Here is a 57,671-nt window from a genome sequence, read left to right as displayed (position 1 = left end):
CGGTCACCTCCAACTACGCTTTCCTCGGCGGCCGCCTGGACTACGCCGCTAACGGCGTCGCGCTGAATATCGAGCGCACGGCGGCTTTCGACAGCGTGGCGCGAACCCCTAACCAGGCAGCCGTGGCCTCGGCCGCCGAGCAATTGGGGGCGGGCAACGCGGTGTATGAAAACCTGCTGCTCGCTCAAAGTGCCGCCTCGGCCCGGGAAAGTTTCCAGCAGCTGTCGGGCGAGATCTACCCGGCAGTCGCCACCCAGTTGATCAACGACAGCCGCTATGTGCGTGATGCCGTTGGCGAGCGTCTGGGCGCCAGCGTGTTCGGTCCCGACGCCAATACGGCACCGCAAGACAATGTGTGGTTCAAGGCCTTGGGCGCGTGGGGCAAAACCGATTCCCGTAGCGATACGGCGGGCTATACCTCGTCCATTGGCGGCGTGCTGGCGGGTGTCGACGGCGACGTAGGCGAAGCCACGCGCCTTGGCCTGATAGGCGGCTACAGTGACAGCTCGGTCAATATGGGCTCGGGCACCCATTCCGGTGCATCGGTAGACAGTTACCATCTGGGCGCCTATCTGGGCCATGAGATCGGCGCCTGGCGCTTGACCCTCGGCGGTGCCTACAGCTGGCACCGGATCGACGGCAAGCGCGATGTACAAGTCGGCGGCGCCAGTGGCCGGGAGAAAACCAAACACGATGCGCAGACCGCACAGGTATTCACCGAAGCGGCGTACCGTATTCAGTTGCAGCCCGCAGTGCTTGAGCCCTTCGCCAACCTGGCCTATGTGCACCTTGGCACGGATAGCTTCACCGAGAAGGGAGATGCCGCAGCGCTTGCATCCGGCAGCGATACCCGTGAAGCCGTGCTCGGCACGCTGGGTGTACGGGCGCTTAAAACCATCGCAATCAATGATCATCAGAAGCTGGATCTCTCCGGCAGCCTGGGCTGGCAGCACAACCTGAGCAATACCGATTCAGAGCAGCACATGGCCTTTGCGGCAGGCGGCAGTCGTTTTGGCATCGAAAGCTCGCCCTTGGTGCGTGATGCGGCCCTGGTGGGTGCCCATGCCCGCATGGCGCTGAGCCGTGAGGCCAGCGTCAGCCTGGACTACAACGGCCAACTGGCCAGCCGTGAAAAAAGCCACGGCATCGGCTTGAGCCTTAACTGGCAGTTCTAAGAGCAAAGCGGCACAGCGAGCCACGCCTTCGCCCGCCGCTTTCCTGAAGTTGAATGTTTCAACCTACCCATTGTTGGAAAAAGAACGACGCGGATGCCAAGACGGCATTCGCGCGGGGTTTTGTGTGCGCTAACTAAGGACAGTTGTATTTATGAAAAAGCCATCCACCACTCGACAGCTTGCTGTCAGCTCCATTCGGCACGCTATTCGGCAAGCCCATCGCGCTTCTTGCGGCGCCCTGGCCTGTTACCTGGCCACCCTCGGTGCAGCCGAGGCTGCGCCTTACGTAGAAGCCGGCCAGGCCGGGAATGTCGCCAGTTGGCGCAGCCCGGAGTTCACTGCGCAATGGGGGCTGGGCGCGATTAACGCCGACCAGGCCTACGCGGCCGGTTACACCGGCAAAGGCGTGAAGTTGGGGATTTTCGATCAGCCGGTGTACGCACCGCACCCGGAATTCGCCAGCCCGGATAAAGTGATCAACCTGGTAACCAGTGGCATTCGCGAGTACACCGACCCCTATATCCCGGTGAAGGCCGGCGATGCCTTTCGTTACGATGGCACCCCTACCCCTGACTCCAACGGCCGGCTGGGTAACCATGGCACCCACGTAGGTGGCATCGCTGGCGGCAACCGAGACGGCGGGCCCATGCACGGCGTGGCCTTCAACGCCCAGATCATCAGCGCCGACAACGGCGACCCAGGCCCGGAGGACGGCATTGTCTTGGGCAACGACGGCGCGGTTTACCAGGCTGGCTGGAACGCATTGGTCAGCAGTGGCGCGCGCATCATCAACAACAGCTGGGGCATTGGCATTACCGACCGCTTTGACCAGGGCGGTCGCGACCCGGCCTTTCCGCACTTTACCGTTCAGGATGCGCAGCTGCAGTTCAATCAGATCCAACAGATCCTCGGCACTCGCCCAGGGGGCGCTTACCAGGGCGCCATCGATGCTGCGCGCAGCGGCGTGGTGACCATTTTCGCCGCAGGCAACGACTACAACCTGAACAACCCGGACGCCATGGCCGGGCTAGGGTATTTCGTGCCAGAGATCGCCCCCAACTGGCTGACGGTTGCTGCCTTGCAGCAAAACCCGAACGCCACGGCCGCCGGCGCCACGCCTTACACCTTGAGCACCTTTTCTTCTCGCTGCGGCTACACGGCCAGCTTCTGCGTGTCGGCGCCAGGCACGCGGATCTACAGCTCCGTGCTCAACGGCACCAGCTTGGCAGACCTGACCGTGGGCTGGGTCAACAAAAACGGTACCTCCATGGCTGCGCCCCATGTCGCGGGCAGCATGGCAGTACTGATGGAGCGCTTCCCCTACATGACCGGCGCACAGGTGGCCGACGTGTTGAAAACCACCGCCACCGACCTCGGCGCGCCTGGCGTGGACGCACTGTATGGCTGGGGCATGATCAACCTGGGCAAGGCCGTCAACGGCCCGAGCATGTTCGTCACCGAGGCGGATATTCCCGCCGAGTTTCGTATCAGTGGCGCCTATGGCGACAGCCAGTTCGTTGCCAACCTGCCGGGCACCGGCGCGGTGGTCGATGCCGGTAAACCGACCCAGCGCCTCTGCAGCGGGCCACAATGCGGGCGGGACGTGTGGAGCAATGACATAGCCGGGCATGGCGGCTTGACCAAGCTGGGTATCGGTACCTTGGTGCTGACTGGCGCCAACACCTACAGCGGCCCGACCCTGGTCAATGAAGGGCGCCTGGCGGTCAATGGTTCGCTGGCCTCGGCGGTGACCGTCAACGACACGGGCATACTGGGCGGCAACGGCCGGGTCGCGTCCCTTGCTGCCAACCGTGGCGGTACGGTTGCGCCGGGCAATTCCGTGGGCACCTTACAGGTGGCGGGGGACCTTAACCTGGCGCCCGGCGCTGTGTATGCGGTGGAGTTGTCGCCCGCTGGCAGCGACCGCATCATCGCCGGCGGACAGGCTACGGTGAGCGGTGCGACCATGGCCCTCTCGCTGGAAAACGGCGCCGGCTTCACCACAAGCGAGGTCAACAGCCTGATCGGCCGGCCGTTCAGCGTGCTGCAAGCCGCTGGCGGCGTGCAGGGCCAGTTCGGGACGGTGCTGGATAACTACGCTTTCCTGGATGGCAACCTGGCCTACAGCGGTACGGGCGTTGCCTTGGCCCTGGAGCGCAACGGGGACAGCTTCGCCAGCGCCGCGCAAACCGCTAACCAGGCCAACGTAGCGGCGGCCGCCGAGCAATTAGGTGCCGGTAACGCGGTGTACGAAGAGCTGCTGTTGAGCCCTGATGCGGCTACCGCCCGGCGTGCCTACACCCAGTTGTCCGGCGAAGTGCATCCGGCCATCACCACTCAGTTGATCAACGACAGCCGCCAGGTACGCGATGCCGTAGGTGATCGCCTGCGCGTCGAAGGGCTGTACGACCAGCCTGCGGCGGGCGTTGAAGGCAACAACCTGTGGGTGAAAGGCCTGGGTGCCTGGGGCAAGAACGCCGGCAGCAGCGACAGCGCCAGTTCAACCTCATCCCTGGGCGGCCTGCTCGCCGGTGTGGACGGCCTGGTGGCTGAGCACACCCGGTTGGGCGCCATGGTCGGTTACAGCGATACCTCGTTAGGCATGGGTGACGACACCCATTCCAGCGCCTCGGCCGATAGCTACCACCTGGGTGCGTACATTGGCCACGAGGAAGGGGCGTTGCGCCTGACCGCAGGTGCATCCCATAGCTGGCACCGCATTGACGTCAAGCGAGACGTGCAACTGGGTACTTCGGCCGACCGCCTGAAGGTCAAGCGCGACGCGCAATCGACCCAGGTGTTCACCGAAGCGGCCTATCGCCTCAACCTGCAGCCTTTGGCGCTGGAGCCCTTCGCCAACCTGGCCTATGTGCACTTCGACAGCGACAGCTTTACGGAGAAAGGAGGCGACACGGCGCTCAAGGGTGATGACGACACCCGCGACACGGTGCTGTCCACGCTGGGCGCGCGTGCCGGTAGCCGGTTTAACCTCACCGATACCCAGAAACTGGACGTCTCAGGTACGTTGGGCTGGCAGCATAACCTGAGCGATACCTCGGCCGAGCAGCACCTGGCCTTTGCCAGCGGGGTGAATAGCTTTGCCGTGCAAAGCGTGTCCATGGACCGGGACGCCGCCGTCGTGGGCGCCCGCGCCAGCCTTGTCTTGAACCGGGATGCGCGGATCGATCTGGACTACAACGGCCTGCTGGGCGCCCGGGATAAAACCCACGGCGTCGGCCTGTCGCTGAATTGGCAGTTCTAACCTCTAGCGCTGCCTGAAAGTCTGCGCCAGCTTGGTGCTCTCACCAGATACTAAAAAACCGTCTGGAGGGTCGTTTTTTTTCCCTCCAACCGGTTCAGTAGCCATCCAGCGGAGCGCCTAAGCATGGGGAACACAGCGAACTCGAAAGGCTGCTCTCTTTGATGCAGACACCCTCTAAAGCCCGGTCTTACCCGGGCATAGCCGCTTCCATGCCTTTCTCAGGAAACGTCCGTCACCTGGCACGTGATGGCCGTCCCTCATTACGTATCGACAGAGCCATCACAACTCGATGCGTTCCACCTTGCCCACCAACAGGATGTAAGACAGCGCCCCGAGCAGCGCCAGAATGGCGATGTAGGTGATCGCCGGCGCAAAGGAATCACCCGACGCCAGGAAACCGATCACGATCGGCGTGGCAATCGCTGCCAGGTTGCCGATCAGGTTGAACGTCCCGCCGGTCAGCCCCAACAGCCGCGCCGGTGCGAGGGTCGACACCAGCGACCAAGTGATCGACGCCAGGCCATTACCGAAGAAGGCCAGCGCCAGGAAAGCGATCACCAGCGGGGTCGAGTCGACGTAATTGGCGCCGATGATCGAGGTGGAAATCAGCAGACCGGCGATGATCGGCGTCTTGCGCGCGAAACCCACGGTGTAACCGCGACGGATCAGCCAGTCGGAGAAGAACCCCGAGCAGAGCACGCCGACGAAGGCCGCGAGGAACGGCAGCGACGCCAGCAGGCCGGACTTGATGAAGTCCATGCCGCGGTATTTCACCAGATAGGTTGGGAACCAGGTGAGGAAGAACCACAGCGTCGAGTTCAGGCAGAACTGGCCCAGGTAGATGCCCCACAGCTTGCGCTTGGTCAGCACGATGCCCAGATCCTGCCAGCTGAAACCGCTCTTGCGTTTCGAGGCGTCGGTCTGCATGTCGACCAGGCCGCCGCCCTCCTTGATCAAGTCGATCTCGCCCTGATTGATGCCTTTGAAATCACGGGGTTCACGGTAAACCATGTACCAGATCGCCGCCCAGAGCACGCCGACGCCGCCAGTGGCGACGAACACCATGTGCCAGCCATAGCGGGTCTGCAGCCAGGCGAGCACCGGGGTCAGAAACGCCAGGCCGACGAACTGGCCGGAGGTGTAGAAGCCGACGGCGGTGGCGCGCTCCTTTTCGGGGAACCAGGCGGTGACGACGCGGCTGTTGATCGGGTACGCCGGGGCCTCCAGCGCGCCGACGGCCATGCGCAAAATGAACAGGCCGATGAAGCTGCCAACGAAGCCGAGAAAAATGGTCGCAATGGACCACAGCGCCAGCGCCACGGTGTAGAGAATGCGCGGTGGAACGCGATCCACCAGCCAGCCGCCGGGCAGCTGCATGGCGGCGTAGGTCCAGCCGAACGCGGAGAAGATCAGGCCGACGTGCACCGGATCGATGCCCAGCTCGCTGGTCAGTGCGGGCGCGGCGATGGACAGGTTGCTGCGGTCGAGGTAGTTGATCACCACGGTGATGAACAGCAGCACCATGATGAAAAAGCGTTTACGAGTCGGCGTAGCGGTGGTCGCTCGCGCCTGGGTTGCGGTCTGTGTGCGCAAGGGAAGTGCCTCTTTTTATGGTTATCTGAGGTCTGGCGTTATGTGTTTCGTGTGTGGACGAGTAGCGAAACGCTTCGTGAGCAAGCTCACTCCCACGTGAGGGTCAGCGCCCTCGACATCAGGGTCAGGCACAGTTCCTGTGGGAGCGAGCTTGCTCGCGAATCGGGTTTAACGCTGAATTTGCATCAAACCCGTGGGTCAATCACCACTCGGCAAAGCTGCCGTCGGCATGGCGCCAGATCGGGTTACGCCAGCGGTGGCCGATGGCGGCGCGCTCCTTGACGTACTCTTCGTTGATCTCGATGCCCAGGCCCGGTCCGTTCGGGATCTTCACCATGCCCTTGTCGTAGTCGAAGACTTCGGGGTTCTTGATGTAGTCGAGCAGGTCGTTGCTTTCGTTGTAGTGAATGCCCAGGCTCTGCTCCTGAATGAACGCGTTGTAGCAAACGGCGTCCAGTTGCAGGCACGCGGCCAGCGCGATCGGGCCCAACGGGCAATGCAGCGCCAGCGCTACGTCATAGGCTTCGGCCATGTTGGCGATCTTGCGGGTTTCGGTGATGCCGCCCGCGTGGGAAGCGTCCGGCTGGATGATGTCGACGTAGCCTTCGCTCAACACGCGCTTGAAATCCCAACGGGAGAACAAACGCTCGCCCAGGGCAATCGGCGTGCTGGTCAACGGCGCCAGTTCCTTCAGCGCTTCGTAGTTCTCGCTGAGCACCGGCTCTTCGATGAACATCAGCTTGTAGGGGTCCAGCTCTTTCATCAGCACCTTGGCCATCGGCTTGTGCACGCGACCGTGGAAGTCGACGCCGATGCCCACGTTCGGGCCCACGGCATCACGCACGGCAGCGACGTTGGCCAGGGCCAGATCGACCTTGTCGAAGGTGTCGAGGAACTGCAGCTCTTCGGTACCGTTCATTTTCACCGCGGTGAAGCCTCGCTCCACTGCTTCTTTTGCCGCGCGTGCGGTGTCCGCCGGACGGTCGCCGCCGATCCACGAATACACCCGAATCTTGTCGCGCACCTGGCCACCCAGCAAGTCGCTGACCGACACGCCCAGCGCCTTGCCCTTGATGTCCCACAGCGCCTGGTCGATGCCTGCCAGCGCGCTCATGTGAATGGCGCCGCCGCGGTAGAAGCCGCCGCGATAGAGCACGGTCCAGATGTCTTCGATGTTGCGCGGGTCTTTGCCGATCAGGTAGTCGGACAGTTCCTCAACCGCTGCGGCCACGGTGTGGGCGCGGCCCTCGACCACAGGCTCGCCCCAACCGGTGACGCCCTGGTCGGTCTCGACTTTCAGGAAGCACCAGCGCGGCGGAACGATGTACGTCGTGAGTTTGGTGATTTTCATGTCTTGTCTCTCTTATTCAAAACACATGCTGTTGGCGCACTTGTTTAAAAACACAGCCTCGATGGCGCAACGAGCGGGTGGTTCACTGGTTGTTTGCTGGCTTGTGCTGGTTCCAGGCTTCAACGTAGGCCTTGGCGCTCTTTGCGACGTCCTCGGCGCTCATGCCCGGCTTGAACAAGCCCGAACCCAGACCGAAACCGGAGACCCCGGCGTCGAGAAACACCTTCATGTTGTCCGGGGTGATGCCGCCGACCGGGATCAACGCCGTGCCGGCCGGCAACACCGCCAGCCAGGCCTTGACCACCGCCGGGCCCATCTGCTCGGCAGGGAACATCTTCAGCACGTCGGCACCTTCGGCCAGCGCGGCGAAGGCTTCGGTCGGTGTGGCCACGCCCGGAGAGAGGAACAGGCCTTCGGCCTTGGCCGCGCGCAGCACCTTCGGATCGCTGTGGGGCATGACGATGACCTGACCGCCCGCTTCCTTGACCTGACGCACTTGCTCCGGCGTCAACACCGTGCCCGCACCGATCAGGCAATCGGCGGGCAGGCTCTGACGCAGCAGGCGGATGCTGTCGTACGGCTGCGGGGAATTGAGCGGCACTTCAATGACGCGGAAACCGGCGGTGTAAAGGACATCACCGATGGCCGGTGCTTCTTCGGGGCGCAGGCCGCGCAGAATCGCGACCAGACCGTTTTGCACGAGGGCTTGCTTGAGCATGTCAGTTCTCTACGTGAAGGGGCCGGGCAGCGGCCGAAGAGGAGGATTGAATCAGACCGGCCTGCACCGCGACCTGCCACAGACCGCGCTCGGTGGCCTGTTCCGCCAGGATCACCTGGGCAAAGCCATTGGCATCGAGGGCGCGCTGATAGCGGGCGATCAGGGCGTCGCTGCCGATCAGGATCACGGCAGGCAACTGCGCGTCGGTCTGGCGCAACAGTTGGGCGAGCGCGACGATTTCATGGCCGATCAACAGGCCGGACAAGTAATCGGATTGGGCAGCACCGGACAGCACGCCGGTCAAGCCGAGCGTTCGGCAACTGAAGATGGTCGACAGCGGACCTGCCGCACCGCTGGCCGAGCGAGACACTGCCACGCCCCGGTCAAACGCTTCAGCGTCGAAGGTCTCGCTGCGCTGCATCGTGCGGCCGAGTATGGTGTGGCTGGACAGCGCGGCGTAGACCTCGCCGGTCATGAAGGTATCGAAATGCTCGATCCGGCCGTCCACCGCCCTCACCCACTTCGAGTGGCTCCCGGGCAGGCCGATCAACAGTGGCTTGGCGGCTTCGCTGGCGGGCAGCGAGTCGAGAATGCCGAGGACTTGGGTTTCTTCGCCGCGCATCACGTTGGGCAGCTCGGAGCGCTGCAGGATGCCGGGAATGATGTGAACGTCGACGCCGCGCACGCTGCGCACCGTGACCAGCGCGGAACTGAGGGCGGCGACGCTGGCGGGCGTCCGCTGGTAGACGGCTTCGCGCCAGCCCTGAGCGCTGCCGACCATGCCGCAGGCGATCACCGGCAGCGTCGGTTCGGCGTCGAGCCAGTCGCCGCAGGCCTCGTCAAAAGCCAGTTCGAAGCCGTTGCAAACCTGCTGCCCGCCGATTAAGCGAGGCGTCGAGGGCAGCTGCATGATGCCCGCGTCGAGCGAACGTTGTTCCAGTACCCGGCCGTTTTCGCCGAGTCGATACGCTCGAAGGGATGTCGTACCCCAATCGAGCGCGATCAATTGCGCCTGCATGGCTTCACCTGATTGTTATTAATGAGTGAATGCGGGACGGACTATAAACCGGTTGCTGGCGATATCTCAATATATAACGCACGATCCCACATATTGGGACGACAGTGGATCGGCAAGCAAATTCGACAAATGCCTGTTCCGTCCGGGTTTGCGGTTCGGCATACTGCTGCCCGTCGCTGGCGGCACTTATATGAAGACCCGGATTCGTCTCGACGCATGGTGACCTTGGGGCTGTCCGCCTCGCGCCGTGCCTTTCGCCGGTTTTTCATGTGCCCTGCCCACTCATCGGCCTCAGTGTCGAAGGTGGTAACTTTCCTGCCTGTCGCACCCTTTCATCGTTTGCTCTGCCCTGCACGCCTGCTGGCGCCGGTTCGCGTGCCCGCACGCCTGACTCATCTGAAAAGGATCCTCAAGATGAAGCGATTCGTCGTGCTCGACAGCCTTCGCGGTCTCTGCGCCCTGACCCTGATTGTTCATCACTCGCACATCGAGCGAAGCATCACGGAGCTGGCGTTTTTCCGTAATGCCAGCCAGTTCGCCGGTTTGTTTTTTGCCCTCAGCGGCTTTCTGATGTACCGCCGCTACGTCGGCACGCCTACTACTGAGGGGCAACTCGGCGACTTCACGATGGCCCGCGCCTGCCGGGTGATGCCGCTGCACTTGGCGGTACTGTTGTTCTTCATCGGTTTCGAGTGTTTGAAGCTAGTCATGGAGCGCTACGGGCTGCTGTTGAATTTCCCGGCGTTCAGTGGTGACCGGGCGCCCGGGGAGATCCTGCCCAATGTGTTGCTGATCCAGGCGTGGTGGCCGGGCTTCAATGCGTTGTCGTTCAACTACCCGTCGTGGTGGGTCAGCGTAGCGTTTTATCTGTGGCTGATCTTCGGGCTGATCTGCTACGCGTTGCCGAGAATGGCGCGGATGCTGTTCACGCTGTTGGGCGGGTTCGCGTTTGTCGGGCTGTTCGCGGATTCCGATCTGCTGACGCGTTATGTGTTGTGGGGCGCGGCGTGTTTCTTTGCGGGCACGGTGACGTACAGGCTGTATGCGCGGCTGCGGAATTTCGCGCCGGGGGTGGCACTGGCCAGCGTGCTTGAAATGGGGATATTGGCGACGATCGGCTGGGTGATGGTGGACGGCGCGCCCCCGCTGACGATTGAACTGGCGCTGCTGTTTTGCCTGGCGATTCTGGTGTTTGCGTGGGAGGCCGGAGCGGTTTCGCGGCTGTTGCACAAGCGAGTGTTTCCGGCGCTGGGCAGGCTGTGGCTGTCGGTTTACCTGACCCATGCGGCGGTGATTTTCGTGGTCGCCACCGGGCTGACGGTGGCGGCCAAGTTCGGCGGTTACCCGCTGTTGGTGGACAGGCCGGGGGAGATGCCAGGGTCGCTGGTGCGTTATCTGAGTACGGGCAGTGCCCTGAACGACAATCTGTTGTTGCTGTTGGTGGTGGTGGCGGTTGTGGTGCTTTCGATGTTGGTTCATCGCTACATCGAGGTGCCTGGGGTGCGGTTTGGGGAGTGCTTGAGACGCAGATCGTTTCGCGGCCGGCGGAGCGATGATGTTTCTCGCATCAATGTCTGAGGGCAGAGCAGGATCAAGAGTGCTGCTCTCGGTTTAGCCCGACTTCGTCGGGTACCCTCAGTCCGGTCCGGTCAGGCATATGCACCCGCCACTCTCGATGGCGGGGCTCTCGCGGCATCGGCACTCTTCGCCGAACAGGCCATGCCCGCTACTGGTGCGTCACCCAGAACGCTACTGCCCCCACAACCAGCACAATAATGAAAAGAATGGCCCATGCATCCACATGGCTTTCGGATTTGGCAACTTTCGGGTGATTTCGCATTGCATCGCCTTTTGTCTGTTTTATGGGTGATCGCAAAACTCGCGTGCCAACGACGGAGGTCGTCAGCCATCGCCTCAGTAAAGTTCAGGGATGCCCTTATCACAAGTGAGGCTATGGCAACCCGACGTGCTGCTTAGCACTTTCGGTTCTGTGCATATACTCAAACATCACTTTTGCGCATATCTGCAAACTGGTAACCTCCCCCGGCTCCGCAAGGAGTGCGCGGCCGTGCGCGCAGATTTGTTCGGTAGCCTGAAAGCAGACGACAACGCATCGCCTTTCCGGCTGGCCCAGCAGCAGTGAACCGCCTGAGAACAGGACCACCATGTACGTATACGACGAGTACGATCAGCGGATCGTCGAGGACCGCGTCAAGCAGTTCCGCGACCAGACCCGCCGCTATCTGGCCGGCGAGCTCAGTGAAGAAGAGTTCCGCCCGCTTCGCCTGCAAAACGGCCTCTACATTCAACGCTTCGCCCCGATGCTGCGCGTGGCTGTGCCTTACGGCCAGCTGGCGTCACGCCAGGCCCGCATGCTGGCGAAGATCGCCCGCGATTACGACAAGGGCTACGCACACATCAGTACCCGCCAGAACGTGCAGTTCAACTGGCCGGCACTCGAAGACATCCCCGACATTCTCGCCGAGCTGGCCACCGTGCAGATGCACGCGATCCAGACCAGCGGCAACTGCCTGCGCAACGTCACCACGGACCAGTTCGCCGGCGTGGCAGCCGACGAGTTGGTGGACCCGCGCCCGTGGTGTGAAATCGTCCGTCAGTGGACGACCTTTCACCCGGAATTCGCCTACCTGCCGCGCAAGTTCAAGATCGCGATCAACGGCTCGACGTCCGACCGCGCCGCCATCGAAGTGCACGACATCGGCCTGGAGCCGGTCAAGAATGCTGCCGGCGAACTGGGCTTCCGCGTGCTGGTCGGCGGCGGCCTGGGCCGCACGCCAGTGGTCGGTGCGTTCATCAATGAGTTCCTGCCGTGGCAGGACCTTTTGAGCTACCTCGACGCCATCCTGCGTGTGTACAACCGCTACGGCCGTCGGGACAACAAATACAAGGCGCGCATCAAGATTTTGGTCAAGGCGCTGACGCCTGAAGTGTTCGCCGAGAAGGTCGAGGCCGAAATGGCCCACCTGCGCGGCGGCCAGACCACGCTGACCGAGGCCGAAGTGCATCGCGTCGCCAAGCACTTCGTCGACCCGGACTACAAGGCGCTGACCGATTACAGCGCCGAACTGGCTGAGCTGGATCAACAGCACCCCGGTTTCGCCCGCTGGCGCTCGCGCAACGTCCTGGCCCATAAAAAGCCGGGTTACGCCGCGGTGACGCTGTCGCTGAAACCCACGGGTGTTGCCCCGGGCGATCTCACCGACAAGCAACTGGATGGCATCGCCGACCTGGCCGACCGCTACAGCTTCGGTCAACTGCGTACGTCCCACGAGCAGAACATAATCCTGGCCGACGTTGAGCAGAGCCAACTGTTCACGATGTGGGGCGAGCTGCGCGAGCAAGGCTTCGCGACGCCAAACATTGGCCTGCTGACGGACATCATTTGCTGCCCGGGCGGCGACTTCTGCTCGCTGGCCAACGCCAAGTCGATCCCGATTGCCGAATCGATCCAGCGCCGTTTCGACGACCTTGATTACCTGTTCGACATCGGCGAGCTGGACCTCAACATCTCCGGCTGCATGAACGCCTGCGGTCACCACCACGTTGGCCACATCGGTATTCTCGGCGTGGACAAAAAGGGCGAAGAGTTCTATCAGGTGTCGCTGGGCGGCAGCGCCAGCCGCGACGCCAGCCTGGGCAAGATCCTCGGCCCGTCGTTCGCACAGGACGTCATGCCGGATGTGATCGAGAAGCTGATCAACGTCTACGTCGAGAAACGCAACGAAGACGAGCGCTTCATCGATACCTACCAGCGTATTGGCATCGACCCTTTCAAGGAGCGCGTCTATGCAGCGAATCATTAAGAACAACGCGGTCATCGACGAGACCTGGCACCTGCTGCCCAAGGACACGACGTTCGACAGCCTGTCCAACTGCGACGACCTGATCGTGCCGCTGAACCTGTGGCGCGAGCATGCCCATGCGCTAAAGGCCCGCGACGGCGGTCTGGGTGTCTGGCTGGACAGCGACGAGGAAGCCGAGGAAATCGGTGACGACGCGGATCAGTTCCAGGTCATCGCCCTGAACTTTCCGGCATTCACCGACGGCCGCAGCTACTCTAACGCCCGCCTGTTGCGTGACCGCTACGGTTACAAGGGCGAGCTGCGGGCGATTGGCGATGTGTTGCGCGATCAGCTGTTCTACCTGCACCGCTGCGGGTTCGACGCGTTCGCGATTCGTGCGGACAAGGACCCGTACGAAGCGCTGGAGGGTCTGAGGGACTTTTCCGTGACGTATCAAGCTGCCACCGACGAGCCGCTGCCGCTGTTCCGGCGCCGTTGATCCGACACTGATCCACACGCAACAAAAAGCCCCGGTTTCGTGAGAAGCCGGGGCTTTTTTAGTTCTGCGAGATCAAGCTGCAAACACCGTCAGTCCTGCGGTATGACGTCCGACGCCTTCCCGGCTAAAGCCGGTCCTACGAAATCACCAGAACCGCTGTTGCGTCAGCTTGCCCCACCAGCCTGTCACCAAATGGTCGACCGAGGTGCTCGCCGCGATGCCCACACGCTGCTGCAGGCTTTTGCGCTCGGCGTAGTGCAGATGGAACACCTCGGCGGTTTTGGCTTTCTCCGACAGGTATTCATCGCTGGTCTTCAGCTCATCCACCAGTTGCTTGTCCTTGGCCGCGATGCCCAGCCAGATCTCGCCGGTGGCGACTTCGTCGATCTGCAACTGCGGGCGGTAGCTGGCGACGAAGTTCTTGAACAGCTCGTGGGTGATGTCCAGGTCCTCCTGGAATTTCTCGCGACCCTTCTCGGTGTTTTCGCCGAACACCGTCAACGTGCGCTTGTACTCGCCGGCGGTCAGCACTTCGAAATCGATGTCGTGCTTCTTCAGCAGGCGATTGACGTTAGGCAGCTGGGCGACCACGCCAATCGACCCAAGAATCGCGAACGGCGCACTGATGATCCGGGTGCCGATGCACGCCATCATGTAGCCGCCGCTGGCCGCGACCTTGTCGATGCAAATGGTCAGCGGAATGCCCGCCTGACGAATCCGCGCCAGTTGCGACGACGCCAGACCGTAGCTGTGCACCATGCCACCGCCGCTTTCGAGGCGCAGCACTACTTCATCCTTGGGGGTGGCGAGGGTCAACAGTGCGGTGATCTCATTGCGCATGTTCTCGGTGGCCGAGGCCTTGATGTCACCGTCGAAGTCCAGCACGTAGACACGCGACTTCACCTCGGTGGACTTCTTGTCCTTTTTCAATTCCTTGGCCTGGGACTTGCGCAACGCCTTGAGCCGAGCCTTGTCCAGCAGCGAACCTTCAAGGCGATCACGCAGCCCTTTGTAGAAGTCATTGAGCTTGGTGACGTGCAACTGTCCGCCTGCACCGCGGCGCCCTCGACCTCGCATCGAGCCGATGACCACCAGCACCACGATGATCGCGATCACGATGGTGACGGTCTTTGCCAGAAAGCTGGCGTAATCGAAAATGAACTCCACAGAAACTCCTTACCGGTACAGCAGATCCTCGGCAGAGGATCGCGAATGGGGCCAAGCATACCGGCGCGCCGGTCGCCGGGCCAGTGACGAGACGGGGGATTGGGGGCCAGATCGGCCAATTCAAACGAGCGTATGTTTTTTCATTGACAGACCGCGGGCCGTCCTCATAACCTCCCAGCACTTTCAACGTGCCAGGGTGACGCGGTCGTGGGCAGCATCTATCTCATACGACATGGCCAGGCCTCGTTTGGTGCGGACGATTACGACGTCTTGTCGCCCACCGGTTTTCGCCAGTCGGAAATCCTCGGCGCACACCTCGCGCAGCTGGGCCTGACCTTCGACCGCTGCATCAGCGGCGCCCTGTACCGCCAGCGTCACACGGCTGAAACGGTGATTGCCCAGCTCAACGCCGCCGGCCTCCCCACCCCCGAACTTGAAACCGACATCGCCTTCAATGAATTCAACGCCGAAGGCGTGATCCGTGCGCTGATCCCCGCGATGCTGGATGAAGAACCCGAAGCCTTCGAGATCATGCGCGACGCCGCCAACAACCGCGCCGAGTTTCAGCGTTTGTTTGCCGCGATCATTCGCCGCTGGCTGGTGGGCGATCACGACGCCGCCGCGCTGCAGAGCTGGCAAGCGTTCGTCGAGGAGGTTGAAGCGGGCCTGAGCGGGATTCTCGACAGCGCCGGGCCAAGCGATCGCATCGCCGTGTTCACCTCCGGCGGCACCATCACTGCCCTGCTCCACCTGATTACGCAAATGCCGGCCACCCAGGCCTTCGAACTCAACTGGCACATCGTCAACACCTCGCTCAACCACCTGAAGTTCCGTGAGCGCGAGGTGTCCCTGGCTTCCTTCAACAGTTACGCGCACCTGCAACTGATGAAGGCGCCGGAGCTCATCACCTACCGCTGAGCCCCGGCCAACCGCACCCGCAAAGTGCTCGTCATCACTCATATAAAAGGATCACACCATGAGCTCCGTAGAAAACGCCGTTCAAGCCATGAAAGCCAAGTTCAACCCAGCCGCCGCTGCAGGCCTGGACCTGGTGTTCGGGTTTCGCATCGACGAAACCAAGAACTTCTCCCTGATCGTCAAGGACAGCACCTGCGAATTGCAGGAAGGCGAAAACCCGGACGCCCAGGTCACGCTGGTGATGGACGGCGAAACCCTTGAAGGCATCGTCAGCGGCGAGACCGACGGCATGCAGGCGTTCATGGGCGGCAAACTGCGCGCTGAAGGCGACATGATGCTGGCGATGAAACTGAGCGAGCTGTTCCCTTCCTGAGAACGCACCGTTCTTGCAAAAAACCGAAGCTGCCCGGCTTCGGTTTTTTTTCGCCCGGGCGACGTGCAAGACAGCGACCCCCGCCTGTGAATCAGGGCGGCTGATTGCCCCGTAACACCCACGCCAATAGCCCTTGTTCACGGGCGTGGGGGCGCATTAGATTAGCCAATGATCCTGGCCAACCAAAATAATCTGCAGGGATAAGCATGCCGCTCACCGACCAGTCCACCCAGGTTCGATCCGGCGAAGAACTCGACGCTGCGTTGATCGACCCTTACCTGAAAGCCCATATCCCCGGCCTGAGCGCCAGCGCGCAGATCAGCCAGTTTCCCGGTGGCGCGTCGAACCTGACCTATTTGCTCAAGTACCCCGAGCAGGAATTCGTCCTGCGCCGCCCGCCATTCGGTCACAAGGCGAAAAGCGCCCACGACATGGGCCGCGAATTCCGCATTCTCAATCAGTTGCGCGACGCCTTCCCTTATTGCCCCAAGGCCTATTTGCACTGCACTGACGAAAACGTGATCGGTGCCGAGTTTTACGTGATGGAGCGGGTTAAGGGCGTCATCCTGCGCTCGGAGTTGCCCGCCGAGCTGAACCTCGACGCCGCGCAAACCGAAGCCCTGTGCAAGAGCTTCATCGATCGGCTGGTCGAGCTGCATCAGGTGGATTACACCGCCTGTGGGCTGGGCGACCTGGGCAAACCCCAGGGCTATGTGGAGCGGCAGATTCGCGGCTGGACCGAGCGCTACGAGAAAGCCCGCACCGACGACGCGCCCAGCTGGGAAAAGGTCGCCCGCTGGCTGGACGAAAAAAAGCCGGACGACCATCCCGTTTCCAGTCTGGTGCACAACGATTACCGCTTCGACAACGTGATCCTCGACCCGGACAACCCGATGCATATTATCGGCGTGCTTGATTGGGAGCTGACCACGCTGGGGGATCCGCTGATGGACCTGGGCAATAGCCTGGCGTACTGGATTCAGGCGGACGACCCGGCACCGGTGCAACTGATGCGGCGTCAGCCCAGCCATGCGCCGGGCATGCTCACCCGCAAGGAGTTCGTGGCGTACTACGCCGAGCGCTCGGGCATTGCCATCGACAATTTCGACTTTTACTACACCTACGGTCTGTTCCGTCTGGCCGGCATCGTCCAGCAGATCTACTACCGCTTCTTCCACGGTCAGACCCAGGACAAGCGCTTCGCCCAGTTCATTCATATGAATACCCTGCTCGAACGCATGGCTCTGCAGGTGATTGAGCGTTCCAGCCTCTGATTGCGACACGACAAGGAAAACAACAATGTCCAAGACTCAACTGTTCGACCTCGACGGCAAGATCGCTTTCGTCTCGGGCGCCAGCCGTGGCATCGGCGAGGCGATCGCCAAGCTGCTGGCCCAGCAGGGTGCCCATGTCATCGTCTCGAGCCGCCGGATCGACGGCTGCCAGCAAGTGGCGGACGCGATCATTGCCGACGGCGGCCAAGCCACGGCCATCGCCTGCCACATCGGTGAAATGGAACAGATCACGGCGGTGTTCGCGCAGATCCGCGAGCAGTTTGGCCGCCTGGACATTCTGGTAAATAACGCAGCCACTAACCCGCAGTTTTGCAACGTGCTGGACACCGACCTCGGCGCGTTCCAGAAGACCGTCGACGTGAACATCCGCGGCTACTTCTTCATGTCGGTGGAGGCCGGCAAGCTGATGCGCGAACACGGCGGCGGCAGCATCATCAATGTGGCCTCGATCAACGGCGTCTCGCCGGGCGTGTATCAGGGCATCTATTCGGTGACCAAAGCAGCGGTGATCAACATGACCAAGGTTTTCGCCAAGGAATGCGCGCAATTCGGCATCCGTTGCAACGCCCTGCTGCCCGGCCTGACCGACACCAAATTTGCCTCGGCGCTGGTGAGCAACGAGAAGATCCTCAACACCGCATTGGCGCAGATTCCCCTGAAGCGGGTCGCGGCGCCGAGCGAAATGGCGGGGACGGTGCTGTACCTGGCCAGCGATGCCTCGAGCTACACGACGGGCGTGGCATTGAATGTGGACGGCGGTTTCCTGTCCTGAGCCTCTTGAGCACACCTGAGCCGCTGAGGTGAAACTGAGGTGTTCCTGATGGAATAAAGATTCCATCGGGAACCCCCAACAGCCTACATTTTCCGCACAACAACAGGTCTCAAAGGACACGCTGTCATGCGCGGGAATTCTCTTCCAGAACTGGGCGTCGGCCTGATTGGCACGGGCTTTATGGGTCGGGCTCATGCCCTGGCGTTTCACAACGCACGTACCACCTTCGATCTCCCCTTCAACCTCAAGCTCGTCGCGCTGGCCGATGCGGATGCTGCGCGCGCGGAAAAGTGCGCAGCCAGTTGGGGGTTCGGACGCAGTCATGGCGACTGGCAGCAGTTGGTCAGCGACCCGTCGGTCAACCTGGTAGCGATCACCACGCCGAACCTGCTGCATTTCCCCATGGCGATGGCTGCTCTTGAAGCGGGCAAAGCGGTGTACTGCGAGAAGCCGCTGGCAGTGAGTCTGGAACAGGCGCGGGAGATGCAGGCGGCAGCGCTTAAAGCCGGCGTCGTCACGAGGGTGGGCTACAACTATCAGCACAACCCGATCATCGGGCTGGCGAAGCAGATGATCGAGGGCGGCGAGCTGGGGCGGATCGTCAGTTTTCAGGGGGAGTTCAGCGAGGACTTCATGGGCAATGGGCTGTCACCGTGGTCGTGGCGCTGCGAAGAAGCCCATGCCGGCGGCGCCCTGGCGGACCTCGGCAGTCATTTGCTGGCGATGGCGCGGTACCTGCTCGGCGACGTCGACGCGGTGTGCGCGGACTCGCAAACGGTGCACCCACAACGCCCGGCCACCCGCGGCAGTGAAGAGCAACGGGCGATCAGCATCGATGACCAGACTTACGCCCTGCTGCGCTTTGCCAACGGCGCGCGTGGCACGTTCGGCAGCAGTTGGCTCAAGCATGGCTACAAAAATCATCTGAGTTTCGAAATCGGTGGCACCGAAGGCACGCTGTCGTTTGATCAAGAACGTCTTAACGAGCTGCGGCTGTACCGGGCAGGATTCCCCGGACGCGACGGGTTTCAGCGAATTCTGGCGGGGCCCGCGCAACCGGGGTATGCATCTTTCTGCCCGGCGCCGGGACATCAGCTGGGGTACAACGAGCTCAAGACGCTGGAAGTGCATGAACTGATTCAGGCGCTGGGTGGGCAGGGTTCAAACGGGACGGATTTTGCCGAAGCCATGGAAGTCGAGCGCCTGGCCACAGCGATTCGCATGGCGGCGAAAGAGATGCGCTGGGTGAGTATTTCCGATATTTGAGCCAGGTGTCATGCCGTGAGATCGAGTGTGTTCACGCCGGCCTCTTCCCGGCTGAAGCCGGTCCCACAATAAGAGCGTGCACCCCCTGACACACCGCGCGCGCTGTTAGTGGGACCGGCTTTAGCCGGGAAGACGTCAGGCAGCACACCGCGGAATTTAGGGTGTTCGCGCCGGCCTCTTCCCGGCAGAAGCCAGTCCTACTCCACCGCCCGCCTTGCAGGTAGAATGCTGCGCTTCCGGGCAGCCATTCTGCCCATCTGCCCGATAAGCGCCTTCCCATGCCTTTCGAACTCACCGTTGAACCCACCACCCTGCTGGTGTTGGCTGTCGTTGCCTTTGTCGCCGGTTTCATCGACGCCATCGCCGGTGGCGGCGGTCTGTTGACCACGCCTGCCCTGCTCACTGCCGGCCTGCCGCCGCATCTGGTGCTGGGCACCAACAAGCTCAGCTCGACCTTCGGCTCGGCCACCGCCAGCTACACCTTTTATCGCCGCAAGCTGTTTCACCCGGCGCAGTGGAAACGCGCGTTGATCGGTACGGCGGTGGGAGCGCTGATCGGCGCGGTCGTCGCACATTATTTGCCGGCCGAACTGCTGAATCAGATGCTCCCGGTGATCGTGTTCGGCTGCGGGCTGTACCTGCTGTTCGGCGGCACGCCCAAAGCACCGCTGGACAGCAACGCGCCGATCAAGACCAAATGGCAGCTGCCCCAAGGCCTGGGGCTGGGCTTTTACGACGGGGTGGCCGGACCCGGCACCGGGGCGTTCTGGACCGTCAGCACGCTGCTGATCTACCCGGTGGATCTGGTGAAAGCCAGCGGCGTGGCGCGCAGCATGAACTTCGTCAGCAACGCCGCTGCGCTGATGATCTTCGCCATCAACGGCTCGGTGGACTGGGTGATCGGATTGACGATGGGCGTGGCGGTGATGGCCGGCGCCTTCATGGGCGCCAGAACCGCGATCAAGGGCGGTGCCAAGTTCATCCGCCCTGTGTTCATCACCGTGGTGCTGGGGTTAACCGTCCGCCTGGCCTGGCAACACTGGTTCAACTGAGCCTGAGCGCTGGGCCAGGTAAAGATCGATCAGATAGCGCGCAATCGAGCGACTGGCCGGCAACGGCGGCAGATCGTGGATGCTGAACCACTGGGCGTCTTCGATTTCGTCTGCCTGGGGCACGATCTCGCCGCTGGCGTATTCGGCGTGAAAGCCGAGCATCATCGAGTGCGGGAACGGCCAGCACTGGCTGCCCTTGTACTGGATGTTCTTGACCCTCACCTGCACCTCTTCCATCACCTCGCGGCGCACGCAATCCTCGGCCGACTCTCCGGGCTCGGCGAATCCGGCCAGCGTGCTGTACACCCCGGTCAAGAAACGCGGTGAACGCGCCAGCAGCACTTCGTCGCCGCGGGTGATCAGTACGATCATGCTCGGCGAGATCCGCGGATAAGCACGCAGATCGCAATGCGGGCAATACATCGCCCGCTCCCCCGGCACCTGCCGGGCCGGCTGGCCGCAACGGCCACAAAAACGATGTTCACGGGCCCAGGTGCTGATCTGCGCCGCGTAACCGAGCATCTGGAACACCTCGGCGTCGTCGGCGAGCATGAACTGGCGCAGGGTTTGCCACTGCGCACCCTCTACATCCAACGCCTGCGCATCTCGAAGTGTCTGCACGTACACCGGTTCGCCGTCAAAATGGCCAATGCCGTGCTCATGCATCAAGGACAAATCCTGCCGCTTCAGCCACTCGCGCGGGAACAGCACGCCGTTGCTGTCCTTCAAAAAGCCCTGGTCACTCTGAACCACAGCCCAACCGCCGGGTGCCTGAACATCAAGCACGGCGGTGGTCCAACGCTTCGGGCGTGTCATGCCTCAACTCCTCTGATCACCGACCTGACCGTCTGCAGCTTGATGAAGTGCTCAGAAGCGGCAGGCAGTTATGCATTCAAATAGGTCAGTCAATTGTCGAAGACCGGCTTTTGTTTGCTCATGTGAGCCACCATCGCCAGCTTCAGGTCGGCCGATTGCAACATGGCAGCGTTCCAGGTGGCAACGTATTCGAGGCCGTCGTCCACGCTGTGATCGCGCATGTAGCCGATCATGCGCTTGCTGCCACTGATGGCGATGGGTGATTTGCTTGCGATGTCACGGGCAATGCCGAACACGCCGTCGAGCAGCTGCGGCAGGTCGGTGAACGTGCGGTTGACCAGGCCGATGCGCAGCGCTTCTTCGGCGCCAACGTTACGCCCGGTGTAGGCCATTTCACGCATCATGCCATCGCCGATCAAGCGCGGCAGCCGCTGCAACGTGCCAACGTCTGCCGCCATGCCCATGTCGATCTCGCGAATGGAAAACAGCGCATCGTCCGCCCCATAGCGCATGTCACAGGCGCTGATCAGATCGATGGCGCCGCCGATGCAGTAGCCTTGAATGGCCGCGAGCACCGGTTTGCTGCAGCGGTCGACAACGCTGAAGGATTCCTGCATCTGCAGGATCTTGCGCCTCAGCAGGCGCGCGTTGCGGCCCACGTCCTTGCCCAGCTCGTTGGCTACCGACGCGAGCAGCGTCAGGTCAATGCCGGCTGAAAAGTGCTTGCCGGCGCCACTGAGCACGACCACGCGGACGTCGTCGGTGTCCTCGATCCAGCGAAATATCTCGACGATCTCCTGCCAGAACGCCGCGTTCATCGCGTTGATTTTTTCCGGGCGATTGATTTGCACATGGGCAATGTGGTCGGCCAGTTCGACCTTGAACGCACTGTAGTCAGACACGATGTTGATCCTTCCAGGGGCAGACGAGGTTTATTCCTTGACGCCGGATCATAGCAAGTCAGTATGTGCGCTCGCAGGCCACGGTTGCGCCATTTGCCGGACGGCGAATACGGCGAAAACCCCAGCAAATGCCACTGATCGGCCAGTAATAAACTGAACGGTCTTACCCGGTAACGGTCCAGAGTGTTGGCGATATGGGATCGGATCTTCACGACCCTGACGGCCTGGGCAGCCAAATCTGTTTTGGCGCCCGACACTTTCTCAGGTCGCAAGAGGGCGATTCTTGACTACATCAAAAGCGGCAACCGGTATCGTGGGCCTGGACGACATCCTCGCGGGTGGTCTTTCACGCAGCCACGTGTTTCTCCTGGAAGGAGAGCCCGGCACCGGCAAGACCACCGTCGCGCTGCAGTTTCTGCTGGCGGGTTCGGCAGCGGGCGAACGGGGTCTGTACATTACGTTGTCTGAAACCGAGCGCGAATTGCGCGACGGCGCACGTTCCCACGGCTGGGAGCTGGACGAGAACATTTCGGTGTTCGAGCTGACGCCTCCTGAAGACTTGTTGAACGCTGCCCATCAGCAGAGTTTGCTGTACTCCTCGGACCTTGAACTGGGCGAGGCGACCAAGCAGATTTTCGAAATTGTGGAAAAGGTCAAACCTTCCCGGGTGATCATCGACAGCCTTTCGGAAATTCGCCTGCTGGCACAGAGTTCGTTGCGTTACCGCCGGCAGATCCTGGCGATCAAGCATTACTTCGCGCGCTACGACACGACAGTCGTCCTGCTCGACGACCTCACCACCGAGTCTCTGGACAAAACCGTGCACAGCGTTGCCCATGGCGTAATCCGCCTTGAAGGCCTGACGCCGACCTATGGCGCCGAGCGCCGCCGCCTGCGGGTGGTGAAGTACCGCGGCCAGAAATACCGCGGTGGCTATCACGACTTCAACATCATGGATAACGGCATTCAAGTATTCCCCCGCCTGGTGGCGGCCGAGCACCGTGCCGGGTATGTCAGCCGACAGCTCAGCAGCGGCATCAAGGAAATCGACGCCCTGCTCGGGGGCGGACTGGACAGCGGCTCGAGCACTGTGATTCTGGGGCCTGCAGGCACCGGCAAGTCGCTGATTTCTTTGATATTTGCCGCTGCGGCAGTAGCGCGCGGCGAGAAGGCAGCGCTGTTTATTTTCGATGAAGAACTGGGCCTGCTGTACACGCGGATGCGCAACCTCGGCATTGATCTTCGTGCACTTCAAGACACCGGGAATCTGCTCATTGAGCAAGTCGACGCCGCTGAATTGTCCCCCGGGGAATTTGCCCACCGCGTTCGCCGCTGTGTCGACGAACTGGGCATCCAGACCGTGGTGATCGACAGCCTGAACGGCTATCAGGCTGCGATGCCTGAAGAGAACGCGCTGGTTCTGCACGTGCACGAATTGCTGCTCTACCTCAATCGTCACGGCGCCTCGACGTTCATGACCGTCGCCCAGCACGGCCTGGTCGGCGACATGCAGACCCCGGTGGACATCACCTACCTCGCCGATTCAGTGATCCTGCTGCGTTACTTCGAAGCGCTGGGTCAGGTCCGTCGGGCCATTTCTGTTATCAAAAAACGCACAGGCACCCATGAATCAACCATTCGTGAATATCGCATCAGTTCGTCCGGCATGACCATCGGCGAACCGCTGGAAGCCTTTCAGGGCGTATTGCGTGGTATCCCTCAGTATCACGGTGAGAACAATCCGCTGCTGCGGGACACTGACGCGTGAGCACGCCGGGACAGCTATCGGAGCGGGCTATTATCCTGGCCCCCCTTGGGCGGGACAGCCAGATCGCGTTGACGATGCTGCAGGAAGCCGGCTACCTGGCGATGATTACCGGCGACCTGGCGCAGCTGTGCAGTGAGCTGATGGCCGGTGCCGGTCTGGCAATCATCGCCGACGAGGCCCTGCGCAATGCGGACATCAACCCGTTGCTGAGGCTGCTGGCCCATCAGCCGGCCTGGTCGGACTTTCCCATCGTGTTGCTGACCCACCACGGAGGCCCGAAACAGAATCCGTCGGCCCACCTGGGCAAAATGCTTGGCAACGTCACATTTCTGGAGCGCCCGTTTCATCCTGCGACGCTTATCAGTCTGGTGAGCACGGCGGTGCGCGGGCGTCGACGGCAATACGAAGCCCGCTCCCGCCTGGAAGAACTGCTGGAAAGCGAACAGCGGCTGCAGCATGCATTGAAGGCTGGACGCCTGGGTTCCTGGCAGCTGGACACCGAATTTCTGGCGCTGGAGTGCTCGGACATCACCAAGGCGCATTTTGGCAGGGCCGAGCGCGACGCGCTCTCCTACCACGACTGGCTGAGTTCGGTGCATGCCGAAGATCAGCCGCGCATGCAGTCGGCTCTGCAGCACACCCTGGACAGCGGCGCGGACTTCATCATTGAGTTTCGCAACGTCTGGCCGGACGGGTCGGTGCACTGGATCGATATTCGCGCACGGGCGATTCGGGCGCAGAACGGCCGCGTCAGCCTGCTTTCCGGTGTGACGTCGGACATCACCGAGCGCAAGCTGGCCGAACAACAGCTGCGCCGCCTCAACGAAACGCTGGAACAGCAAGTCGAAGAACGCACCTCGCAGTTGCGTCATAACGAAGAAGTCCTGCGTCAGTCGCAGAAAATGGAAGCCGTGGGTCAGCTGACCGGCGGTATCGCCCACGACTTCAACAATATGCTGACCGGGATCATCGGCAGCCTCGAGCTGCTGAGGCGACGTCTGGCACGGGGTCGCACTGACGATCTCGATGGCCTGATCGACCTCGGTGTAACGTCGGCCAACCGCGCCGCTGCCCTGACCCATCGCCTGCTGGCGTTCTCGCGGCGCCAATCGCTCGACCCCAAGCCGGTCCTGATGAACGACCTGGTCAACTCCATGGGCGAACTGCTGAATCGCAGCGTCAATGAGAGCATCCGCCTCGACATGTGCCTGGACCCGGAACTGTGGACCGCCGAGGCCGATCCGAACCAGCTGGAAAGCGCCCTGCTCAACCTGGTGCTCAACGCCCGAGACGCCATGCCCGACGGCGGCATGCTGATGATCGAGACCTTCAACCGCCATCTCGACCGCGAGTTCACTAACGCCTACGAGAACCTGCTGCCGGGCGACTACGTCGTGCTCAGCGTGCGCGACACAGGCTGCGGGATGCCGGAGAACGTCATCAGCCGGGCGTTCGATCCGTTTTTCACCACCAAACCGATCGGCCAGGGAACCGGCCTCGGTTTGTCGATGATCTACGGCTTCAGCAAGCAATCACACGGTCATGTCGCGATCGAGAGCCAAGTAGGCGATGGCACCACGGTTCAGCTGTTCCTGCCCCGTTATCAGGGCGCCGAACAGCAGGAGGCCCCCGCCCTTCCCGGCGACACACCCCAGGCCCGAGAGGGCGAAACCATTCTGCTGGTTGAAGACGATCCGGCCGTGCGCGCGCTGGTCAGCCAGGTGCTGAGCGAACTGGGTTATGCGTACGTGGAGGCCGGTGATGCGGTCGGGGCGATTCCCATACTTGAATCGAGCCAGCGTATCGACCTCATGATCAGCGATGTCGGCCTGCCCGGCATGAATGGACGCCAATTGGCGGACATCGGCCGACAGCTGCGGGCTGACCTGAAAGTGCTGTTCATCACCGGCTACGCGGAAAACGCCAGCGCCCGCTCAGGCTTTCTCGAGGAAGGGATGCAGATGATCACCAAGCCATTTGCCTTTGACCAACTGACGGCCAAGGTGCGGGAGATGATTGAGATCTGAAGCAGGACGGGTTTAGACACACAAGCCGGCGATTGCCGGCTTTGTTGTTTGTTGAGGCAGGCTCAGTTGAGCAGGGTCTGGATCTGCAAATGCAGCGTTTCCATGGTGAACGGCTTGGCCAGAATCGGCGCCTTCCGGGTGATCGGGCTACCACAATCCACGATCTCCGCCGGGTAGCCGCTGATAAAGATCACCTTGAGCTCCGGTCGCAGCTTGACGGCAGGTTCGGCGATCATCACGCCAGACACCCCGCCCGGCAGGCGGTAATCGGTGATCATCAGATCGAGGTGGGGTTTGGTGGCAAGAATTTCGAATGCCTGCTCCCCGTTCTCCGCCTGCAACACCCGATAGCCTTCGCCCGAGAGGTAATCGGACAGCAGCATCAGAATGAGCGGCTCGTCTTCGACGATGAGTACGACATTTTCTGCATCAGAGCTCATTTGAACGCCTTTGATCTTATAGATAGCTGCCAATACGACCATGGGCCGCGCCGGAGGTTGCGCAGATCATCAGTTATTTGATCAGGGCCTGTGGGGGGCTGAGGATGGGGCGGCCTGACCGCCGAAGGATCTCTGGCAAATGGATTCAGAAGGGCATCTTGCGATTCAACAGGGCTGTTGCCATCGCATCGTTACAGGCCGCGCCGGGCAGGAAATCGCCATACCAGCCGAAGCGCTGTGCAGCAGTTTTGAAAGTAACTCGCCGAACGCGATGCAGCTCTGCCGCGAGGAAGAGCTGCAGTCACCGCAAAATCAACGCTCCAGCAGAATGCGCAACATCCGACGCAACGGCTCGGCCGCACCCCACAACAACTGGTCACCCACGGTGAACGCGCCCAGATACTGCGACCCCATGTTCAACTTGCGCAAACGCCCTACCGGGATATTCAACGTCCCGGTCACCGACGTCGGGCTCAGCTCCTGAATGCTCGCTTCGCGGTTGTTCGGCACCAGCTTCACCCACGGGTTGTGCTGACTGATCATCCCTTCGATGTCCGCAATCGGCACATCCTTGTTCAGCTTGATGGTCAGCGCCTGGCTGTGGCACCGCATCGCGCCGATGCGCACGCAGATACCGTCGACCGGAATCGGGCTCTTGAAGCGGCCCAGAATCTTGTTCGTCTCCGCCTGCCCTTTCCACTCCTCGCGGCTCTGACCGTTCGGCAGCTCCTTGTCGATCCACGGAATCAGACTGCCCGCCAGCGGCACGCCGAAGTTCTCGGTCGGGAAACCCTCGCCGCGCATCGCCTCAGCCACCTTGCGGTCGATGTCCAGAATCGCGCTGGCAGGGTTTGCCAGTTCGTCGGCCACTGACGCATTGATCGCGCCCATCTGCTTGATCAGCTCACGCATGTTCTGCGCACCGGCGCCGGAAGCCGCCTGATAGGTCATGACGTTCATCCACTCCACCAGACCGGCCTCGAACAGCCCGCCCAGGCCCATCAGCATCAGGCTGACGGTGCAGTTGCCGCCGATGTAGTTCTTGGTGCCGGCATCCAGCTGCTGGTCGATGACCTTGCGGTTGACCGGGTCGAGGATGATCACCGCATCGTCCTGCATGCGCAGGGAAGACGCCGCGTCGATCCAGTAGCCCTGCCAGCCCGCTTCACGCAGCTTGGGGAATACTTCGCTGGTGTAGTCGCCGCCCTGGCAGGTCAGCACCACGTCCAGAGTCTTGAGCTCGTCGATGCTGTAGGCATCTTTGAGCGGCGCGACATCCTTGCCCACGGACGGGCCTTGGCCGCCGACGTTGGAGGTGGTGAAAAAAACCGGCTCAATGAGATCGAAATCCTGCTCTTCCAGCATGCGCTGCATGAGCACGGAACCGACCATCCCGCGCCAACCGACCAGACCTACACGTTTCATCGCAACTACACCTTAATTAAAAGTGGGGCCCCGACCGCAGAGAGCCAACGGACTCAACCTGACGGTCGTGGGCTCGAGATATTACAGATTGCGCAGCGCGGCGACTACGGCGTCGCCCATTTCCTGCGTACCGACGCGGGCATTGCCCTCAGACCAGATGTCGCCGGTGCGCAAACCCTGATCCAGCACCAGGCTTACGGCTTTCTCGATGGCGTCGGCGGCAGTGTGCTCGTTGAAGCTGTAACGCAACATCATCGACACCGACAGAATCGTTGCCAGCGGGTTGGCCACGCCTTTGCCGGCGATATCCGGCGCCGAACCGTGGCAAGGCTCGTACATGCCCTTGTTGTTCGAATCCAGCGACGCCGACGGCAGCATGCCGATGGATCCGGTGAGCATGGAGGCTTCGTCGGAGAGGATGTCGCCGAACATGTTGTCGGTGACGATCACGTCGAATTGCTTCGGTGCGCGGACCAGCTGCATGGCAGCGTTGTCGACGTACATGTGGCTGAGTTCGACGTCCGGGTAATCCTTGGCGACCTGCTCGACGATTTCGCGCCACAACTGACTGGACGCCAGCACGTTGGCCTTGTCCACCGAGCAGAGCTTTTTGCCGCGCACGCGGGCCATGTCAAAGCCGACACGGGCAATACGGCGAATCTCGCTTTCGCTGTACGGCAACGTGTCGTAGGACTGACGCTCACCGTTTTCCAGTTCGCGGGTGCCACGGGGAGCGCCGAAATAGATGCCACCGGTTAGCTCGCGGACGATGAGGATGTCCAGGCCCGCCACGATCTCGGGCTTCAGGCTCGACGCATCGGCCAGCTGCGGGTAAAGAATCGCCGGACGCAGGTTGGCGAACAGGCCCAATTGCGAGCGGATCTTCAGCAAGCCGCGCTCCGGACGAATGTCGCGGTCGATGGCGTCCCATTTCGGGCCGCCGACGGCGCCGAGCAACACTGCGTCAACAGAGCGGGCAAGCTCAAGGGTCTCATCTGCCAGCGGCACGCCGTGCTTGTCGATGGCCGCGCCGCCGATGACGTCGTGGCTCAGTTCGAAACCCAGCTGGTATTTCTCGCTGGCCAGCTCCAGCACCTTGACCGCCTCGGCCATGATTTCCGGACCGATGCCATCACCTGGGAGAATCAGAATCTGCTTGCTCATAAAACCCTCGTTTCAGAATATGCGTCGAGCCGGTAGATGGTGCCAACTCGGGAGCAGCAAGCTCCAAGCGGTAAGCTGCAAGAACCAGCAGTCACACCGCGGTCAACTTGCCGCTTGAAGCTTGAAGCTTGAAGCTAATAATTGCCCCTCAGCGAAACAACCAAGGCTGCGAAGCCCGATGCTTGCTCTCGAACGCTGCAATCGCCTCGCCGTCCACCAGGGTCAGGCCGATGTCGTCCAGGCCATTAAGCAGGCAGTGCTTGCGGAAGGCATCGATTTCAAAGCGGTACACCTTGCCGTCTTCACGGGTCACAGTCTGCGCTTCCAGGTCCACGTTCAACTGGTAGCCCGGTGTGGCTTCGACCACCTTGAACAGCTCATCGACCTCGCTTTCGCTCAGGATGATCGGCAGCAAGCCGTTCTTGAAGCTGTTATTGAAGAAGATGTCCGCGTAGCTCGGCGCGATGATGCTGCGAAAGCCGTACTCTTCCAGCGCCCACGGGGCGTGTTCGCGACTTGAGCCGCAGCCGAAGTTTTCCCGGGCCAGCAAAACGCTGGCGCCCTGGTAACGCTCGGCGTTGAGCACGAAGTCCGGGTTCAGCGGACGCTTGCTGTTGTCCTGATACGGCTGACCTACGTCGAGGTAGCGCCACTCGTCAAACAGGTTCGGGCCAAAGCCCGTCCGGCGGATCGACTTCAGGAACTGCTTGGGGATGATCTGATCGGTGTCGACGTTGGCGCGATCCAGCGGAGCGACCAGACCGGTGTGTTGGGTAAAAGGCTTCATACGGGGCTCCTTATGCCTGGCTCATGGTGCGAACGTCGACGAAACGGCCGTTGACCGCTGCCGCTGCCGCCATCGCCGGACTGACAAGGTGAGTACGTCCACCGGCGCCCTGACGGCCTTCGAAGTTACGGTTGGAGGTGGACGCGCAGTGCTCGCCGCTCTCCAGGCGGTCCGGGTTCATCGCCAGGCACATCGAGCAGCCCGGCTCACGCCATTCAAAGCCGGCTTCGATGAAGACCTTGTCCAGCCCTTCCCGCTCGGCCTGTTCTTTCACCAGACCCGAGCCCGGCACGACGATCGCCTGTTTGATGGTCGACGCCACTTTACGGCCTTTGGCGATGTCCGCTGCGGCGCGCAGGTCTTCGATCCGCGAGTTGGTGCACGAGCCGATGAACACGCGATCCAGCTGGATATCGGTAATCGCCTGATTGGCTCTCAGGCCCATGTACTTCAGTGCGCGCTCGATGGAGCCACGCTTGACCAGATCGGCTTCCTGCGCCGGATCGGGCACGTTCTGATCCACGGCCACGACCATTTCCGGGGACGTGCCCCAGCTGACTTGCGGCTTGATCTGGGTCGCGTCGAGCTCGACCACGGTGTCGAACACCGCGTCGTCGTCGGACACCAGGTCTTTCCAGGCTTCGACGGCTGCGTCCCACTGCTCGGCAGTCGGTGCGAAAGGACGACCCTTCACGTAGGCAATGGTCTTTTCATCGGTCGCCACCAGACCCACACGGGCGCCGGCTTCGATCGACATGTTGCAAATGGTCATGCGGCCTTCTACAGACAGGTCGCGGATGGCGCTGCCGGCAAATTCGATGGCATGACCGTTACCGCCGGCGGTGCCGATCTTGCCGATGATGGCCAGGACGATGTCCTTGGCGGTGACGCCGAACGGCAGCTTGCCTTCGACCTTCACTTGCATGTTCTTCATCTTCTTGGCGACCAGGCACTGGGTCGCGAGGACGTGCTCGACCTCGGAAGTGCCGATGCCGTGGGCCAATGCGCCGAATGCGCCGTGGGTCGAGGTGTGCGAGTCGCCGCAGACCACGGTCATGCCCGGCAAGGTCGCGCCTTGCTCCGGGCCGATGACGTGAACGATGCCCTGACGCACATCGTTCATCTTGAATTCGGTGATGCCGTATTCGTCGCAGTTGTCATCCAGCGTCTTGACCTGCAAGCGCGACACCTGATCGACGATGGCATCGACGCCATCCTTGCGGTCTGGGGTGGTCGGCACGTTGTGATCGACGGTCGCAACGTTGGCGTCGATGCGCCACGGTTTGCGACGGGCCAGGCGCAAGCCTTCGAAAGCCTGAGGCGAAGTCACTTCGTGAATGATGTGACGGTCGATGTAGAGCAGCGCGGAGCCATCGTCGCGCTGCTTGACCAAATGCGAATCCCAGAGCTTGTCGTAGAGCGTTTTGCCAGCCATCAGACGGTTCCTCATCAGCGTATTTCTATGCCCCGGCCGCCGATGTCGCAATGACACCGTAAAGACCCTTGGCTTGTGGGGGAGATGCTATGGAATATGCTTAAATAACTCAAATTCATATTTTTCATGCTTTGCATAACCAACAGGAATCCGAGATGGATTTGGCTAATCTCAATGCCTTTATCGCCATCGCCGAGACGGGCAGTTTCTCGGCAGCCGGAGAGCGCTTGCACCTGACGCAACCGGCGGTCAGCAAACGCATCGCCGGTCTGGAGCAGCAGCTGGACGTGCGGCTTTTTGATCGTCTGGGCCGCGAGGTCAGCCTGACCGAAGCCGGACGCGCACTCCTCCCCCGCGCTTACCAGATTCTCAATGTGCTGGATGACACACGTCGCGCGCTGACCAACCTGACCGGCGAGGTCACCGGGCGTCTGACCCTGGCGACCAGTCACCACATCGGACTGCACCGGTTGCCTACGCTGTTAAGGGCATTTACCAAGGCCTATCCGGACGTCGCGCTGGACATTCAGTTTCTCGATTCGGAAGTGGCCTACGAAGAAATCCTCCACGGCCGCGCGGAACTGGCGGTGATTACATTGGCGCCCGAGCCCCACGCGCTGGTGAAAGCCGTCAAGGTCTGGGACGATCCCCTGGATTTTGTCGCCGCACCCGAGCACCCGCTGGCCACTCAGAACAACGTCAGCCTGGCCGACATCGCCGGCTACCCGGCGGTGTTCCCGGGCGAGAACACCTTCACCCACCACATCGTCAGCGGACTGTGCGAAGCCCAAGGGCTGAAGCCGAATATCGCCATGAGCACCAACTACATGGAGACGATCAAGATGATGGTGTCCATTGGCCTGGCCTGGAGCGTGTTGCCCCGGACCATGCTCGACGAACAGGTCACGGCCATTCCGTTACCGGGCATTCAGTTGCGCCGACAGCTAGGCTATATCGTCCACACCGAACGCACGCTGTCCAACGCCGCGCGGGCGTTCATGGCGCTGCTGGATGGGCAGGCTGCAGGGCTGGAGCAATCGCAGGCGCGCTGACCGCACACAAAAAAGGCGCCCCGCAGGGCGCCTTCTCACACTGACTCGGGATCAGTGAGTCAGGGTTTTCTGAGCATTGATTTCGATGCGTTTTGGCTTGGCCTCTTCAGGCACCAGACGCAGCAGGTCAATGTTCAGCAGGCCATTGGCCAAAGCAGCGTTTTTGACCTCGATGTGATCAGCCAGGCGGAACGACAGCTTGAATGCACGCTGGGCAATGCCCTGGTGCAGGAAGGTCACGCCTTCCGCGGTGTTCTCGCGCTTGCTGCCGGTGACGGTCAGTACGCCCTTCTCGACTTGCAACTCCAGATCTTCCTCCTGGAACCCCGCCGCCGCGATGACAATGCGGTATTGGTCATCAGCGTGTTTTTCGACGTTGTAGGGAGGATAGCTGCTCGCCGACTCGTTGCGCGCCGCCGATTCGAACAGGTCGTTGAAGCGGTCGAAGCCAACGGAGTGACGGAACAGTGGAGCCAGGGAAAATGCAGTAGTCATCTGAAAATCTCCTGATAAATCAGCAAGTGGTTATCTCCGCGACCCGACTTCGGCATCGCGTAATCCCAAAATAGGGACGGCCATTTGCGTTTCAAGAGTCGTGCAAAAAATTTTTTCAGGCGGCTTCCGGCACGTTCACGCCGAGCATCTGGCTGATCCGCTCGCAGTCGGTTTCGCGGCGCAGGGCATCAAATAGCACAGTGGCCTCGGGGTAGCTTTTGGTCAGCAGGACCACCCACTGCTTGAGCCGGCCTGGTGCCTGAACGCGGGTCATCTTGGCCATGGCCTGCAGCCAGAAATCCCGCAGCAGCGGCTGCAACGCGATCCATGTCATAGGGATGACCTCACGCCCGGCTTGGGCAGCGGCGATTTGCCGGCCGAGATCCGGACGCGCCACCAGACCGCGGCCGATCATGATGTCGCGGGCCCCGCAGATTTCCCGGCAGCGGCGCCAGTCGTCAACGGTCCAGATCTCGCCGTTGGCGATGATCGGAATCTTCACCACGTCCTGAATCTTGCCGATCCACTCCCAGTGCGCCGGAGGCTTGTAGCCGTCGACCTTGGTCCGTGCGTGAACGACGATGTGCTCGGCACCGCCCGCTTCCAGCGCACGTGCGCAATCAAGGGCCGGCTCGGTGCTGTCATAGCCCAGGCGCATCTTCGCGGTGACCGGGATGTGTGCCGGCACCGCGCGGCGCACGTGGCTGAGGATGGTGTGCAGCAGCTCTGGCTCTTTGAGCAACACCGCGCCGCCCCGGGACTTGTTGACCGTCTTGGCTGGGCAGCCGAAGTTCAGGTCAATGACCGGAGCGCCCAGTTCGGCCGCGAAAGCTGCATTCTCGGCCAGGCACACCGGGTCCGAACCCAGCAGCTGCACACGAAGCGGCACGCCGGCGCGGGTTTTCGAGCCCTGCAACAGCTCGGATGCGAGCTTGTGGAAGTAATGCTCCGGCAATACGCGCTCGGTCACCCGGATGAATTCGGTCACGCACCAGTCGATGCCGCCGACCTGCGTCAGCACGTCGCGCAGGATGTCGTCGACCAGGCCTTCCATGGGCGCCAGGGCAATTTGCATGGGTCACACTCGAAAAAAAGTCCGGCAGTTTACGCAGAGGCCGGCGGATTGGATACGGTTTAAGCGCGCCGGACGTCAGGAGACTGTGCTGTGCAGACCCGCCGCGTAGCCGTCGATGAACTCGCTCGGCATGCGCTTGGGTTTGCCCGACGACAGTTCGATGCAGACGAAGGTGGTTTGTGCCCGCAGCAAGGTCATGCCGTCACTGGGACGTTTGAGCTGGAAGCGCCGGGTCATTTTCAGACGCTGGTCCCAGTCGACGATCCAGGTCGCCAGTTGCAGTTGGTCATCCTGATAGGCGCTGGCCAGGTAGTCGATTTCGTGACGCACCACGGCCATGGCACGGTCCAGTCGACGGTACTCGGTCAGGTCCAGGCCCAGTTGCTGCGAATGCCGCCACGCGCAGCGCTCGAGCCAGGTGACGTACACAGCGTTGTTGGCGTGACCCAAGCCATCGATGTCCTCCTCGCCCACCTGCAGATCGATGACGAACGGCGTTGCCAGATCCCAGACCATTTCTTCCTGCCTCCTCTGTTCATCCTGCGGGCAGTGTAACCAAAAGCATCGGACAAAACTGATGGCGGGCTTGCCTGACCAGAGATTGAGGGTGTCCCCGCTGGCCCCTTCCCGGCTGAAGCCGGTCCCACTGACTGACCGCGTGTATTTAGTGGGACCGGCTTTAGCCGGGAAGGCGTCGGACGTTACACCGCAAGATTGAGGTTGCTTATGCTGGCCCCTTCCCGGCTGAAGCCGGTCCTACTACTAGAAAGGCTGGCGACAACGGATGTCCTGCCTGACTCAGACCACCGCCGACTTCGCCGCCCTCAGCACCCGATCCGACAGTTCGCCGGGGCCCAGGGCCCGGGCGAGCGCCAGACCACCGACCATCAAGGCGATGTCGGCCAGGGTCTTGTCGGCCTCCTCAGGGCTTGCAGCGAGTTGCGCCACCATCAGTTCGACATGTTCCGCCAGAGCGTTGCGGAAGTCGGCGGAGAGACGCGTCATCTCCCCTATCGCCGTCGGCAACGGGCATGCGTGTTGTTGCGCGTCACGGTGCCTGCGCGACAGGTAGAACGCCGCCAGCAGCGCGCGCCGCTCATCGCCCGGTAACTGATCGTCGATCGTCGCAACCATCTCTCGGCGCTCGGCCAGCAACTGGCTGAAGGCTTCCAGCATCAGCGCTTCCTTGCTGTCGAAGTGCGCATAGAAGCCACCCACGGTTAGTCCGGCTGCGCCCATGATCTCGTTGACGCTGGGCTCGATCGGGCCGCGCGCGATCAGCGCGGTGCTGGCAGCAGTGAGTATGCGTTCGCGGGTCTGTGCTTTTTTGTCGTTCATGACCGCCTCCGGGATGATGGCGATAATATTATCCTCATCATGTGCGTTGGCAAGGACGCAACCGATGTTTGAGATCAACGACCGGTGGATGAACGACTGGAGAGACCTATCAAGGACAAGGTCTGGAACCAGACCCCAAAAAAACAAAAGGGCCATTCAATAATCGAATGACCCTTGGTCTCGCAGAGCGAGAAATCGTGGCGTCCCCTAGGGGACTCGAACCCCTGTTACCGCCGTGAAAGGGCGGTGTCCTAGGCCACTAGACGAAGGGGACGCAAAACCTTCGAGCAGATTCGTCGATGACAACATGACGAACCCTGGCAGAAATTGGTGGAGCTAAGCGGGATCGAACCGCTGACCTCCTGCATGCCATGCAGGCGCTCTCCCAGCTGAGCTATAGCCCCGACTTTACGCCTCTCGGCGGAGATCAGCTTTAACGCATCACTCGGTAAAACTGGCGTCCCCTAGGGGACTCGAACCCCTGTTACCGCCGTGAAAGGGCGGTGTCCTAGGCCACTAGACGAAGGGGACGTAACCCTTGCGTACCGCATCGGCGCTGGTTCCGATTCGGTACAAGCTTCAAGGCAGTAAAGCGACCCTTGAAGCTTCTAATTTGGTGGAGCTAAGCGGGATCGAACCGCTGACCTCCTGCATGCCATGCAGGCGCTCTCCCAGCTGAGCTATAGCCCCACATTACACTGACAGAGAACGCCGCGTTACCGCGTGTTTCTGCGTTGCCGTGTGGACGGGGCGCATATTAAGTGCGACCCACAAAGCTGTCAAACTCTTTTTCAAACAATTCCAAAAGAATTTTCCGGGATAACAATCACTTACCGCCTCCCGCAAAAATGCCCCACGCCGGGCCATCCGGCAAATGCCCAATGGCCCGGCGGCGTTCAGCCAATAGCGCCGAGCAGCTTTTCCCACTCTTTATTCTCTTTCTTGGACACGCCGCCCAGCATGTCCAGCGCCTGGCGCAGACGGAAGCGGGTCAGGTCCGGACCAAGAATCTCCATCGCATCGGTCACTGATACCGAGTTTGCCTGACCGGTGATGGCGGCAAACATCAGCGGCATGGCATCGCGCAGCTTCAGCTCAAGGTGCTCGACCACGGCCTGAATGCAACCGGTGATCTTTTCCTTCTCCCACTGCCGCAGGGATTCCAGCTTCCACAGGATCAGTTGAATAACCTGACGCACCTGTTCCGGCGACAACTTCTTGTGCTCGAACAGCTTCACGTCCGGCGTCACGCCACCGGCGAAGAAGAAGCCGCCCAGTGGCGCGATCTGGCTGAAGGTCTCGACGCGACCCTGAACGTGGGGCGCGATCTTCATCATGTAGTCGCTGTTGAACGCCCACTTCTGCACGCGGGTGGCGAACTCTTCCACCGGCAGTTCACGCAGCCACTGGCCGTTGAGCCACGACAGTTTCTCGATGTCGAATATCGGGCCGCCGAGGGAGACGCGGGTCAGGTCGAAGTGTTCGACCATTTCGTCCAGCGAGAACTTTTCGCGCTCGTCGGGCATCGACCAGCCCATGCGGCCCAGGTAGTTGAGCATCGCTTCGGGCATGAATCCCATGCGCTCGTAGAACGTCACCGAGGTCGGGTTCTTGCGCTTGGACAGCTTGCTCTTGTCCGGGTTACGCAGCAGCGGCATGTAGCACAGCGCCGGTTTTTCCCAGCCGAAGTATTCGTAGAGCAGGATCAGCTTCGGTGCCGACGGCAGCCATTCTTCGCCGCGCAGCACGTGGGTGATGCCCATCAGGTGGTCGTCGACGACATTGGCCAGGAAGTAGGTCGGCAGGCCGTCAGTCTTCATCAGGACCTGCATGTCCATGCGGTCCCAGGGGATTTCGACTTCGCCACGGAGGATGTCCGGCACCACGCAAACACCCTCGCTTGGCACCTTCATGCGGATCACATGGGGTTCGCCAGCGGCCAGGCGGCGCCCGACTTCTTCTTTCGAGAGCAACAGCGCGCGGCCGTCGTAGCGCGGGGTTTCGCCACGGGCGGTCTGCTCGGCGCGCATCTGGTCGAGCTCTTCGGCGGTGCAGAAACACGGGAAGGCATGACCGGCGTCGACCAGTTGCTGCACGTACTTCTTGTAGATGTCGCCGCGCTCGCTCTGGCGATACGGACCATGAGGACCGCCAACATCGGGGCCTTCGCTCCATTCGATGCCGAGCCAGCGAAGCGCGTCGAAAATCTGTTGTTCGGACTCGCGGGTCGAGCGCAGTTGATCGGTGTCCTCAATGCGCAGGATGAATTCGCCGCCATGCTGCTTGGCGAAGCAATAGTTGAACAGCGCGATGTAGGCCGTGCCAACGTGGGGGTCGCCGGTGGGCGATGGCGCGATGCGGGTGCGAACGGTGGTCATGGAAAATCCCGGATAGGTCGAACAAGCCGCGAATGTTAACAGGCGCGGCCTGCGCGGCTCCAGCATTCAAGCCCCTGCGCGAATCAAACCGCCAACAAACGCTCCCGCAGCTTGCCGATCTCATCCCGCATCTGTGCCGCCGCTTCGAACTCCAGGTCACGCGCCAATTGGTACATCTTCTCTTCCAATTGACGAATGCGTTTGGTGATTTCACTCGGCGAGCGCAGTTCGGCTTCGTACTTGGCGTTCTCCTCGGCAGCTTTGGCCATGCCTTTGCGCTTCTTGCTGCGAGAGCCGGGCACAGTGGCGCCCTCCATGATGTCGGCGACGTCCTTGATCACGCTTTTCGGCGTGATGCCATTGGCCAGGTTGAACGCGATCTGCTTCTCGCGACGACGGTCGGTTTCTTCGATCGCGCGTTCCATGGAGCCGGTGATGCGGTCGGCGTACAGAATCGCCCGGCCGTTGAGGTTACGCGCAGCGCGGCCAATGGTCTGGATCAGCGAGCGCTCGGAACGCAGGAAGCCTTCCTTGTCGGCATCGAGAATCGCCACCAGCGACACTTCCGGCATATCCAGACCTTCGCGCAGCAGGTTGATCCCCACCAGTACGTCAAAAGTGCCCAGGCGCAGGTCGCGGATGATCTCGACGCGCTCAACGGTGTCGATGTCCGAGTGCAGGTAACGCACCCGCACGCCATGGTCAGCCAGATAATCGGTGAGGTCTTCGGACATGCGCTTGGTCAGCGTGGTCACCAACACCCGCTCCTCGATCGCCACGCGCTTGTGGATCTCGGAGAGCAAGTCGTCGACCTGGGTCAGCGCCGGACGGATTTCGATCTGCGGGTCCACCAGCCCGGTCGGCCGCACCACCTGCTCGACCACACGACCCGCGTGTTCAGCTTCGTAGTTACCCGGCGTCGCTGAGACGAAAATGGTCTGCGGGCTGACGTTTTCCCACTCATCGAAACGCATCGGCCGGTTGTCCAGCGCCGACGGCAGGCGGAAACCGTATTCCACCAGCGTCTCCTTGCGCGAACGGTCGCCCTTATACATGGCGCCGACTTGGGGCACGCTGACGTGGGACTCATCGATCACCAGCAGCGCGTCAGCCGGCAGGTAGTCGTACAGCGTCGGCGGCGGCGCGCCGGACGGACGCCCGGACAGATAACGCGAGTAGTTTTCGATGCCGTTGCAGTAACCCAGTTCGAGGATCATCTCCAGGTCGAAACGGGTGCGCTGCTCCAGACGCTGCGCTTCCACCAGCTTGTTGGCGCCGCGCAGGTATTCCAGGCGCTCGTTCAGCTCGGCTTTGATGCCTTCCATTGCCTCCAGGAGCGTTTCCCGCGGGGTCACATAGTGGCTCTTCGGGTAGAACGTGAAGCGCGGCAGTTTGCGAATGACCTCGCCGGTCAGCGGGTCGAACGCCGAAAGGCTCTCGACTTCGTCATCGAACAGCTCGATGCGAATGGCTTCCAGGTCCGATTCAGCGGGGAAGATGTCAATCACGTCGCCACGGACACGGAAGGTCGCCCGGGCAAAATCCATGTCGTTGCGGGTGTATTGCAGGTCGGCCAGCCGGCGCAGCAAGGCGCGCTGATCGAGCTTGTCGCCGCGGTCCACGTGCAAAACCATGCGCAGGTAGGTTTCCGGGCTGCCCAGACCGTAGATGCACGACACCGTGGTGACGATGATCGAGTCTTTGCGCTCCAGCAACGCTTTGGTCGCGGACAGGCGCATCTGTTCGATGTGATCGTTGATCGACGCATCCTTCTCGATGAAGGTGTCCGATGACGGCACGTAGGCTTCGGGCTGGTAGTAGTCGTAGTAGGAAACGAAATATTCGACCGAGTTGTTCGGGAAAAACGCCTTGAACTCGCCGTATAGCTGCGCGGCCAGGGTTTTGTTCGGCGCCAGCACCAGGGTCGGGCGCTGCACTTGCTGAATGACGTTGGCGATGCTGAAGGTCTTGCCCGAACCGGTTACACCGAGCAGGGTCTGGTGCGACAGGCCGGCGTCGATGCCTTCAACCAACTGACGAATCGCCTCCGGTTGATCGCCGGCCGGCTCAAAACGGGTAACGAGCTGAAACTCGGACATAACGTACCTCTGGAGGGGCCACTGCCAGATAAATCCTGCAGCAACGCAATTGAGCACGGACGGCTGATCCCGTCAGGGAAAAGACGTACATAAAAGAAGTGATGGGACTACAAGTGGAGTCGACTGCGCCACCTTTCAAGCCACCCTCCCGAGATTAGTCCGCAGCACAGGACTAACGGTCGAAAAATTTCGCCAAAAAGCGGCAAAAACCCGCCCCGGCCTGTCGCCCGCACTGGCCCGGGTCTTTATACTAGCTCCCCGTTTGTGCACCGCTCTAGTGCAATCGGCTGGAGCGACGCGACCCATTCACTCCCCACTCAGAGCCCCCGCACAATGAGCCTGTTCTCCGCTGTCGAAATGGCACCACGCGATCCTATCCTGGGCCTCAACGAAGCATTCAACGCCGATACACGTACGACCAAGGTCAATCTGGGTGTCGGTGTTTACAGCAACGAAGAAGGGAAAATTCCGCTGCTGCGCGCCGTTGTCGAAGCGGAAGAAAACCGGGTGGCCCAACACCTGCCCCGCGGCTATCTGCCCATCGACGGCATTGCCGCTTATGACAAGGCCGTGCAAGCCTTGCTGTTCGGCGCCGAGTCGCCGCTGCTGGCGTCGGGCCGGGTGATGACGGTTCAGGCGGTCGGCGGTACGGGCGCTCTGAAGATCGGCGCTGACTTCCTCAAGCAGCTTTCTCCCGACGCCGTTGTGGCGATCAGCGACCCAAGCTGGGAAAACCACCGCGCGCTGTTCGAGACCGCCGGTTTCCCGGTGCAGAACTATCGCTACTACGACGCCGCCACCCATGACGTGAACCGCACGGGCATGCTGGAAGATCTGCAGAACCTGCCGTCCGGCTCGATCGTCGTCCTGCACGCGTGCTGCCACAACCCGACCGGCGTTGACCTGACCCTGGAAGACTGGAAGAAGGTCCTTGAAGTGCTGAAGGACAAGGGTCATGTGCCGTTTCTGGACATGGCGTATCAGGGCTTCGGTGACGGCATTGACGAGGACGCGGCGGCGGTGCGTCTGTTCGCCGACAGCGGCCTGACGTTCTTTGCTTCCAGTTCGTTTTCGAAGTCGTTTTCGCTGTACGGCGAGCGGGTCGGCGCGCTGTCGATCGTGACGGATTCGAAGGAGGAGACGGCGCGGGTGTTGTCTCAGGTGAAGCGTGTGATCCGCACGAACTATTCCAACCCGCCGACCCACGGCGCGTCGATTGTGGCCGCAGTGTTGAGCAGCCCTGAGTTGCGTGGCAAGTGGGAGGCAGAGCTGGGTGAGATGCGCCTGCGGATTCGTGGCATGCGTGAGGAGATGACCCAGCGTCTGGCGAATAATGCGGCGGGGCAGGATTTCAGTTTTGTCGCGCGGCAGCGGGGGATGTTTTCGTATTCGGGTCTGACGACACCGCAGGTTCATCGGTTGCGCAATGAGTTCGGGATTTATGCGCTGGATACCGGGCGGATTTGTGTGGCGGCGTTGAACCAGGGAAATATCGGGGCGGTTACTGAGGCGATCTTGGCGGTTATTTGACCGTTTTTTAAAGATCAAGATCAAGGGCGTCTGCCTGGGGGCAGACAGTTTCGCCTTCGGCGAGTTACTTGGAAAAGCACCCCAAGTAACCAAGGGTGCTTGCTCCTGGTTGGGCCCCTCGTACCTCGGGGTTCCTTCACTCCGGTCTCGCTCCGTGGGCCCGCCGCCATCCGCCATCCATGGCGGGGGGCGGCTCTCGCGGCATCCATGCCGCTCGGCCCACTCCTCGAGAGCTGCGTTCAGCCTGCACCAAAGTCGCGTTTGGTGTTGTCTGGACTTTTTGTGGTTGAAGATCAAAAGCAGATCAAAGGCTTCCCGGCTGAAGCCGGTCCCACAGGTATGCGCGTTGCCGATCAGCACTTTGATCGAACCCTTGCCCTTAGTTGCCCTCGATATCTGTAAGTCCTGCGAACGGGATATGACAGAAGAGGTGCATATGGCTACCCAGAACAATGATCAAACCGTCAACCGCAACGACCCGGCGATTAATCCAGAGACGCCGGATAGCAGTCTGGCGCAGAACGATGCGTTGAAGAACCAGGGCGGGTCGCAGAGCCAGTTCGAGGATGGCGCGCAGAGTCAGGAGAACAATGGCAAACTGACGGGCGAGAACAGTTTCACGCCTGATTTCGAGCCTGAAGAGCATGAGTCGCCGGACACCACCAAAGAGGAACGGCAGACTGGTGAGCTGGATAAGGACATTGATACAGCGGGGGGTTGAGGTCGGATACCCGATCAGATTTCTGCTCTGATCACGGGGTCCAACTTTCATGAGCATCTGTGGAGTGAGCTTGCTCACGAAGAGGTCGGTACAGCCGCTGAATCTCTTTGGGTTTAGCCTAAGTCTTCGCGAGCAGGCTCGCTCCCACAGGGATTTCAGCGTTATCCATTTTTGCAGCTTCGCACTTGAATGCGGCACCCGGCGCTCACTCTCGCGGATGTGTCATTGCGTAGCACCCTAACAAAACGGCACCATCGCGCTTTCGTCTGCGCCTGCAGACTCGCCTGAAGTTCATCCCCGGAGCGTTGTCGATAATGGTCCAGCCCGCCACTCAGGATGCGCCGCGCGTCGGCAATAAACTCACCCCTCGCGAGTTTCGCGGCATGGCGGCGATTTTGATGTCAATCGCCCTCGCCACCCTCGACACCGCCATCGCCAATACTGCCCTCCCCGCCATCGCTGCCGATCTGAACGCCTCGCCCGCCGCGTCGGTGTGGATCATCAACGCCTACCAGCTCGCTGCCGTCGCCACGCTGCTGCCGTTCGCGGCGCTGGGGGGTGTGCTTGGCCATCGCAAGGTGTATCTGGGCGGGCTGATTCTGTTTGTGGTGTCGTCGGCGTTGTGTGCACTCGCATGGTCGTTGCCCACGCTGACTGTTGCTCGCGTGCTGCAGGGCATCGGCGCCAGCGCGATCATGAGCGTCAACGCCGCGCTGATCGGCTCGATCTTTCCTCACGAACGGCTCGGGCGCGGGCTGGGCATGAACGCGCTGGTGGTCGGCACGTCGTTTTCCATCGGCCCGACCGTCGCGTCGCTGGTGTTGTCGGTGGCGAGCTGGCCGTGGCTGTTTGCGATCAACCTGCCCGTCGGGCTGTTCGCGCTGGTGTTCGCCTGGAATTCGCTGCCCGCGACGCGCCTCGGCACGCTGACCTTCGACCGCGTTACCGCCGTTCTCAACGTCATCACCTTCGGCGCTCTGATCTTCGCCCTGAGTCAGGCGGCGCAGCTGGGTTCGATGGCCAGCGTGCTGATCGCGCTGGCGATCTTTCTGGTGGGGGGCGCGCTGATGCTCAAGCGCGAGGTCGGGCACCCTGCGCCGATGTTCCCCCTGGATTTGCTCAAGCGGCCGATGTTTGCGTTGTCGGCGCTGACGGCGTTCTGCTCGTTCGCCACCCAAGGGCTGGCGTTCGTGTCGCTGCCATTCTTTTTTGAAAGCACCCTGGGCCGCGACCCTATCCAGACCGGATTTCTGATGACGCCGTGGTCGGTGGTGGTGGCGATGATCGCGCCGTTTGCCGGGCGTATGTCTGACCGCTATCCACCGGGGCTATTGGGCGGGATCGGCCTGGCGATGCTGTGCCTGGGGATGATTTCTCTGGCGAGCATGCCCGCCGACGCCAGCGTGATGTCGATCATCGCGCGAATGATGCTGTGCGGCATCGGCTTCGGTTTCTTCCAGGCGCCGAATCAGAAAGCGCTGATGACCAGCGCGCCGAAAGAACGCTCCAGCGGCGCCAGCGGCACGATTGCGACCGCTCGCCTGATCGGTCAGGCCACGGGTGCGGCGTTGGTGGCCTTGAGTTTCGGCATTTCCAGCACCCACGGCCCGGTGCTGGCGTTGAGCATCGGCGCGGGCTTCGCGGCGGTGGGCAGTGTGGCGAGCGGCTTGCGGTTGGTGACGAAGAACACGGCCAATCCACGAGTTTGATATACCCACGATGTTGTAGGAGTGAGCTTGCTCGCGATTGCGGCGTGTCAGTTGCAGGTGAGTTGACTGACACACCGTGATCGCGAGCAAGCTCACTCCTACAGGGATCGGCAGCAGCCATCGTGGCATCCAGCCAGAACAGGATCAGGCAATGATCGCGTAGAACTGGGTGATCGGCTTGGGGCGCAAGGTTCCTACCATGGGGGCCTACGATCAACGGCTTCGGCCCCGAGGGGAAACGCGCTATGAGCAAAACCAAAACCCTGTTCATCACCGGTGTCAGCAGCGGCTTCGGCCAGGCGTTGGCGCAACAGGCGCTGGCGGCGGGTCACATCGTGATCGGCACGCTGCGCAATGAAGACGCCGTTCAGGCATTTGAAGCCCAGGCACCCGGCCGCGCCCACGGCGTGCTGCTGGACGTCACCGACTTCGACGCCATCGACCGCGTGGTGGCCGAGGCGGACAACGCATTCGGGCCGATCGATGTGCTGGTGAACAATGCCGGTTATGGCCATGAGGGCATTGTGGAGGAGTCGCCGCTGGATGAGTTGCGTCGTCAGTTCGACGTCAATGTGTTCGGCGCGGTCGCGATCATCAAGGCCTTCGTGCCGCTGTTCCGCCAGCGTCGAAGCGGGCACATCCTCAACGTGACCTCCATGGGCGGCTTCATTACGATGCCGGGCATCGCGTATTACCACGGCAGCAAGTTCGCGCTGGAAGGCATTTCCGAATCGCTGAGCAAGGAGCTGAAGCCGTTCAACGTGTTTGTCACGGCCGTGGCGCCGGGCTCGTTCCGCACTGATTGGGCGGGCCGTTCGATGCAACGGACTGCACGGCAGATCGCCGATTACGACGCCAGCTTCGACCCGATCCGCAAGGCCCGCGAAGAACGCAGCGGCAAACAGCCGGGCGATCCGGTCAAGGCGGCAGATGCGATGCTCAAGCTGATTGATAGCCCCAACCCGCCAGCGCATCTGTTGCTCGGCAGCGATGCGTTAAAGCTGGTGCGGGAAAAGCTGGCGCAGCTGGAGGCCGAGTTTGCGGAATGGGAAGAGGTGTCGCGCTCGACGGATGGGTGAGGCGTCATGGAAAGGTGGGCCATGCGCGGTCTGGTGGGAGTGAGCTTGCTCACGAAGGCTCCGGTCCAGCCACTGCATCTTTAGCGGCTGGAAGTCAGCATTCGCGAGCAAGCTCGCTCCCACAAGTTCTCCGCCAGCAGCTACATCTGATGTGTTTCCGCTTTACGAGCTACACCCCGCCCCGGCTGAAGATCCGGATGACTTCATCCAGATGCCCCGCCATCGCCTGCTTCGCGGCTTCTGCATTCCGGCTTTGCAGGGCGTCGAGGATCAGGCGGTGTTCGTGCTCGGAGCGGAACGGCATGTCGTCGGAAGTGTAGTGCGCCTGTAGCCGCTGGAACATGCTGCCGTACTGATGCCCGAGCAGGTGCTTGATCATCAGCGCATACGCCGGATTGCCCGAGGCCTGGGCAATGCGGATGTGGAACAGGCGGTCACCCGGGTGGGTGTGGGAATGTTCACGGTTATCCCGCGCATTGCGTTCGAAGGCCTCCCGGATCGCTTCGAGCTCTTCATCGCTGGCGTTTTGTGCCGCCAGCGCCGCCGCTTCCGGTTCAATCAGCCGTCTGGCCTGGAGCAAGGCAAAAGGCGGGATTTCCGCGCTGAAATCCACTTCAATGCCAAGCTCGGGGTCGACGTCCTTCCACTGGTCCCGGGTGACCTGGGTCATCACCGGTTCATCGGACAGCACCCGCACCGGCGGTTCGCATACCAGCACGCCATTGCCCACCCGCACGTCTACAAGCCCGATCACCTCCAACGCAATCATCGCCTCGCGCACCGAGGCCCTGCTGACGCCCAGCATCTTCGCCAGTTCACGTTCGGCCGGCAGGCGGCTGCCCGGTGGAAATTCGCCGCTGTCGATCAGCGCGCGGAGCTGATCGGCGATCTGGCGATAAAGTCTCTGGTTATCAATTACTTGGATTGGCATCGGAAATCGGCTCGGAAAATTACAGCGCACTGGATCGAAAAATGACCTTGTTGCAGTCCATGACAAGTGCTAAAAACAGGACCAATGGCCTGACCATTGGAGCGCCGCAGTGAGCGGAGCATAGCAAACCCCACGAGGGTTCGCGTGCATCCAATCCAGCTCATCGCGCGGCCCCGGTTAGATCAACAGACCCCACAGTCGGGTCGTCTCAACAATAAAAACAAGGGATCAACATGGACCTCACCGGTAAGCGAGTGCTCATCACAGCCGCCGCCCAGGGCATCGGTCAAGCCAGCGTCGAGGCTTATCTGAAGGCTGGCGCGGAAGTCTTTGCCGTCGACATCAACGGCGCAGCGCTGGATCACCTGCAAGGCGTGCACAAACGAGTGCTCGACGTCACCGATCACGCCGCCATCGAACGGCTGGCCGCCGAAGTGGGCGCGCTGGACGTGCTGTTCAACTGCGCGGGCGTGGTACACAGCGGCAACATCCTCGAATGCTCCGATGACGACTGGCGCTTCGCTTTCGACCTCAACGTCACGGCGATGTACAAGATGATCCGCGCGTTTCTGCCGGCGATGCTGGCCAATGGCGGCGGCTCGATCATCAACATGTCGTCGGTCGCCTCGGCCATCAAAGGTGTGCCCAACCGCTTCGCCTACTGCGCCAGCAAGGCCGCCGTGATCGGCATCACCCGTTCGGTCGCGGCCGACTTCGTCGGGCAGAACATCCGCTGCAACTGCATCTGCCCCGGCACCGTGGAATCCCCTTCCCTGCGTCAGCGGGTGGCCGATCAGGCGGCGCGCGAGGGCCGCGAAGAGGCGGAAGTCTACGCGGCGTTCGAAGCACGCCAGCCGATGGGACGCCTGGGCACGCCCGAGGAAATCGCCCAACTGGCGCTGTACCTGGGCTCGTCCGCCAGCGGCTTTACCACTGGCACCGCGCAGATCATCGACGGCGGCTGGAGCAACTGAGCCCGCCAAGCCTTGCTTCGACATCAAACCAAATTCTGATCAATCACCTCTAGAGGACACCCCATGAAATTGCTGCGTTACGGCGAACCCGGTCAAGAGCGCCCAGGCCTGCTGGACAGCAACGGCCGCATTCGCGATCTGACCGATCTGATTGGCGACCTTTCGGGCACCGCCCTGAGCCCGGAAAGCATCGCGCACTTGCAGTCCCAGGACGTCAACAGCCTGCCGCTGGTTGAGGGCAACCCGCGCCTGGGCCCGTGCGTGGGCAAGATTGGCAAGTTCATCTGCATCGGCCTGAACTACGCCGACCACGCGGCTGAAACCGGCGCGGATATTCCAAAAGAACCGATCATTTTCAACAAGTGGACCAGCGCCATTGTCGGTCCCAACGACAACGTGGAAATCCCGCGCAACTCGAAGAAGACCGACTGGGAAGTCGAGCTGGGCGTGGTCATCGGCAAGGGCGGTCGCTACATCGACGAGGCCGATGCGCTGGAGCACGTGGCGGGTTATTGCGTGATCAACGACGTATCCGAGCGTGAGTTCCAGATCGAGCGCGGCGGCACCTGGGACAAAGGCAAGGGCTGCGACACCTTCGGCCCGATCGGCCCGTGGCTGGTGACCCGCGATGAAATCGCCGATCCCCATCAGCTCAACCTGTGGCTGGAAGTCGACGGCAAGCGCTACCAGAACGGCAACACGCGGACGATGATTTTCCAGATTCCCAAACTGGTGAGCTACCTGAGCCAGTTCATGAGCCTGCAGCCGGGCGACGTGATCTCCACCGGTACGCCGCCGGGCGTGGGCCTGGGGATCAAACCGGAGCCGGTATTCCTGCGCGCCGGCCAGACGATGCGTCTGGGCATCGAAGGCTTGGGCGAACAGCAGCAGCTGACGGTCGACGCCTGAGGCAGCAAACACCGTTCCTGTGGGAGCGACCGGGGTGGCGCTCCACCTTGCTCCTACAGGTCATTGGGGTATTCAAAATTCGGGGCACACGCAAATCCACTGTAGGAGCAATCGGAGGTTACGACGGTCGAGAAAGCTATGGGTCTGGCGCATCCGTGTTGCCCGATCCACCGCGTTCGCGAGCAAGGTGGAGCGCCACCCCGGTCACTCCTACAGGACCTCGTGGACCTGAGATTCATGTGGTGCCGATACACTAGGTTTTCCAGTTTTCCCAATACGCCGCGCTGCCCATAACAATGCCAAAGGGACCCGCCATGACCACCATCACCGCCTTGCGCGTTGAAGACATTCGTTTCCCCACCTCGCAATTTCTCGACGGCTCCGACGCGATGAACCCGGACCCCGATTACTCGGCGGCCTACGTCATTCTCGAAACCGATCACCCGACCCTGCAGGGCCACGGCCTGACGTTCACCATCGGTCGCGGCAACGAGATCTGCTGCGCAGCGATCAAGGCGCTGGCCGGCGTGATGGTCGGCTTGAAGCTGGCGTGGATCGCCGAAGACATGGGCCGTTTCTGGCGCCACGTCACCAGCGACAGCCAGTTGCGCTGGATCGGCCCGGACAAGGGCGCGATTCACCTGGCGACCGGCGCTGTGGTCAATGCCACATGGGATTTGTGGGCCAAGTCCGAGGGCAAGCCGGTGTGGCAACTGGTGGCGGAAATGACCCCGGCGCAACTGGTGCGTTGCATCGATTTTCGCTACATCACCGACTGCATCACGCCCGACGAAGCCGTGACCCTGCTGACCGAGCGCGCCGAGGGCAAGGCGCAACGGCTGCAAACGCTGCTGGCCGACGGTTACCCCTGCTACACCACCTCGGCGGGCTGGCTCGGCTATCCGGACGACAAGCTGCGCCGGCTGTGTCAGGAAGCGGTAGACGGCGGGTTTTCCCACATCAAACTGAAGGTCGGCCGCGACCTGCAGGACGATATCCGCCGTGTGCGTATCGCCCGGGAAGTGCTGGGGCCGGACCGCCATTTGATGATTGACGCCAATCAGGTCTGGGAGGTCGGCGAGGCCATCGACTGGGTGCGCGAGCTGGCGTTCGCCAAGCCGTGGTTCATCGAAGAACCGACCAGCCCCGATGACGTCGAGGGCCATCGCACCATTCGTCTCGGCGTGCACCCGGTGAAGGTGGCGACTGGCGAGATGTGCCAGAACCGCATTGTCTTCAAGCAGCTGATCATGCGCGGGGCCATCGACGTGGTGCAGATCGACGCTTGCCGCCTCGGCGGGGTCAACGAGGTGCTGGCGGTGATGCTGATGGCCGCCAAATACCAGCTGCCGGTCTGCCCCCATGCCGGCGGCGTCGGGCTGTGCGAGTACGTGCAGCACCTGTCGATGATCGACTTTCTGTGCATCGCCGGGACCCATGAAGGTCGGGTCGTGGAGTACGTCGATCACCTGCATGAGCATTTTGAAGACCCCTGCGTGATTCGCGATGCCGCGTATCTGCCACCGGCGGCGCCTGGGTTCTCGATTCAGATGAAATCCGCTTCGCGGGAGCAGTACGCGTATAAAGGCTGAGGACCCCGCCAGAGCTTTGCCCAGGCATGAAACGGACGGAGTACAACAACAATGTCGTCCCGACACTCAAGCGTTCCGGCACCGCCGTTGCGGGTGGATGCCCATCAGCATTTCTGGACTTACACCCCGCAGGACTACCCGTGGATCGACCAACGCCATGGCTTGTTGCAACGGGACTTTCTGCCGAACGATCTGAAGCCGCTGCTCGATCAGCACGGTATCGACGGCTGCATCGCGGTCCAGGCGCGGCACAGCCTGGATGAAACCGACGTTCTGCTGAGCCATGCCGCCAATCACCCATGGATTCTCGGCGTGGTCGGCTGGGCAGACCTGCGGGCGGGTGATCTCGACGGGCAACTCGCCCGTTGGGCCGACTTTAATAAAGACGCTCGTAAACTGGTAGGCCTGCGTCACCTGATCCAGGACGAACCCGCGCCATCGCTGTTCCTCCAGGACCCGGCCTTTGCCCGTGGCATGCGTCAGTTGCAAAGCCTCGGGCTGACGTACGACGTGCTGATAAAAGACAAAGACCTGCACGCCGCCACTGACTTCTGCCAACGCCACGACCAGCATCACCTGATCCTTGATCACCTCGGTAAACCGGACCTCGCCCAGGAAGACCCCGTCGCCTGGGCCGATCGCCTCGCCCCCCTCGCTGCCCTGCCCCACGTCGCCTGCAAGCTGTCCGGACTGATCACCGAAGCGGACTGGCAGCGCTGGCGACCCGTGGAGTTGCTGCCGTATTTCTACCTGGCGCTGGAACTGTTCGGCCCGCAGCGACTGATGTTCGGCTCCGACTGGCCGGTCTGTCAGGTGGCCGGCAGCTACAGCGACGTTCACCACTTGTTCGAATCCGCCATCAGCACGCTCTCCGTCGACGAGCAAAATGCGCTGCGCGGCGGCACCGCGATTCGCCTTTATGGCCTGCAAGGAAACTGCCCATGAATCTGCACCTGCAAGACAAAGTGATCATCGTCACCGGCGGCGGCTCGGGCATTGGCGCGGCCATCTCGCTGGGGCTGGCCGAAGAAGGCGCGATCCCGGTGATCTTCGCCAATCAGCCGCTGCCTGCCGAGTTGGCCGCCGAGCTGGACAGACGCCAGCCGCAAACCCTGTTCGTGCAGGTCGAGCTACGTGACGAGGCCGAATGTGCGGCGGCGGTAAGCAAGGTGCTGGAACGCCTTGGTCGCATCGACGGGCTGGTCAACAACGCCGGAATCAACGACAACGTCGGGCTGGACGCCGGTCGCAGCGCGTTCATCGAGTCCCTGGAGAAGAACCTCATTCACTACTACGTCATGGCCCACCTTTGCGTCGACGCGCTGAAGGCCAGCCAGGGCGCCATCGTCAACATCGGCTCGAAAACCGCCCTTACCGGCCAGGGCGGTACCAGCGGTTACACCGCATCCAAAGGCGCGCAACTGTCGCTGACCCGGGAGTGGGCGGCGTCGCTGCTGAGTGATGGCGTGCGCGTGAATGCAGTGATCCCGGCCGAGGTCATGACGCCGCTGTACGAGCGCTGGATTGCCAGTTTCGACGACCCGGAGGCGAAGCTGGCGAAGATCGTCGGAAAGATCCCACTCGGCCAGCGCATGACCACGCCGACGGAGATTGCCGACAGCGTGCTGTTTCTGCTGTCCCCGCGCGCGTCCCACACCACCGGGCAATGGCTGGTGGTCGATGGCGGCTACACACACCTCGACCGGGCACTGACATGAGTACCGGCATGGCTGCGCAGCGGTTCTGTCTGGCCCTGGACCTTGCCGATGACGAGGCGTTGATTGCCGAGTATGAGCAGTTGCATCGGCGCATCTGGCCGGAGATTGCCGCGCACCTGCGCAGCCAAGGCGTGCTGGACATGCAGATCTGGAGGCTGGGCACGCGGCTGTTCATGGTCATGGACACTGCCCCGGAATTCAGTGCAGACGCGATGGACCAAGCGTCGGCGGCGAACCCCAAGGTGCAGGAATGGGAGGCATTGATGTGGCGGTTTCAGAGGCCGACGCCGTGGACCGAGCCGGGCAATAAATGGCAGCCGATGACGCAGATTTTCAGTCTGGATGAGCAATTCAAAAGACTTCATGAGCCCTGATACCCCTCTGCGCCGGCTGCTGAATGGGTCTCTGGTGGGAGCGAGCTTGCTCGCGAAAGCTGAGTTTCAAACGCTGTAAATCTCGTGGATGTACCGGCCTCTTCGTGAGCAAGCTCACTCCCACAGGTAGGAGTGCAAGGCTTCGATCCCTGCACGACCGAACATCTGCTTCATCACGCTGCACGCTTGAACAACAACAAAAAAGGAGAGCGTTATGTTGACCAAACACAGCAAAGTACAGACTGGGGTGTACCGGCACGCTGAGCCGTCGGTGCGGGTGGCATTGATGCTGGTGACCAGCCTGTTTTTCCTCTGGGGCCTGTCATACGGGCTGCTCGATGTGCTGAACAAGCATTTTCAGGAAACGTTGCATGTCAGCAAGGCCCAGTCCGGGCTGCTGCAAGCCGCGTACTTCGGCGCGTATTTCATCATCGCCCTGCCCGCCGGGCTGTTGATGGACCGCTTCGGCTACAAGGCCGGGATACTGCTGGGCCTGTGCCTGTATGCGACCGGTGCGTTGCTGTTCATGCCGGCGGCCAACGCAGCGAGCTTCCCGTTTTTCCTGTTCGCGCTGTTCGTCATCGCCCTGGGGCTGGGCTGCCTGGAGACGGCGGCCAACCCCTATGCGACGGTGTTGGGCGATCCGAAAGGCGCGGAGCGTCGGCTCAATCTGGCGCAGTCGTTCAACGGCCTCGGCCAGTTCGTCGGGCCGCTGCTGGGTGGCGCGCTGTTCTTCGGCGGCAGCAACGCGGGCAACGACAACAGCTCGCTGCAAACCACCTACGTAGTCATCGCGGTGATCGTTTTGCTGGTGGCGGCGTTGTTCGCCCGTACGCCCATGCCCGATCTGCGCGAGCAGGAATCGAGCATTCAACGCCACGACAGCAAGACCCTCTGGCAGCACAGGGAATTCGTCGGCGGCGTGGTGACGCAGTTTTTCTACGTGGCGGCGCAGGTGGGTGTGGGCGCGTTCTTCATTAACTACGTCACCGAGCACTGGGCCAGCATGACCAGCCAGAACGCCGCGTATCTGCTGTCGGTGGCGATGATTTGCTTCATGTGCGGGCGTTTCTTCAGCACCTGGCTGATGGGCCGCATCCCGGCACAGCGATTGTTGATGGTCTACGCCTGGATCAACGTCGCGCTGTGTGCGGTGGTGGTCAGCGGCGTACAAAGCGTGTCGGTGGTGGCGCTGGTCGCGGTGTTCTTCTTCATGTCGATCATGTTCCCGACCATTTTCGCCATGGGCGTGAAAAACCTCGGCCCGCACACCAAACGCGGTAGCTCGTTCCTGATCATGGCCATCGTCGGCGGCGCGCTGATGCCGTATTTCATGGGCCTGGTGGCGGACCACTTCTCCACGGCGCTGGCGTACCTGCTGCCGCTGGGTTGTTTTGTGGTGGTGGCGTTTTATGGGCGCAGCGGGCTGCGCGGGCGGGAGGCGTGATCTCGCTTTAGCGGCGTGACGACTGACGCCTTCCTGGCTGAAGCCGGTCCCACTGAGGGCACGCGGTCAGTCAGTGGGACCGGCTTTAGCCGGGAAGAGGCCAGTGAAAACACCCTCGCTTTTGCGGCGTGACCACTGGCGCCTTCCCGGCTGAAGCCGGTCCCACTAAGGGCACGCGGTCCCATAAAGGCGAGGCCTGCTGCGCTCAAGCTTACGGCTTGGCGATGTCCGTGCGACTCACCGCTGGAGACTCCTTGGGCAAGGTCGCGCGCATTTGCGCCACTTGCGCGGCGGTGACGGCCGGTGCCTGATTGCCCCAGCTGCTGCGGATGAAGGTCAGCAGCTGTGCCACCTCTTCATCGGACATCCGCCAGGCGAAACCGGGCATGCCCAGTTGCGACGGCGCCGTGGCAGTGGCGGGCAAGTTGCTGCCCGCGAGCACCAGACGAATCATCGACACCGGGTCTTCCGACAGCACCGACGAGTTACCGGCGATCTTCGGGAAGACACGCTCATAACCCTGCCCGTTGGTGCGGTGACAGGCGGCGCAGTTGTCGACATACAGCTCGGCGCCGCGACTGCCCTCCTGCCCCGCCGCCAGGGCTTTGGCCGTGGCCGGATCCGCCTTGAAGCTGGACACCTGACGCTCGGTCGCCGGCAGGGTCTTCAGGTACGCGGCCACCGCCTGCAGGTCGGCATCGTTGAGATGTTGGGTGCTGTGCACGACCACATCGCCCATCGCGCCGCCCAACACCGCGTGGGTCGCACTGCGCGCGCTGCGCAGGGTGGCGACGATGTCGTCCTTGCTCCAGCTGCCCAGCCCATCGGCAGGATTGCCGCGCAGGTTGACCGCCAGCCAGCCGTCGATCACCGGCCCGCCCGACAGGAACGCCGCACCCGATTCATCCAGTGCTTTTTCCTGCAAGGTCAGCGCACGGGGCGTGTGGCAGCTGCCGCAATGCCCCAGTCCCTGAACCAGATAAGCCCCGCGCGCCACTTGCGAATCCGGGTAACGCGCCGCATTGAACGCAACGGCCTCGGGCGTTGGCGCAAACACCTTGCGCCAGATCGCCAGCGGCCAGCGCATGGACAATGGCCACGGCACGTCATTGGCGCGGTTCTCGGCCTGCACCGGTGCCACGCCGTGCATGAAGTACGCATACAGCGCGCGCACGTCGTCATCCGTGGTTCGCGCATAGGCCGGATACGGCATGGCCGGGTACAGGCTGTTGCCGTTGGCCGCGATGCCATGACGCAGCGCGCGGTCGAAGTCATCCAGGGAGTAACTGCCGATCCCGCTCGCCTTGTCCGGGGTGATGTTGCTGCTGTAGAGCGTGCCGATCGGCGAAGCAATCGGCAGCCCTCCCGCGAATGGCTTGCCGCCACTGACGGTGTGACACGCCGTGCAATCGCCGGCGTCCGCCAGGTAGCGGCCTTTCTCGATCAGCGCGGCTTGGTCAGGGTCGGGCGCGGGGGCAAGTTTTGGCGTCGAGGTCGGCCACAGCGCGAACACCAGCAGCGCGACAAACACCAGCACCGCCAGCGAAATCAGGCTCAGGAGGAACTTTTTCATGTCATTTCTCCTTAAGCCTGAACCAGCGGGCCGGGGTTTTTCAAGTACTGCTCGCGGATGGCCGTGGCTGACCAGTACGCCAGCGCACCCACCATGCCGGTCGGGTTGTAGCCGTTGTTCTGCGGGAACGCGTTGGCGCCGATGGCAAAGACGTTGTGCACGTCCCAGGATTGCAGATAACGGTTCAGCGCCGAGGTCTTCGGATCGCTGCCCATGATCGCGCCGCCGCAGGTGTGGGTGCTCTGGTACTTGGTGATGTTGTAATGCTCGCCGGGTTTCTTGGCGTCGCCGGCCAGCGCGATCGGGTTGAGGATCTTCGACATTTCCAGCGCTTTGCCCACCAGAAACTGCGAGGCCTTGACCTCATTGTCGTGCCAGTCGAAGTTCATGCGCAGCAGCGGTCGACCGAACCCGTCTTTGTAGGTCGGGTCCAGGCTCAGGTAATGCTGCTTGTAGGACATGCAGGCGCCCTGGACTTCGAAATAAAACGAGTGACGGAACGAATCGCTCGCCGCCTGTTTCCAGGCCGTGCCCCAGTTCGGTGTGCCCGGCGGCACGTTGATACCGCGCACCGGACCGGCCCCGGGCTGCCGCGCCCAGATGATGCCGCCGCCGACGAACCCGGCCTTGGCGTTGTCCAGCTGGTTGCCGTTGAGGTTGTCCATCGTCGTGCCGGCGCCACCGATCCCGATGAACTGATTGGCCTGCACGTCCTTGTTGAAAAACAACACCACCCGGTTGAGGTTCTGGTAGGAATAGTTACGCCCGATGGTGCCTTCGCCGGTTTGCGGATCATAGGGTTTTCCGATCCCGGAGAGCAGCATCAGGTGAACGTTATAGAGTGAGAACGCGCACAGCAGGACCAGATCGGCCTGCTGCTCGACTTCCCGACCCTGGGCGTCGAGGTAGGTGACGCCGGTGGCTTTTTTGCCATCGCTGTCGAGGTTGACCTTGAGCACTTGGGCGTGGGTGCGCAGCTCGAAGTTCTTGCGCTGGCGCAGCACCGGCAGAATGCTGATGTTGGGGCTCGCCTTGGAGTAGTTCAGGCAGCCGTAGTCGCTGCAGAAGCCGCAGGCGTTGCACGGGCCCATCTGGCAACCGTACGGATTGACGTAGGGCGCCGACGCGTTGGAGGCCGGAATCGGGTACGGGTCCCAGCCCATTTCCCTTGCTGCGCCGTAGAACATTTCGGCGCCGAGGTAATTGGGGTTAGGGCCGAGGGGAAACTCACGGGAGCGCGAGCCTTCGAACGGGTTGCCGCCGGGCTGCCTGACGCCGCTGATGATCCCCGCCTTGCCCGAGGTGCCGCAGACGTATTCGAAGTGATCGAAATGCGGTTCGAGGTCTTCGTAGCTGACCGGGAAATCCTGAATGCTCATGTCCGACGGGATGAAGCTGGCGCCATAGCGCTGCTCGACGTTCGTACGCAGCTTGAAGTCTTCAGGCAACGCGCGGAAATGGCAGCCGGACCAGTGACTGCCGGCCCCGCCGACGCCAGTGCCAGGTTTGAAAGAACCCATCTGCCGATACGGCACGGCAGTGGAAGTGAGGTTGTGGCGCACGGTGACGGTTTCCTGCGCCAGGCTCTGCAGGTAGCGGCGATGCACGGACCCTTCCAGCTCATCGACCACTTTCGGGTAGGCGAAATCCGGTTGCGTGTCGCGGTCGGCGCCGCGTTCCAGGACGACCACGTTCAGCCCGGCGTCGGTGAGTTCCTTCGCCATGATCGCGCCGGTCCAGCCCATGCCCACGATGACGGCGTCTACTTTCGGTTTTGCGTTGGCCATGCTCAGCCCCTCCGCCCGGAAAGATCGACCGGTGCCAGCGGATACGGCTTGTCGCGCACGGTGATCCAGTCCATGTAATCGGCGCGCATGCCGGGGTAACCGATCATTTTCCACGCGCCCATGTTTTTGTTGCCGCCGTGGGACGGGTCGGCGAAATAGCCGTTGCGCACTTCGTTCAGCAGGTTGCTGAAGAACAGCTTCGGGGCGATGTCGTCCAGCGCCAGCTTGCCGCCCTCGGCCGCCTTGAGCAGGTCTTCCTGCTGGGCGGTGGAAAGCTCGGCGAACACCTTGCCGTCGTGGGTCTTCTTGCAGTTCGCGTCCATGGCCTTGATACCCAGGCGCAGGGTTTCGCGCAGGTTCAGCCGGCCCTGGTAGCCAAACTCGGGCGCGGCTTCGAGGAACGGGCCCTGCATGTACCAGATGCCACCGTTGGCATAGGGCGTCTGCATGTGCCGATCAAGGAATTCAGGCACGCCCAATTCGACGGCGCCGGGGCCGACGTGGTCGGCCGGGATCAGGCGATCACAGGCGGCGATGAGGAAGGCCCACTCTTGCGGGGTGAAGAACGTCGGCGTGTAGTCACCCGCCGCGGGCGGCGACGCGGCAGACGGGCTTTGCTTTGCATCGCTGGCCGGGGTCTGGGCGAAAGCAGCCGCCGGGAGGCCTGCGCTGGCCAGGGTCACAACAGGGATGAGCGTCAGCGACTTGCGTAGAAAGGCGCGACGCGCCGGGGAGGTGTCGTCATCGAACATCGTTCACTTCTCCTGAGACCAAACACGGGTGTGCTTCGTTTTTCTTGTGTGTTCTTCTTATGGATTCGCCCTGCGCTGCGGCGAATGAGCCGCACGCGCCAGGGAAATAGATCGCGTGCTAATCATTGCCAAGCTAAGCATTGAGGCGTTACTAAAACAGCTAACGCCTCAACGTGCTCGGGTTAAACGATTCATCAAATCTTGAATTGGCGCACCAGCGCGCTGAGGTTGCTGCCCAGCGTGGAGACGTCACGCATGGTGCGCGAGCTCTGCTCGGTTTCCTCTGCGAGGTTCTCCACGGCACCGGCGATCTGGTGGACGCTGCGGTTGATTTCTTCGGCCACCGAGGTCTGCTCTTCGGCGGCGCTGGCAATCTGCGCATTCATCGCGTTGATGGTGCCGATGAGCCCCGAAATGGAATCCAGCGACTGGCCCACTTCGTTGGTCTGCCGGTTGGCGCCCTCGCCCGCTTCGGTGGAACGGCGCATGGCGTCCACCGAGGCGTGGGTGCCTGTTTCGAGGCGGGTGATCATGCCCTGGATTTCCTGGGTGCTTTGCTGGGTGCGGCTGGCCAGTGCGCGGACTTCATCGGCGACCACCGCAAACCCGCGCCCGGCTTCCCCGGCGCGGGCGGCCTCGATCGCTGCGTTGAGGGCCAGCAGGTTAGTCTGTTCGGCGATCGAACGGATGACGGCTAGCACCGACACGATGGAGCGCACGTCCTGTTGCAGGCTGTCCAGGCTGGTGCCGCTCAGGCGGATGTCGTTCACCAGCGAGTTCATGCCGGTGATACTGGAGCCCACCACTTTGCGCGCGGCCTGGCCCTGCTGGTCGGTTTCCGACGCGGCCTCGGCGGCCCGTTGCGCGCTGTGTGCGACTTCCTGCGCGGCGGCGGACATCTCGTGAATCGCGGTGGCAACCTGGTCGGTCTCCTCCCGCTGACGCTGCATGGCTGTTTCGGAGCGCAGGGTTTGCTGGGTGGCCTGATTCACCAGCCCATCGAGGTCGGTGGTCATCTGCGCAATCTGACGAACCATGGCGTGGATCTTGTCGACGAAACGGTTGAACGAGGTCGCCAGGTCACCCAGTTCATCGCGGCTGGTGACCACCAG

47 protein-coding genes, 4 tRNA genes and 2 pseudogenes (2 of these 53 only partly in view) are annotated in these 57,671 nt (G+C 61.9%); 25 read left to right on the top strand and 28 right to left on the bottom strand.

The window, feature by feature from the left end:
• Positions 1-1,175: the 3' portion of an autotransporter serine peptidase EprS gene (gene eprS / locus FX982_RS17380; protein ID WP_172611778.1), read on the top strand. The gene continues 1,828 nt to the left of window position 1, outside the view; the window shows 1,175 of its 3,003 coding nt (coding positions 1,829-3,003); its start codon lies beyond the left edge, outside the window; it ends in the stop codon at positions 1,173-1,175.
• A 151-nt stretch (positions 1,176-1,326) separates the two neighbouring features.
• Entirely contained in the window at positions 1,327-4,437 is a 3,111-nt protein-coding gene (locus FX982_RS17375; protein ID WP_172611777.1) for an autotransporter domain-containing protein, read from the top strand.
• Positions 4,438-4,716: 279 nt separating this feature from the next.
• Here the strand turns inward: FX982_RS17375 and FX982_RS17370 are convergent, their stop codons facing one another.
• The 4 genes from FX982_RS17370 to FX982_RS17355 all read right to left on the bottom strand — a co-directional run bounded on the left by FX982_RS17370 (position 4,717) and on the right by FX982_RS17355 (position 9,117).
• Positions 4,717-6,030, bottom strand: coding sequence for an MFS transporter (locus FX982_RS17370; protein WP_172611776.1), 1,314 nt, complete (start codon positions 6,028-6,030; stop codon positions 4,717-4,719).
• Between the two features lie 202 nt (positions 6,031-6,232).
• Positions 6,233-7,381: a galactonate dehydratase gene (gene dgoD, locus FX982_RS17365; protein ID WP_065986272.1), complete on the bottom strand. Its 1,149-nt coding sequence runs from the start codon at positions 7,379-7,381 to the stop codon at positions 6,233-6,235.
• A gap of 82 nt (positions 7,382-7,463) precedes the next feature.
• The gene (locus tag FX982_RS17360) at positions 7,464-8,099 is read right to left on the bottom strand and encodes a 2-dehydro-3-deoxy-6-phosphogalactonate aldolase (RefSeq protein WP_122538364.1); all 636 of its coding nucleotides are present in this window, start codon (positions 8,097-8,099) and stop codon (positions 7,464-7,466) included.
• A gap of 1 nt (position 8,100) precedes the next feature.
• A complete protein-coding gene (locus tag FX982_RS17355) occupies positions 8,101-9,117 on the bottom strand; it encodes a 2-dehydro-3-deoxygalactonokinase (protein WP_172611775.1) in 1,017 nt (338 codons plus the stop codon).
• Positions 9,118-9,531: 414 nt separating this feature from the next.
• Here FX982_RS17355 and FX982_RS17350 point away from each other — a divergent pair, with 414 nt between their 5' ends.
• From FX982_RS17350 to FX982_RS17340, 3 genes are all read left to right on the top strand, one after another.
• Positions 9,532-10,695, top strand: coding sequence for an acyltransferase family protein (locus tag FX982_RS17350; RefSeq protein WP_172611774.1), 1,164 nt, complete (start codon positions 9,532-9,534; stop codon positions 10,693-10,695).
• Between the two features lie 587 nt (positions 10,696-11,282).
• Positions 11,283-12,941 carry a nitrite/sulfite reductase gene (locus FX982_RS17345; RefSeq protein ID WP_172611773.1) on the top strand — a complete coding sequence of 553 codons (1,659 nt, stop codon included), beginning with the start codon at positions 11,283-11,285 and terminating at the stop codon, positions 12,939-12,941.
• Complete coding sequence (locus FX982_RS17340) at positions 12,925-13,419, top strand: DUF934 domain-containing protein (RefSeq protein ID WP_074887803.1); 495 nt, start codon at positions 12,925-12,927, stop codon at positions 13,417-13,419. Before FX982_RS17345 ends, FX982_RS17340 begins: the two co-directional genes overlap by 17 nt.
• Positions 13,420-13,563: 144 nt before the next feature.
• Here the strand turns inward: FX982_RS17340 and sohB are convergent, their stop codons facing one another.
• The gene (gene sohB / locus FX982_RS17335; RefSeq protein WP_122538352.1) at positions 13,564-14,586 is read right to left on the bottom strand and encodes a protease SohB; all 1,023 of its coding nucleotides are present in this window, start codon (positions 14,584-14,586) and stop codon (positions 13,564-13,566) included.
• A 207-nt stretch (positions 14,587-14,793) separates the two neighbouring features.
• Here sohB and FX982_RS17330 point away from each other — a divergent pair, with 207 nt between their 5' ends.
• The 6 genes from FX982_RS17330 (at position 14,794) to FX982_RS17305 (ending at position 20,262) form a co-directional block, all read left to right on the top strand.
• Positions 14,794-15,504, top strand: coding sequence for a histidine phosphatase family protein (locus FX982_RS17330; protein WP_172611772.1), 711 nt, complete (start codon positions 14,794-14,796; stop codon positions 15,502-15,504).
• Between the two features lie 58 nt (positions 15,505-15,562).
• Entirely contained in the window at positions 15,563-15,877 is a 315-nt protein-coding gene (locus FX982_RS17325) for an SCP2 sterol-binding domain-containing protein (RefSeq protein WP_074887795.1), read from the top strand.
• Positions 15,878-16,083: 206 nt separating this feature from the next.
• The gene (locus FX982_RS17320) at positions 16,084-17,151 is read left to right on the top strand and encodes a phosphotransferase family protein (RefSeq protein ID WP_172611771.1); all 1,068 of its coding nucleotides are present in this window, start codon (positions 16,084-16,086) and stop codon (positions 17,149-17,151) included.
• 25 nt (positions 17,152-17,176) lie between these two features.
• The gene (locus FX982_RS17315) at positions 17,177-17,944 is read left to right on the top strand and encodes an SDR family oxidoreductase (RefSeq protein WP_122538346.1); all 768 of its coding nucleotides are present in this window, start codon (positions 17,177-17,179) and stop codon (positions 17,942-17,944) included.
• Between the two features lie 126 nt (positions 17,945-18,070).
• Positions 18,071-19,210 carry a Gfo/Idh/MocA family protein gene (locus tag FX982_RS17310; RefSeq protein ID WP_172611770.1) on the top strand — a complete coding sequence of 380 codons (1,140 nt, stop codon included), beginning with the start codon at positions 18,071-18,073 and terminating at the stop codon, positions 19,208-19,210.
• 278 nt (positions 19,211-19,488) lie between these two features.
• Positions 19,489-20,262 (top strand): TSUP family transporter, encoded by a 774-nt coding sequence (locus FX982_RS17305; protein ID WP_122538340.1) that lies wholly within the window; start codon positions 19,489-19,491, stop codon positions 20,260-20,262.
• Here FX982_RS17305 and nudC read toward each other — a convergent pair.
• Both nudC and FX982_RS17295 read right to left on the bottom strand, forming a co-directional pair.
• A complete protein-coding gene (gene nudC, locus FX982_RS17300; RefSeq protein ID WP_172611769.1) occupies positions 20,224-21,078 on the bottom strand; it encodes an NAD(+) diphosphatase in 855 nt (284 codons plus the stop codon). The two genes, FX982_RS17305 and nudC, sit on opposite strands and share 39 nt — an antisense overlap.
• 89 nt (positions 21,079-21,167) lie before the next feature.
• Positions 21,168-21,980 (bottom strand): crotonase/enoyl-CoA hydratase family protein, encoded by an 813-nt coding sequence (locus tag FX982_RS17295; RefSeq protein WP_172611768.1) that lies wholly within the window; start codon positions 21,978-21,980, stop codon positions 21,168-21,170.
• A 283-nt stretch (positions 21,981-22,263) separates the two neighbouring features.
• Here FX982_RS17295 and FX982_RS17290 point away from each other — a divergent pair, with 283 nt between their 5' ends.
• Both FX982_RS17290 and FX982_RS17285 read left to right on the top strand, forming a co-directional pair.
• Positions 22,264-23,748, top strand: a complete 1,485-nt coding sequence (locus tag FX982_RS17290) for an ATPase domain-containing protein (protein WP_172611767.1) — start codon at positions 22,264-22,266, stop codon at positions 23,746-23,748.
• Entirely contained in the window at positions 23,745-25,775 is a 2,031-nt protein-coding gene (locus tag FX982_RS17285; protein ID WP_172611766.1) for a response regulator, read from the top strand. Before FX982_RS17290 ends, FX982_RS17285 begins: the two co-directional genes overlap by 4 nt.
• A gap of 62 nt (positions 25,776-25,837) precedes the next feature.
• Here the strand turns inward: FX982_RS17285 and FX982_RS17280 are convergent, their stop codons facing one another.
• From FX982_RS17280 to leuC, 5 genes are all read right to left on the bottom strand, one after another.
• Complete coding sequence (locus FX982_RS17280; protein WP_172611765.1) at positions 25,838-26,215, bottom strand: response regulator; 378 nt, start codon at positions 26,213-26,215, stop codon at positions 25,838-25,840.
• Positions 26,216-26,527: 312 nt separating this feature from the next.
• Positions 26,528-27,640 carry an aspartate-semialdehyde dehydrogenase gene (gene asd, locus FX982_RS17275; protein ID WP_122538330.1) on the bottom strand — a complete coding sequence of 371 codons (1,113 nt, stop codon included), beginning with the start codon at positions 27,638-27,640 and terminating at the stop codon, positions 26,528-26,530.
• Between the two features lie 81 nt (positions 27,641-27,721).
• Positions 27,722-28,804, bottom strand: a complete 1,083-nt coding sequence (leuB, locus tag FX982_RS17270) for a 3-isopropylmalate dehydrogenase (RefSeq protein WP_172611764.1) — start codon at positions 28,802-28,804, stop codon at positions 27,722-27,724.
• Positions 28,805-28,952: 148 nt separating this feature from the next.
• Positions 28,953-29,591 carry a 3-isopropylmalate dehydratase small subunit gene (leuD, locus tag FX982_RS17265; RefSeq protein WP_122624245.1) on the bottom strand — a complete coding sequence of 213 codons (639 nt, stop codon included), beginning with the start codon at positions 29,589-29,591 and terminating at the stop codon, positions 28,953-28,955.
• A 10-nt stretch (positions 29,592-29,601) separates the two neighbouring features.
• Positions 29,602-31,026 (bottom strand): 3-isopropylmalate dehydratase large subunit, encoded by a 1,425-nt coding sequence (leuC, locus tag FX982_RS17260; RefSeq protein WP_172611763.1) that lies wholly within the window; start codon positions 31,024-31,026, stop codon positions 29,602-29,604.
• A 155-nt stretch (positions 31,027-31,181) separates the two neighbouring features.
• On the opposite strand from leuC, the gene FX982_RS17255 reads away from it, so the two are divergent.
• Positions 31,182-32,078: a LysR family transcriptional regulator gene (locus tag FX982_RS17255; RefSeq protein ID WP_172611762.1), complete on the top strand. Its 897-nt coding sequence runs from the start codon at positions 31,182-31,184 to the stop codon at positions 32,076-32,078.
• Positions 32,079-32,129: 51 nt separating this feature from the next.
• On the opposite strand, the gene FX982_RS17250 is transcribed toward FX982_RS17255, so the two are convergent.
• From FX982_RS17250 to uvrB, 10 genes are all read right to left on the bottom strand, one after another.
• Positions 32,130-32,573, bottom strand: a complete 444-nt coding sequence (locus FX982_RS17250) for an Hsp20 family protein (RefSeq protein WP_133771705.1) — start codon at positions 32,571-32,573, stop codon at positions 32,130-32,132.
• 115 nt (positions 32,574-32,688) lie between these two features.
• Entirely contained in the window at positions 32,689-33,648 is a 960-nt protein-coding gene (locus tag FX982_RS17245) for a tRNA dihydrouridine synthase (protein WP_172611761.1), read from the bottom strand.
• A 75-nt stretch (positions 33,649-33,723) separates the two neighbouring features.
• Positions 33,724-34,164, bottom strand: coding sequence for an acyl-CoA thioesterase (locus tag FX982_RS17240; RefSeq protein WP_172611760.1), 441 nt, complete (start codon positions 34,162-34,164; stop codon positions 33,724-33,726).
• A gap of 282 nt (positions 34,165-34,446) precedes the next feature.
• Positions 34,447-34,986, bottom strand: coding sequence for a TetR/AcrR family transcriptional regulator (locus tag FX982_RS17235; protein ID WP_172611759.1), 540 nt, complete (start codon positions 34,984-34,986; stop codon positions 34,447-34,449).
• 198 nt (positions 34,987-35,184) lie between these two features.
• Positions 35,185-35,260: transfer RNA gene (locus tag FX982_RS17230), tRNA-Glu, on the bottom strand.
• A gap of 54 nt (positions 35,261-35,314) precedes the next feature.
• A tRNA-Ala gene (locus FX982_RS17225) sits at positions 35,315-35,390 on the bottom strand.
• Positions 35,391-35,441: 51 nt separating this feature from the next.
• Positions 35,442-35,517, bottom strand: a tRNA-Glu gene (locus FX982_RS17220).
• A gap of 83 nt (positions 35,518-35,600) precedes the next feature.
• Positions 35,601-35,676, bottom strand: a tRNA-Ala gene (locus FX982_RS17215).
• Between the two features lie 206 nt (positions 35,677-35,882).
• The gene (gltX, locus tag FX982_RS17210; RefSeq protein ID WP_172611758.1) at positions 35,883-37,364 is read right to left on the bottom strand and encodes a glutamate--tRNA ligase; all 1,482 of its coding nucleotides are present in this window, start codon (positions 37,362-37,364) and stop codon (positions 35,883-35,885) included.
• 83 nt (positions 37,365-37,447) lie between these two features.
• A complete protein-coding gene (gene uvrB / locus FX982_RS17205) occupies positions 37,448-39,463 on the bottom strand; it encodes an excinuclease ABC subunit UvrB (RefSeq protein ID WP_172611757.1) in 2,016 nt (671 codons plus the stop codon).
• 333 nt (positions 39,464-39,796) lie between these two features.
• Here uvrB and FX982_RS17200 point away from each other — a divergent pair, with 333 nt between their 5' ends.
• The 4 genes from FX982_RS17200 to FX982_RS17185 all read left to right on the top strand — a co-directional run bounded on the left by FX982_RS17200 (position 39,797) and on the right by FX982_RS17185 (position 44,502).
• On the top strand, positions 39,797-40,993 hold the full coding sequence (locus FX982_RS17200; protein WP_172611756.1) for an amino acid aminotransferase: 1,197 nt from the start codon (positions 39,797-39,799) through the stop codon (positions 40,991-40,993).
• Positions 40,994-41,429: 436 nt separating this feature from the next.
• Positions 41,430-41,714 carry a hypothetical protein gene (locus FX982_RS17195; protein WP_172611755.1) on the top strand — a complete coding sequence of 95 codons (285 nt, stop codon included), beginning with the start codon at positions 41,430-41,432 and terminating at the stop codon, positions 41,712-41,714.
• Positions 41,715-42,097: 383 nt separating this feature from the next.
• On the top strand, positions 42,098-43,423 hold the full coding sequence (locus tag FX982_RS17190) for an MFS transporter (protein WP_172613088.1): 1,326 nt from the start codon (positions 42,098-42,100) through the stop codon (positions 43,421-43,423).
• 245 nt (positions 43,424-43,668) lie between these two features.
• Positions 43,669-44,502, top strand: coding sequence for an oxidoreductase (locus FX982_RS17185; RefSeq protein WP_172611754.1), 834 nt, complete (start codon positions 43,669-43,671; stop codon positions 44,500-44,502).
• 169 nt (positions 44,503-44,671) lie between these two features.
• On the opposite strand, the gene FX982_RS17180 is transcribed toward FX982_RS17185, so the two are convergent.
• Positions 44,672-45,433 carry a FadR/GntR family transcriptional regulator gene (locus FX982_RS17180; protein WP_172611753.1) on the bottom strand — a complete coding sequence of 254 codons (762 nt, stop codon included), beginning with the start codon at positions 45,431-45,433 and terminating at the stop codon, positions 44,672-44,674.
• A 233-nt stretch (positions 45,434-45,666) separates the two neighbouring features.
• On the opposite strand from FX982_RS17180, the gene FX982_RS17175 reads away from it, so the two are divergent.
• The 7 genes from FX982_RS17175 to FX982_RS17145 all read left to right on the top strand — a co-directional run bounded on the left by FX982_RS17175 (position 45,667) and on the right by FX982_RS17145 (position 52,447).
• Positions 45,667-46,407 carry an SDR family oxidoreductase gene (locus FX982_RS17175; protein ID WP_133771737.1) on the top strand — a complete coding sequence of 247 codons (741 nt, stop codon included), beginning with the start codon at positions 45,667-45,669 and terminating at the stop codon, positions 46,405-46,407.
• 63 nt (positions 46,408-46,470) lie between these two features.
• Positions 46,471-47,316, top strand: coding sequence for a fumarylacetoacetate hydrolase family protein (locus FX982_RS17170; RefSeq protein WP_122538299.1), 846 nt, complete (start codon positions 46,471-46,473; stop codon positions 47,314-47,316).
• A gap of 314 nt (positions 47,317-47,630) precedes the next feature.
• Positions 47,631-48,908, top strand: a complete 1,278-nt coding sequence (locus tag FX982_RS17165) for an L-fuconate dehydratase (protein WP_172611752.1) — start codon at positions 47,631-47,633, stop codon at positions 48,906-48,908.
• Positions 48,909-48,959: 51 nt separating this feature from the next.
• Positions 48,960-49,853, top strand: a complete 894-nt coding sequence (locus tag FX982_RS17160; protein ID WP_172611751.1) for an amidohydrolase family protein — start codon at positions 48,960-48,962, stop codon at positions 49,851-49,853.
• Positions 49,850-50,626 carry an SDR family oxidoreductase gene (locus FX982_RS17155; RefSeq protein WP_172611750.1) on the top strand — a complete coding sequence of 259 codons (777 nt, stop codon included), beginning with the start codon at positions 49,850-49,852 and terminating at the stop codon, positions 50,624-50,626. The genes FX982_RS17160 and FX982_RS17155 overlap by 4 nt, the downstream gene beginning before the upstream one ends.
• Before the next feature lie 8 nt (positions 50,627-50,634).
• Positions 50,635-51,000, top strand: a complete 366-nt coding sequence (locus FX982_RS17150) for an L-rhamnose mutarotase (RefSeq protein ID WP_172613087.1) — start codon at positions 50,635-50,637, stop codon at positions 50,998-51,000.
• A gap of 214 nt (positions 51,001-51,214) precedes the next feature.
• Entirely contained in the window at positions 51,215-52,447 is a 1,233-nt protein-coding gene (locus FX982_RS17145) for a sugar MFS transporter (protein WP_172611749.1), read from the top strand.
• 211 nt (positions 52,448-52,658) lie between these two features.
• On the opposite strand, the gene FX982_RS17140 is transcribed toward FX982_RS17145, so the two are convergent.
• The 5 genes and pseudogenes from FX982_RS17140 to FX982_RS24860 all read right to left on the bottom strand — a co-directional run.
• The gene (locus FX982_RS17140) at positions 52,659-54,020 is read right to left on the bottom strand and encodes a cytochrome c (RefSeq protein WP_172611748.1); all 1,362 of its coding nucleotides are present in this window, start codon (positions 54,018-54,020) and stop codon (positions 52,659-52,661) included.
• 11 nt (positions 54,021-54,031) lie between these two features.
• The gene (locus tag FX982_RS17135) at positions 54,032-55,807 is read right to left on the bottom strand and encodes a GMC family oxidoreductase (protein ID WP_172611747.1); all 1,776 of its coding nucleotides are present in this window, start codon (positions 55,805-55,807) and stop codon (positions 54,032-54,034) included.
• Between the two features lie 2 nt (positions 55,808-55,809).
• Positions 55,810-56,559, bottom strand: a complete 750-nt coding sequence (locus FX982_RS17130; RefSeq protein WP_172611746.1) for a gluconate 2-dehydrogenase subunit 3 family protein — start codon at positions 56,557-56,559, stop codon at positions 55,810-55,812.
• Positions 56,560-56,753: 194 nt separating this feature from the next.
• Positions 56,754-57,347 (bottom strand): annotated as a pseudogene (locus FX982_RS24865) (methyl-accepting chemotaxis protein); the annotation flags it as partial.
• A gap of 312 nt (positions 57,348-57,659) precedes the next feature.
• A pseudogene (locus FX982_RS24860) lies at positions 57,660-57,671 on the bottom strand (cache domain-containing protein) (its annotated part continues 648 nt past the right edge of the window); the annotation flags it as partial.

Origin of the sequence: Pseudomonas graminis (assembly GCF_013201545.1) — a bacterium.
In the GTDB taxonomy this organism is placed as follows: domain Bacteria; phylum Pseudomonadota; class Gammaproteobacteria; order Pseudomonadales; family Pseudomonadaceae; genus Aquipseudomonas.
The sequence above is the reverse complement of the archived record's forward strand: the minus strand, read 5'-3'. Positions and strand labels throughout refer to the sequence as shown.

Bases quoted from the DNA above. Each gene is read 5' to 3' on its own strand.
- FX982_RS17375 (WP_172611777.1), top strand. From the start codon at position 1,327: ATGAAAAAGCCATCCACCACTCGACAGCTTGCTGTCAGCTCCATTCGG.
- dgoD (WP_065986272.1), bottom strand. From the start codon at position 7,381: ATGAAAATCACCAAACTCACGACGTACATCGTTCCGCCGCGCTGGTGC.
- FX982_RS17360 (WP_122538364.1), bottom strand. From the start codon at position 8,099: ATGCTCAAGCAAGCCCTCGTGCAAAACGGTCTGGTCGCGATTCTGCGC.
- FX982_RS17355 (WP_172611775.1), bottom strand. From the start codon at position 9,117: ATGCAGGCGCAATTGATCGCGCTCGATTGGGGTACGACATCCCTTCGA.
- FX982_RS17350 (WP_172611774.1), top strand. From the start codon at position 9,532: ATGAAGCGATTCGTCGTGCTCGACAGCCTTCGCGGTCTCTGCGCCCTG.
- FX982_RS17345 (WP_172611773.1), top strand. From the start codon at position 11,283: ATGTACGTATACGACGAGTACGATCAGCGGATCGTCGAGGACCGCGTC.
- FX982_RS17340 (WP_074887803.1), top strand. From the start codon at position 12,925: ATGCAGCGAATCATTAAGAACAACGCGGTCATCGACGAGACCTGGCAC.
- FX982_RS17325 (WP_074887795.1), top strand. From the start codon at position 15,563: ATGAGCTCCGTAGAAAACGCCGTTCAAGCCATGAAAGCCAAGTTCAAC.
- FX982_RS17320 (WP_172611771.1), top strand. From the start codon at position 16,084: ATGCCGCTCACCGACCAGTCCACCCAGGTTCGATCCGGCGAAGAACTC.
- FX982_RS17315 (WP_122538346.1), top strand. From the start codon at position 17,177: ATGTCCAAGACTCAACTGTTCGACCTCGACGGCAAGATCGCTTTCGTC.
- FX982_RS17310 (WP_172611770.1), top strand. From the start codon at position 18,071: ATGCGCGGGAATTCTCTTCCAGAACTGGGCGTCGGCCTGATTGGCACG.
- FX982_RS17305 (WP_122538340.1), top strand. From the start codon at position 19,489: ATGCCTTTCGAACTCACCGTTGAACCCACCACCCTGCTGGTGTTGGCT.
- nudC (WP_172611769.1), bottom strand. From the start codon at position 21,078: ATGACACGCCCGAAGCGTTGGACCACCGCCGTGCTTGATGTTCAGGCA.
- FX982_RS17280 (WP_172611765.1), bottom strand. From the start codon at position 26,215: ATGAGCTCTGATGCAGAAAATGTCGTACTCATCGTCGAAGACGAGCCG.
- asd (WP_122538330.1), bottom strand. From the start codon at position 27,640: ATGAAACGTGTAGGTCTGGTCGGTTGGCGCGGGATGGTCGGTTCCGTG.
- leuB (WP_172611764.1), bottom strand. From the start codon at position 28,804: ATGAGCAAGCAGATTCTGATTCTCCCAGGTGATGGCATCGGTCCGGAA.
- leuD (WP_122624245.1), bottom strand. From the start codon at position 29,591: ATGAAGCCTTTTACCCAACACACCGGTCTGGTCGCTCCGCTGGATCGC.
- leuC (WP_172611763.1), bottom strand. From the start codon at position 31,026: ATGGCTGGCAAAACGCTCTACGACAAGCTCTGGGATTCGCATTTGGTC.
- FX982_RS17255 (WP_172611762.1), top strand. From the start codon at position 31,182: ATGGATTTGGCTAATCTCAATGCCTTTATCGCCATCGCCGAGACGGGC.
- FX982_RS17250 (WP_133771705.1), bottom strand. From the start codon at position 32,573: ATGACTACTGCATTTTCCCTGGCTCCACTGTTCCGTCACTCCGTTGGC.
- FX982_RS17245 (WP_172611761.1), bottom strand. From the start codon at position 33,648: ATGCAAATTGCCCTGGCGCCCATGGAAGGCCTGGTCGACGACATCCTG.
- FX982_RS17240 (WP_172611760.1), bottom strand. From the start codon at position 34,164: ATGGTCTGGGATCTGGCAACGCCGTTCGTCATCGATCTGCAGGTGGGC.
- FX982_RS17235 (WP_172611759.1), bottom strand. From the start codon at position 34,986: ATGAACGACAAAAAAGCACAGACCCGCGAACGCATACTCACTGCTGCC.
- gltX (WP_172611758.1), bottom strand. From the start codon at position 37,364: ATGACCACCGTTCGCACCCGCATCGCGCCATCGCCCACCGGCGACCCC.
- uvrB (WP_172611757.1), bottom strand. From the start codon at position 39,463: ATGTCCGAGTTTCAGCTCGTTACCCGTTTTGAGCCGGCCGGCGATCAA.
- FX982_RS17200 (WP_172611756.1), top strand. From the start codon at position 39,797: ATGAGCCTGTTCTCCGCTGTCGAAATGGCACCACGCGATCCTATCCTG.
- FX982_RS17195 (WP_172611755.1), top strand. From the start codon at position 41,430: ATGGCTACCCAGAACAATGATCAAACCGTCAACCGCAACGACCCGGCG.
- FX982_RS17190 (WP_172613088.1), top strand. From the start codon at position 42,098: ATGGCGGCGATTTTGATGTCAATCGCCCTCGCCACCCTCGACACCGCC.
- FX982_RS17185 (WP_172611754.1), top strand. From the start codon at position 43,669: ATGAGCAAAACCAAAACCCTGTTCATCACCGGTGTCAGCAGCGGCTTC.
- FX982_RS17180 (WP_172611753.1), bottom strand. From the start codon at position 45,433: ATGCCAATCCAAGTAATTGATAACCAGAGACTTTATCGCCAGATCGCC.
- FX982_RS17175 (WP_133771737.1), top strand. From the start codon at position 45,667: ATGGACCTCACCGGTAAGCGAGTGCTCATCACAGCCGCCGCCCAGGGC.
- FX982_RS17170 (WP_122538299.1), top strand. From the start codon at position 46,471: ATGAAATTGCTGCGTTACGGCGAACCCGGTCAAGAGCGCCCAGGCCTG.
- FX982_RS17165 (WP_172611752.1), top strand. From the start codon at position 47,631: ATGACCACCATCACCGCCTTGCGCGTTGAAGACATTCGTTTCCCCACC.
- FX982_RS17160 (WP_172611751.1), top strand. From the start codon at position 48,960: ATGTCGTCCCGACACTCAAGCGTTCCGGCACCGCCGTTGCGGGTGGAT.
- FX982_RS17155 (WP_172611750.1), top strand. From the start codon at position 49,850: ATGAATCTGCACCTGCAAGACAAAGTGATCATCGTCACCGGCGGCGGC.
- FX982_RS17150 (WP_172613087.1), top strand. From the start codon at position 50,635: ATGGCTGCGCAGCGGTTCTGTCTGGCCCTGGACCTTGCCGATGACGAG.
- FX982_RS17145 (WP_172611749.1), top strand. From the start codon at position 51,215: ATGTTGACCAAACACAGCAAAGTACAGACTGGGGTGTACCGGCACGCT.
- FX982_RS17140 (WP_172611748.1), bottom strand. From the start codon at position 54,020: ATGAAAAAGTTCCTCCTGAGCCTGATTTCGCTGGCGGTGCTGGTGTTT.
- FX982_RS17135 (WP_172611747.1), bottom strand. From the start codon at position 55,807: ATGGCCAACGCAAAACCGAAAGTAGACGCCGTCATCGTGGGCATGGGC.
- FX982_RS17130 (WP_172611746.1), bottom strand. From the start codon at position 56,559: ATGTTCGATGACGACACCTCCCCGGCGCGTCGCGCCTTTCTACGCAAG.